Annotated in this window: 43 protein-coding genes and 7 tRNA genes (1 of these 50 only partly in view); 35 read left to right on the top strand and 15 right to left on the bottom strand. The window is 65.2% G+C overall.

The features are described from left to right. The 5 genes from atpA to QM470_RS15375 form a co-directional block, all read left to right on the top strand. Positions 1-125, top strand: partial view of a F0F1 ATP synthase subunit alpha gene (gene atpA, locus QM470_RS15395; RefSeq protein ID WP_283339870.1) — the 3' portion only. The gene continues 1,435 nt to the left of window position 1, outside the view; the window shows 125 of its 1,560 coding nt (coding positions 1,436-1,560); its start codon lies beyond the left edge, outside the window; the stop codon is at positions 123-125. Positions 126-143: 18 nt separating this feature from the next. After that, the gene (gene atpG / locus QM470_RS15390; RefSeq protein WP_283339869.1) at positions 144-1,010 is read left to right on the top strand and encodes a F0F1 ATP synthase subunit gamma; all 867 of its coding nucleotides are present in this window, start codon (positions 144-146) and stop codon (positions 1,008-1,010) included. Positions 1,011-1,044: 34 nt separating this feature from the next. Next, complete coding sequence (gene atpD / locus QM470_RS15385) at positions 1,045-2,454, top strand: F0F1 ATP synthase subunit beta (RefSeq protein ID WP_283339868.1); 1,410 nt, start codon at positions 1,045-1,047, stop codon at positions 2,452-2,454. An 83-nt stretch (positions 2,455-2,537) separates the two neighbouring features. Then, positions 2,538-2,954, top strand: a complete 417-nt coding sequence (locus tag QM470_RS15380; RefSeq protein WP_066541852.1) for a F0F1 ATP synthase subunit epsilon — start codon at positions 2,538-2,540, stop codon at positions 2,952-2,954. A gap of 213 nt (positions 2,955-3,167) precedes the next feature. Next, the gene (locus QM470_RS15375; protein ID WP_283339867.1) at positions 3,168-3,845 is read left to right on the top strand and encodes a DUF1294 domain-containing protein; all 678 of its coding nucleotides are present in this window, start codon (positions 3,168-3,170) and stop codon (positions 3,843-3,845) included. A 75-nt stretch (positions 3,846-3,920) separates the two neighbouring features. On the opposite strand, the gene QM470_RS15370 is transcribed toward QM470_RS15375, so the two are convergent. Genes QM470_RS15370 through QM470_RS15360 form a run of 3 tightly spaced genes read right to left on the bottom strand, consistent with a single transcriptional unit; the run spans position 3,921 to position 5,991 of the window. Beyond that, positions 3,921-4,463, bottom strand: coding sequence for a TPM domain-containing protein (locus QM470_RS15370; RefSeq protein WP_283339866.1), 543 nt, complete (start codon positions 4,461-4,463; stop codon positions 3,921-3,923). Position 4,464: 1 nt separating this feature from the next. Further along, positions 4,465-5,370, bottom strand: coding sequence for a TPM domain-containing protein (locus tag QM470_RS15365; RefSeq protein WP_283339865.1), 906 nt, complete (start codon positions 5,368-5,370; stop codon positions 4,465-4,467). 27 nt (positions 5,371-5,397) lie between these two features. Further along, positions 5,398-5,991 (bottom strand): LemA family protein, encoded by a 594-nt coding sequence (locus tag QM470_RS15360; RefSeq protein WP_280013285.1) that lies wholly within the window; start codon positions 5,989-5,991, stop codon positions 5,398-5,400. A gap of 260 nt (positions 5,992-6,251) precedes the next feature. Here QM470_RS15360 and QM470_RS15355 point away from each other — a divergent pair, with 260 nt between their 5' ends. Continuing rightward, positions 6,252-6,797: a DUF2946 family protein gene (locus QM470_RS15355; RefSeq protein WP_283339864.1), complete on the top strand. Its 546-nt coding sequence runs from the start codon at positions 6,252-6,254 to the stop codon at positions 6,795-6,797. Positions 6,798-6,909: 112 nt separating this feature from the next. Here the strand turns inward: QM470_RS15355 and QM470_RS15350 are convergent, their stop codons facing one another. The 4 genes from QM470_RS15350 to QM470_RS15335 all read right to left on the bottom strand — a co-directional run bounded on the left by QM470_RS15350 (position 6,910) and on the right by QM470_RS15335 (position 13,586). Next, entirely contained in the window at positions 6,910-7,437 is a 528-nt protein-coding gene (locus tag QM470_RS15350) for a c-type cytochrome (protein WP_283339863.1), read from the bottom strand. 220 nt (positions 7,438-7,657) lie between these two features. Beyond that, on the bottom strand, positions 7,658-9,094 hold the full coding sequence (locus tag QM470_RS15345; protein ID WP_283339862.1) for an efflux transporter outer membrane subunit: 1,437 nt from the start codon (positions 9,092-9,094) through the stop codon (positions 7,658-7,660). Beyond that, entirely contained in the window at positions 9,087-12,263 is a 3,177-nt protein-coding gene (locus tag QM470_RS15340; protein ID WP_115594709.1) for an efflux RND transporter permease subunit, read from the bottom strand. The genes QM470_RS15345 and QM470_RS15340 overlap by 8 nt, the downstream gene beginning before the upstream one ends. A 15-nt stretch (positions 12,264-12,278) precedes the next feature. Then, positions 12,279-13,586 (bottom strand): efflux RND transporter periplasmic adaptor subunit, encoded by a 1,308-nt coding sequence (locus tag QM470_RS15335; protein WP_283339861.1) that lies wholly within the window; start codon positions 13,584-13,586, stop codon positions 12,279-12,281. A gap of 200 nt (positions 13,587-13,786) precedes the next feature. On the opposite strand from QM470_RS15335, the gene QM470_RS15330 reads away from it, so the two are divergent. The 27 genes from QM470_RS15330 (at position 13,787) to recD (ending at position 46,221) form a co-directional block, all read left to right on the top strand. Next, positions 13,787-14,416: a TetR family transcriptional regulator gene (locus QM470_RS15330; protein WP_283339860.1), complete on the top strand. Its 630-nt coding sequence runs from the start codon at positions 13,787-13,789 to the stop codon at positions 14,414-14,416. Between the two features lie 67 nt (positions 14,417-14,483). Beyond that, positions 14,484-14,559, top strand: a tRNA-Arg gene (locus tag QM470_RS15325). Positions 14,560-14,649: 90 nt separating this feature from the next. Next, positions 14,650-14,735 (top strand) — tRNA-Tyr (locus QM470_RS15320). Between the two features lie 54 nt (positions 14,736-14,789). Continuing rightward, positions 14,790-14,863 (top strand) — tRNA-Gly (locus QM470_RS15315). A 42-nt stretch (positions 14,864-14,905) separates the two neighbouring features. Next, positions 14,906-14,980: transfer RNA gene (locus tag QM470_RS15310), tRNA-Thr, on the top strand. A gap of 74 nt (positions 14,981-15,054) precedes the next feature. Further along, positions 15,055-16,245, top strand: a complete 1,191-nt coding sequence (gene tuf, locus QM470_RS15305) for an elongation factor Tu (RefSeq protein ID WP_192334956.1) — start codon at positions 15,055-15,057, stop codon at positions 16,243-16,245. Between the two features lie 13 nt (positions 16,246-16,258). Next, positions 16,259-16,334, top strand: a tRNA-Trp gene (locus tag QM470_RS15300). An 89-nt stretch (positions 16,335-16,423) separates the two neighbouring features. Beyond that, on the top strand, positions 16,424-16,807 hold the full coding sequence (gene secE / locus QM470_RS15295; protein ID WP_066541596.1) for a preprotein translocase subunit SecE: 384 nt from the start codon (positions 16,424-16,426) through the stop codon (positions 16,805-16,807). Then, positions 16,807-17,403, top strand: a complete 597-nt coding sequence (gene nusG, locus QM470_RS15290; RefSeq protein WP_066541598.1) for a transcription termination/antitermination protein NusG — start codon at positions 16,807-16,809, stop codon at positions 17,401-17,403. Before secE ends, nusG begins: the two co-directional genes overlap by 1 nt. A 98-nt stretch (positions 17,404-17,501) precedes the next feature. After that, positions 17,502-17,933, top strand: coding sequence for a 50S ribosomal protein L11 (gene rplK, locus QM470_RS15285; protein ID WP_280013891.1), 432 nt, complete (start codon positions 17,502-17,504; stop codon positions 17,931-17,933). Between the two features lies 1 nt (position 17,934). Further along, positions 17,935-18,630, top strand: a complete 696-nt coding sequence (rplA, locus tag QM470_RS15280) for a 50S ribosomal protein L1 (protein WP_066541602.1) — start codon at positions 17,935-17,937, stop codon at positions 18,628-18,630. A gap of 225 nt (positions 18,631-18,855) precedes the next feature. Beyond that, positions 18,856-19,383, top strand: coding sequence for a 50S ribosomal protein L10 (gene rplJ / locus QM470_RS15275; RefSeq protein WP_066541604.1), 528 nt, complete (start codon positions 18,856-18,858; stop codon positions 19,381-19,383). A gap of 40 nt (positions 19,384-19,423) precedes the next feature. Continuing rightward, entirely contained in the window at positions 19,424-19,798 is a 375-nt protein-coding gene (gene rplL / locus QM470_RS15270) for a 50S ribosomal protein L7/L12 (RefSeq protein ID WP_066541605.1), read from the top strand. A gap of 280 nt (positions 19,799-20,078) precedes the next feature. Beyond that, positions 20,079-24,191: a DNA-directed RNA polymerase subunit beta gene (rpoB, locus tag QM470_RS15265; protein WP_280013890.1), complete on the top strand. Its 4,113-nt coding sequence runs from the start codon at positions 20,079-20,081 to the stop codon at positions 24,189-24,191. Positions 24,192-24,312: 121 nt separating this feature from the next. Then, the gene (gene rpoC, locus QM470_RS15260) at positions 24,313-28,530 is read left to right on the top strand and encodes a DNA-directed RNA polymerase subunit beta' (RefSeq protein WP_066541608.1); all 4,218 of its coding nucleotides are present in this window, start codon (positions 24,313-24,315) and stop codon (positions 28,528-28,530) included. Positions 28,531-28,645: 115 nt separating this feature from the next. Next, positions 28,646-30,010: a 16S rRNA (cytosine(967)-C(5))-methyltransferase RsmB gene (rsmB, locus tag QM470_RS15255; protein ID WP_283339859.1), complete on the top strand. Its 1,365-nt coding sequence runs from the start codon at positions 28,646-28,648 to the stop codon at positions 30,008-30,010. Continuing rightward, the gene (locus QM470_RS15250) at positions 29,970-30,671 is read left to right on the top strand and encodes a DUF4390 domain-containing protein (protein ID WP_083520657.1); all 702 of its coding nucleotides are present in this window, start codon (positions 29,970-29,972) and stop codon (positions 30,669-30,671) included. The genes rsmB and QM470_RS15250 overlap by 41 nt, the downstream gene beginning before the upstream one ends. Next, positions 30,668-33,022: a sensor histidine kinase gene (locus tag QM470_RS15245; RefSeq protein ID WP_098066025.1), complete on the top strand. Its 2,355-nt coding sequence runs from the start codon at positions 30,668-30,670 to the stop codon at positions 33,020-33,022. The genes QM470_RS15250 and QM470_RS15245 overlap by 4 nt, the downstream gene beginning before the upstream one ends. Positions 33,023-33,034: 12 nt before the next feature. Further along, positions 33,035-33,748 (top strand): response regulator, encoded by a 714-nt coding sequence (locus tag QM470_RS15240; protein WP_283339858.1) that lies wholly within the window; start codon positions 33,035-33,037, stop codon positions 33,746-33,748. A 58-nt stretch (positions 33,749-33,806) separates the two neighbouring features. Further along, positions 33,807-33,882 (top strand) — tRNA-Phe (locus QM470_RS15235). Positions 33,883-34,012: 130 nt separating this feature from the next. Continuing rightward, a tRNA-Phe gene (locus QM470_RS15230) sits at positions 34,013-34,088 on the top strand. Between the two features lie 265 nt (positions 34,089-34,353). Then, a complete protein-coding gene (locus QM470_RS15225; RefSeq protein ID WP_283339857.1) occupies positions 34,354-34,683 on the top strand; it encodes an iron transporter in 330 nt (109 codons plus the stop codon). After that, positions 34,680-36,377 carry a PepSY-associated TM helix domain-containing protein gene (locus QM470_RS15220; protein WP_283339856.1) on the top strand — a complete coding sequence of 566 codons (1,698 nt, stop codon included), beginning with the start codon at positions 34,680-34,682 and terminating at the stop codon, positions 36,375-36,377. The genes QM470_RS15225 and QM470_RS15220 overlap by 4 nt, the downstream gene beginning before the upstream one ends. After that, a complete protein-coding gene (locus tag QM470_RS15215; protein ID WP_283339855.1) occupies positions 36,374-36,706 on the top strand; it encodes a DUF3325 domain-containing protein in 333 nt (110 codons plus the stop codon). The genes QM470_RS15220 and QM470_RS15215 overlap by 4 nt, the downstream gene beginning before the upstream one ends. A gap of 127 nt (positions 36,707-36,833) precedes the next feature. After that, complete coding sequence (recC, locus tag QM470_RS15210) at positions 36,834-40,382, top strand: exodeoxyribonuclease V subunit gamma (RefSeq protein ID WP_283339854.1); 3,549 nt, start codon at positions 36,834-36,836, stop codon at positions 40,380-40,382. Continuing rightward, positions 40,379-44,167, top strand: coding sequence for an exodeoxyribonuclease V subunit beta (gene recB / locus QM470_RS15205; RefSeq protein ID WP_283339853.1), 3,789 nt, complete (start codon positions 40,379-40,381; stop codon positions 44,165-44,167). Before recC ends, recB begins: the two co-directional genes overlap by 4 nt. Next, on the top strand, positions 44,164-46,221 hold the full coding sequence (recD, locus tag QM470_RS15200; protein ID WP_283339852.1) for an exodeoxyribonuclease V subunit alpha: 2,058 nt from the start codon (positions 44,164-44,166) through the stop codon (positions 46,219-46,221). Before recB ends, recD begins: the two co-directional genes overlap by 4 nt. Before the next feature lie 78 nt (positions 46,222-46,299). Here the strand turns inward: recD and QM470_RS15195 are convergent, their stop codons facing one another. The 8 genes from QM470_RS15195 to QM470_RS15160 all read right to left on the bottom strand — a co-directional run bounded on the left by QM470_RS15195 (position 46,300) and on the right by QM470_RS15160 (position 54,787). Further along, the gene (locus tag QM470_RS15195) at positions 46,300-46,713 is read right to left on the bottom strand and encodes a VOC family protein (RefSeq protein ID WP_066541624.1); all 414 of its coding nucleotides are present in this window, start codon (positions 46,711-46,713) and stop codon (positions 46,300-46,302) included. Positions 46,714-46,909: 196 nt separating this feature from the next. Next, positions 46,910-48,358 (bottom strand): aldehyde dehydrogenase family protein, encoded by a 1,449-nt coding sequence (locus QM470_RS15190; protein WP_283339851.1) that lies wholly within the window; start codon positions 48,356-48,358, stop codon positions 46,910-46,912. Between the two features lie 66 nt (positions 48,359-48,424). After that, positions 48,425-49,762 carry an enolase C-terminal domain-like protein gene (locus QM470_RS15185; protein WP_283339850.1) on the bottom strand — a complete coding sequence of 446 codons (1,338 nt, stop codon included), beginning with the start codon at positions 49,760-49,762 and terminating at the stop codon, positions 48,425-48,427. Positions 49,763-49,807: 45 nt separating this feature from the next. Then, complete coding sequence (locus tag QM470_RS15180; RefSeq protein ID WP_283339849.1) at positions 49,808-50,773, bottom strand: 2-hydroxyacid dehydrogenase; 966 nt, start codon at positions 50,771-50,773, stop codon at positions 49,808-49,810. 107 nt (positions 50,774-50,880) lie between these two features. After that, positions 50,881-51,840: a Bug family tripartite tricarboxylate transporter substrate binding protein gene (locus QM470_RS15175; protein WP_283339848.1), complete on the bottom strand. Its 960-nt coding sequence runs from the start codon at positions 51,838-51,840 to the stop codon at positions 50,881-50,883. Between the two features lie 48 nt (positions 51,841-51,888). After that, a complete protein-coding gene (gene kdgD / locus QM470_RS15170; RefSeq protein ID WP_283339847.1) occupies positions 51,889-52,800 on the bottom strand; it encodes a 5-dehydro-4-deoxyglucarate dehydratase in 912 nt (303 codons plus the stop codon). A 38-nt stretch (positions 52,801-52,838) separates the two neighbouring features. Next, positions 52,839-53,816, bottom strand: coding sequence for a Bug family tripartite tricarboxylate transporter substrate binding protein (locus QM470_RS15165; protein WP_218333413.1), 978 nt, complete (start codon positions 53,814-53,816; stop codon positions 52,839-52,841). Positions 53,817-53,977: 161 nt separating this feature from the next. Continuing rightward, positions 53,978-54,787 (bottom strand): FadR/GntR family transcriptional regulator, encoded by an 810-nt coding sequence (locus QM470_RS15160; protein WP_283339973.1) that lies wholly within the window; start codon positions 54,785-54,787, stop codon positions 53,978-53,980. A gap of 165 nt (positions 54,788-54,952) precedes the next feature. Here QM470_RS15160 and garD point away from each other — a divergent pair, with 165 nt between their 5' ends. Both garD and QM470_RS15150 read left to right on the top strand, forming a co-directional pair. Next, positions 54,953-56,524, top strand: a complete 1,572-nt coding sequence (garD, locus tag QM470_RS15155) for a galactarate dehydratase (RefSeq protein ID WP_283339845.1) — start codon at positions 54,953-54,955, stop codon at positions 56,522-56,524. A gap of 91 nt (positions 56,525-56,615) precedes the next feature. Further along, positions 56,616-57,611, top strand: coding sequence for a Bug family tripartite tricarboxylate transporter substrate binding protein (locus tag QM470_RS15150; RefSeq protein ID WP_283339844.1), 996 nt, complete (start codon positions 56,616-56,618; stop codon positions 57,609-57,611). The last annotated feature ends 60 nt before the right edge of the window (positions 57,612-57,671 follow it).

The following is a 57,671-nucleotide window of genomic DNA, read 5'->3' as shown; positions in this document are numbered from 1 at the left end:
TCCTGAAGTCCAGCCACGCTGCCCTGCTGGACCGTCTGAACGAAAAGCGTGCTTTCGACAAGGAAGGCAAGGACGAGGCCGAATTGACCGCTGCCGTCGCTGCGTTCAAGAAGTCGTTCGCTTAAACCGGACGAGGAGCCATCATGGCAGCAGGTAAGGAAATACGCGGCAAGATCAAATCGGTGGAAAACACCAAGAAGATCACCAAAGCCATGGAAATGGTGGCTGCATCCAAAATGCGCAAGGCGCAGGAGCGGATGCTGGCTGCCCGTCCATACAGCGAAAAAATCCGCAACATTGCAGCCAACCTTGGTCAAGCCAACCCTGAGTACGAGCATCCGTTCATGCAAGTGAACGATGCCAAGAAGGTCGGCGTCATCGTGGTGACGACCGACAAGGGCCTGTGCGGCGGCATGAACACCAACGTGTTGCGTGCTGTCACGACCAAGCTGCGTGAACTGCAGGATGCGGGTATTACGACAGAGGCAGTGGCCATTGGCGGCAAGGGACTGGGTTTCCTGGGCCGCGTCGGCGCCAAGGTGGTTTCCCACGCTACAGGCCTGGGTGACACGCCGCATCTCGACAAGCTCATCGGGCCTGTCAAGGTGCTGCTGGACCAATATGCTGAAGGCAAGCTGAGCGCGGTGTACGTGGCGTACACCAAGTTCATCAACACCATGAAGCAAGAGTCGGTGGTGGAGCAGCTGCTTCCCCTGTCGTCCGAAAAAATGCAAGCCGAGAAGACGGGTGCATCGTGGGAATACATCTACGAACCTGACGCCCAGAGCGTCATCGACGAACTGCTGGTTCGTTACGTGGAATCCCTCGTGTACCAGGCGGTGGCGGAAAACATGGCGTCCGAGCAATCGGCGCGCATGGTGGCCATGAAGGCCGCAACCGACAACGCCGGCAACGTCATCAGCGAGTTGAAGCTGGTCTACAACAAGACGCGTCAGGCAGCGATTACGACCGAGTTGTCGGAAATCGTGGCAGGCGCTGCCGCTGTGTAAACGGCTTTAACGAACAAACAGATTGGAGCAAAGAATGGCTCAAGTACAAGGCAAGATTGTTCAATGTATCGGCGCCGTGGTGGACGTGGAGTTCGCCCATGGTGAAGTGCCCAAGGTCTACGATGCGCTGAAGCTCGAAGGCTCGGCCCTGACCCTGGAAGTTCAGCAACAGCTGGGCGACGGCGTGGTGCGTACCATTGCGCTGGGTTCTTCGGACGGTATCAAGCGTGGCCTGATGGTCACCAACACCGGCAACCCCATCACCGTGCCCGTGGGCAAGGCCACTCTGGGCCGCATCATGGACGTGCTGGGTAACCCCATCGACGAGCGCGGTCCCGTGGACCAGACTCTGACGGCTGCCATCCACCGCAAGGCTCCTGCATACGACGAACTGTCGCCTTCGCAGGAACTGCTGGAAACCGGCATCAAGGTGATCGACCTGGTCTGCCCCTTCGCCAAGGGCGGTAAGGTGGGCCTGTTCGGTGGTGCCGGTGTGGGCAAGACCGTGAACATGATGGAACTCATCAACAACATCGCCAAGGCCCACAGCGGTCTGTCGGTGTTCGCTGGTGTGGGTGAACGTACCCGTGAAGGCAACGACTTCTATCACGAAATGTCGGACGCCGGCGTGGTGAACCAAGAGTCTCTGAACGACTCCAAGGTTGCCATGGTGTACGGCCAGATGAACGAGCCCCCAGGAAACCGTCTGCGCGTGGCGCTGACCGGCCTGACCATGGCTGAAGCGTTCCGTGACGAAGGCAAGGACGTGCTGTTCTTCGTGGACAACATCTACCGCTACACCCTGGCCGGTACCGAAGTGTCCGCTCTGCTGGGCCGTATGCCTTCCGCCGTGGGCTACCAGCCTACCCTGGCCGAAGAAATGGGCAAGCTGCAAGAGCGTATCACCTCCACCAAGGTGGGCTCGATCACTTCCATCCAGGCCGTGTACGTGCCTGCCGATGACTTGACCGATCCTTCGCCTGCCACGACCTTCGCTCACTTGGACTCCACCGTCGTGCTGTCCCGTGACATCGCTTCGCTGGGTATCTACCCCGCCGTGGATCCCCTGGACTCCACCAGCCGTCAGCTGGACCCCCAGGTGGTGGGTGAAGAGCACTACAACGTGGCCCGCTCCGTGCAGGGCACGCTGCAGCGCTACAAGGAACTGCGCGACATCATCGCCATTCTGGGTATGGACGAACTGGCACCGGACGACAAGCTGGTGGTGGCACGTGCCCGTAAGATGCAGCGTTTCCTGTCGCAGCCTTTCCACGTGGCTGAAGTGTTTACCGGCGCTCCCGGCAAGTACGTGCCTCTGGCTGAAACCATCCGCGGTTTCAAGATGATTGCCAACGGCGAAGCCGATCACCTGCCCGAGCAGGCCTTCTACATGGTTGGCACCATCGACGAAGCCTTCGAGAAGGCCAAGAAGCTGGCCGCCTAAGGTGAACTGCGGGCACGGGACGCGCCAGCGTCTCCTGCCTGTTCACCCCAAGCCCAGATTCCCACCTTTTCCTAGGAGCAAAGATGAACACCATCCACGTTGATGTGGTCAGTGCCGAAGAGTCCATCTTCTCCGGTGAAGCGCGCTTTGTCGCCTTGCCCGGTGAAGCGGGCGAGTTGGGCATTTATCCCCGCCACACACCGCTGATCACCCGCATCAAGCCGGGTTCGGTGCGCATCGAAATGCCGGACGGCAGCGAAGAGTTCGTCTTCGTGGCCGGCGGCATTTTGGAAGTGCAACCCAACTGCGTGACCGTGCTGTCCGACACCGCGATCCGCGGCAAGGATCTGGACGACGAGAAGGCTCAGAAGGCCAAGGCTGCTGCCGAGGAAGCCCTGAAGAACGCCAAGAGCGAGCTGGACCTGGCCAAGGCCCAGTCCGAGCTGGCTGTCATGGCGGCCCAGATCGCTGCCCTGCGCAAGTTCCGCCAAAAGCGCTGATCTCCCGCGGGAGTTCTGCATGAAAGCCACCGCAAGGTGGCTTTTTTATTGCCGTGGCATGGTGCCGGTGGATAACAGGTGCCCCGGCCTGGCTGAAACAGGCTTTTCAGCGCCGGCGTGCGGCTGCGCAGTGCCGCGGCAGTACCGGGTGGGGTGTGTCACGGCAATTGAAAAAATATTTTCTTTCCGGCCCCCGGCCCCAAGGATGTGGATATGCGGTGCAGCGGTCGTCTGGTGCAATGGAATGAGGCCCGGGGTTTTGGCTTGGTGCAGATGGATGGCAGCGGCGAGCGGGTGTTTGTGCACATCAGCGCCTGGCAGCCCCGGCCCGATGCGCAGCGGCGCCCGCAGGTCGGCATGCCGCTGACCTTTGCGCTGGGCATGGTGCAGGGCAAGCCGCGGGCCCTGGCCGTGGCATGGCAGCAGCCCCATCGGCGCACGCCGGTGCAGGGCCGGGCCCGGGCGGCAGGCGGCATGGCGGGACCGGGGCAGGTGCGGCGATCGCAAGGGGCACGCACGCCACCCCGCCACCGTGGCGCTTCTATGCCGCTGCTGGTCTTGGCCCTGTGGTGGGTGGCGGTCGCAGCGGTGTGGGGCGTGTCCGAATGGGTGGTGTGGGCCTATGCGGGGCTGAGCCTGTGGTGTTTCGGCACCTACTGGCATGACAAGCACCAGGCGCAGTCGGGAGGCTGGCGTACGCCCGAAGCCACCTTGCATGCCCTGGCGCTGCTAGGAGGCTGGCCGGGCGCTTTGCTGGCCCAGCAGTGGTTGCGGCACAAGTCGAGCAAACCGGAATTCCGCCAGGCGTTCTGGGCCACGGTGGTGCTGAACATGTTGTCATTCACCGGCTTGCATGCCCCCGCAGTGCAGGCGTGGCTGCTGCATCGCTGAGGTGCAGCAGCGCAGCGCGTGACAGATCTGGCGCCGGGCCGCAGGTGGGCTGCTGCTGAAACGCGGTGTGGCCGCTTACATATCCTTGAAGAACCGGCCTTGGACCACCGGCGTATCGGGCAGGCTGGCGTCATGGCCGGTGTGGTGGGCAGCGTCGGCGGGGAAGTGCACCGCCAGCAGGTCGGAGACGCGCAGCAAGGCGGTTTCCATTCCTTGCGCATAGGCATCGCGGCGGAAATCCTGCTGCATGCCTTCCAGCACGGCCTGCCAGCTGGCGGCCGGCACGGCGCGGTGCAGTGCGCGGTCGGCCACGATCTCGATGGCGTGGTCTGCCATCAGCAGGTAGATCAGCACGCCGTTGTTCTGCTCGGTGTCCCACACGCGCAGCTTGCCGAACAGCGCCACACCCCGCTCGCGTGCCGTCGCGTCGCGCCAGATATAGCTATAGGGCAGACCGCCTTCCACGCACAGGCGCACTTGGCCGCTGTGGCGTGCTTCGCTGGCGGCCACCTGGCGCTCCAGGCGCAGCAAGACCTCGGGCGGGAAGGCGCGGCGAACCTGGCCTTCGGTCCAGCGGTGGTGCAGCAGGCGCTGCAAACGGGTCCACAAGCCTGCCATGTCACCAACTCCCCGAGGCGCCGCCGCCCCCAAAACTGCCACCACCGCCGGAGCTGAACCCTCCGCCGCCACTGAAGCCGCCACCGCCTCCAGAGCCACCGCCCCAACCGCCGCCGCCGATGAAGGGGCCGCCTCCACCTCCACCGCCCCCGCGGCTGTTGGACAACAGGGTGAACAACAGGGCGAGCACGCCGGCGCCGCCAGCCAGCAGCAGGCTGGTGGTCAGCACATAGGCCAGGAAGCCGGTGCCGCCACCCATGATGGCGGCGCCCAGTTTGTTGCCGAAGATGCCGCGCACGATGGGGCCGGCGACCATTACGCCGAAGAACAGGAAGATGGCCAGCTCTTCCAGGTCCCAGCCCCGGTCTTGCTGGCGTGCGGGCTGGCTGGGGGCCGGGAGGGCTTCACCGGCGATGCGCGCAGCGACCTGGTCCAGCGCGGCCAGAATGCCGCCGGCGTAGTCGTTCTGGCGAAAATGCGGGGCCATCTGCTGGTCGATGATGCGCGCTGCCGCCAAATCGGGGATGGCGCCTTCCAGGGCGCGCGCCACCTCCATGCGCATGCGCCGGTCGTTCTTGGCAACCACGATCAGCAGGCCATCGCCAACGTCCTTGCGGCCGATCTTCCAGCTGTCGGCCACGCGCCAGGCGTAGGCTGCAATGTCTTCCGGTGCCGTGGTGGGCACCATCAGCACGACCACCTGGGAGCCGGATTTTTCTTCGATGTCCCGCAGCCGGTTTTCCACGGCCACGGCCTGCTCTGCCGACAGGGTCTGGGTCTGGTCGATCAGCCGTGTCGTCAGGGCGGGCACGGGCTGCAGCGGCTGCGCGACGGCGGACTGCCACAGCAGTGCAAAGACGAGGAGGAACAGAGCGCCCAGCGCGCGCCTGCAGTGCGTCAGAGGCATGGTGGATCCCGCTCCGGACGGCTGCACTTACTTTTTGCCGCTGGAGAAGTCCACTGTGGGAGGGCGCGAGATTTCGGCCTCGTTCTGCACCGTGAAGTTGGGCTTGGGCTTGTAGCCAAACACCATGCCGGTCAGGTTGGTGGGGAAGCTGCGCGCCAGTACGTTGTAGTCCTGCACGGTCTTGATGTACTGGTTGCGGGCCACGGTGATGCGGTTTTCCGTGCCTTCCAGCGTGACGCGCAGGTCACGGAAGCCCTGGTTGGCCTGCAGCTGGGGGTATTGCTCGGCCACCACCATCAGGCGCGACAGCGCGCCGGACAGCTCGCCCTGGGCCTGCTGGAATTTGTTGAAGGCTTCGGGGTCGTTGATCAGCTCGGGCGTGGCCTGGATAGAGGTGGCCTTGGCACGCGCCTCGATCACCTTGGTGAGCGTGTCCTGCTCGAAGCTGGCTTCACCTTTGACCGAGGCCACGATGTTGGGCACCAGGTCGGCGCGGCGCTGGTACTGGTTCAGCACCTCGCTCCAGGCGGATTTGGTCTGCTCGTCCAAACGCTGGAAATCGTTGTAGCCGCAGCCGCTGAGGCCAAGGGCAAGGGCGAGAATGGCAAGCAGACGTTTCATGGCAGACCTCGTAGGCAATGTTCAGCAAAAGGCGCAAAGAAGTTTCGATTGTGCATCAGAGCGACCGTTGGTCGGTGTAGGGCAGCAGGCACAGCGTGCGAGAGCACGGCGGCGCAGGGGCCTACACAAAATCCCTGGGTTCTGGTGCACGGGTATGCTCCGCACATGCAGGCGCCCACTATCATGACGCATTCAGGCTGCTTGTTGGTTGCGCAGAGGTGTGCGGGGCCGGGGTGAACGGAAGAAGGAAGCGTTGCGCTATGGATGACATCGTGAAGCAGGCCCTGGCTAAATGGCCCAACGTGCCCGATTGCTACGGTTGGCTGGCCCTGGACGCGCGCGGGCGCTGGTTCCTGCGTGACCAGGCCACCCAGGCCTGTGGTTTTTTCCCCAGCAGCAAGGGATCGCTGCTGCAGCATGAAAAGCTGATCGACTTCATCGGCCGCAATTACGAGGTGGATGCGCGGGGCTGCTGGTATTTCCAGAACGGGCCGCAGCGCGTGTATGTGGAGCTGGAAGACACGCCGGTGGTGTGGCGAGTGGACGAGGATGGCAGCGTGCGCACCCACACCGGCCGGCCGGTCCAGCCGCAGCGCTGTCTGGTGGACGAGCAGGGCCATGTCTATCTGGTGGCCGACGGTGTGCTGGGCCTGGTGCACACGCAGGATGTGATGCGCATGGCGGCATTGATCGAAGCCGGGCGCTGGGAGCCGCACGAGGTGTGCAGTGCAGCCCTGGAGGCCCAGTTCCGGTTTGTGCGCAGCCCGCAGCGGCTGGTGGCCGACGCGCCTTCCGCAGCGGCCTGATCTGCCCAGGGGCGCCCAAGAGCGTGTGCCCGGGCGGGCAGACCGGGGTGCGCCGGAGCAACAAAAAAGGACCGCAGCGCGGTCCTTTTTTGAGGGGAGGAACACGGAGGGCTTACTTGGCCTCGGCGGTCTCTGCCGCTGCAGCGGGAGGCTGGGGCTCGTCGAACTTGCCGCCGCCGGCATTGGCCATGAACGCCACACCGCGTGCAATTTCCAGGTCATTGAAATCACCGCCACCTTGCGGTGCCATGGCGCCCTTGCCCTTCAGCGCCGAATGGACCAGGGTCTCAAAGCCCTGGGCCAGACGAGGGCCCCAGGCGCCGGCATCGCCGAACTTGGGTGCGCCCGAAACGCCGGTGGCGTGGCAGGCTGCGCACTGGCCCTTGTACACATCTTCACCGCCGCGCAGGGGGCGGTTGGCATCGCGGATCTCGACAGAGCCGATCTTCTGGATGCGCATGGCCTGGGCCATATCGTGGTTGCCTGCCCCCGGGCCGGTCTTGTTGGAAGAACTCACGAATTGCACCAGGCCGATGATGACGAACACCGGGATGACAAACGAGAAAAAGACCGCGATCAGCAATTGCTTGGGATTTTTGACCGGGCCCGTATGGGCTTCTTCGTGGGAGGTGGCGCTCATGAAGACCTCAATTTTTGTGTGGGCTTAAAGGAACTGCGAATTATATCGACCGCCTGTGCGCTAGCCACTGGCAACGCCACGGGTTGACGCGGTGGCCGCACTTGTCGTGAGGTAGATCAAGAAGCCGGCATCTGGGCCATAAAACAACAAGGCCCGGGCGGGTGCCAGGGCCTTGTCGGGGCGTGCCTGCGGGCAGGCTGTGCAGCGGCGCTGCCGCGCCCTATTGCGCCGGTGCTGCAGCGGCGGGGGCTGCTGCGGTCTGGGTGGTTTCGGTCCAGCCACCGCCCAGCGCCTTGTAGAGCAGCACCTGGTTCTGCAGCTGTGCCAGTCGCACCTGCACCACAGCCTGCTCCAGCGTGAACAGGGAGCGCTGGGCATCCAGCAGATCCAGGTAGCTGGCCACCCCGTTGGTGTAGCGCAGATTGGACAGATTCAGGCGCGAGGACTCGGCTTCCAGCTGGGCCTGCTGGGCGCGCAGCTGTTCCACCAGGGATTCGCGGCTGACCAGGGCATCCGAGACTTCGCGGAAAGCGGTCTGGATGGCCTTTTCATACTGTGCCGCAGCAATCTTCTTGCTGGTTTCCGCCACTTCCAGATTGGCCTGGTTGCGGCCTGCCGTGAAGATCGGCAGGTAGATGGACGGCGCAATGCTGAACGTGGTGGAGCCGGACTTGAACAGGTCGGACAGCTCGGTGTTGGCAAAGCCGGCGGCAGCGGTCAGCGACACGTTCGGGAAGAACAGCGCGCGGGCCGCACCGATGCTGGCGTTGGCGGCCACCATGCTTTGTTCGGCCTGGCGAATGTCCGGGCGGCGCAGCAGCAGATCGGAAGGCAGGCCGGCGGGCACATCGGCCAGCGCTGGCAGGTCGGCCAGTCGCTTGCCTTGCAGGCTGGCCAGCAGTTCGGCAGGCACCTGCTGCCCCACCAGCAGGGTCAGCGCATTGATGTCCAGATCGCGCTGGCGGGTCTGCTGGGCCAGTGTGGCGCGGGCGTTCTCGGTCAGCGAGCGGGCTTGCTGGAAGTCCAGTTCCGACGAGGCGCCGGCATCGAAGCGCAGCTTGGCCAGGCGCACCGATTCTTCGCGCGTCTGCAGCGTGCGCTGCGAGATGGCGCGCAGTTCCTCGTCGGCCTGCAGCCCCAGCCAGGCATTGGCGACGGCGGCCACCAGGCTGATCTGGGTCGACTTGCGGCCTTCTTCCGTGGCCAGGTACTGGGCCAGAGACTGTTCCTTCAGGCTGCGGATGCGGCCCCAGAAGTCAATCTCCCAGCTGGGCATGGACAGGCCCACCATATAGGTGTTGACGTAGCCGGAACCGTCGGTGCTGGCGGCACGGGACCCCTGGGCGGCCACCCCCAGCTCCGGAAACTGCGCGGCGCGCTGGATCTGGTACTGGGCGCGGGCCTGCTCGATGTTGAGCACGGCCACGCGCAGGTCGCGGTTGTTGTCCAGCGCCAGGGTGATCAGCTGCTGCAGACGGGCGTCCGAGAAGAAGTTCTGCCACGGAATGTCGGCCGCAGCCGTGCTGGTACTGGCGGCGTTGGCGGCCGGGTAGCTGGCAGCCACGGGCGCCGCCGGGCGCTCCAGTTGCGGGATGAAGGAGCAGCCGGAGGCCAGCAGCGCGCTGACCAGCAGGGTGGGAACAAGTCGCTTAGTCATGGTGAGAGCCTCCGTCAGTCACCGCAGCGGTGGATGCGGGAGGGGTCTTGTCTTGGTCGAGCTTCTGGCCGAACAGCTTGAAGACGCCGATGAAGAAGATGGGCACCAGGAAGATCGACAGCGGCGTGCCGATCACCATGCCCCAGAACACGCCGGTACCGATTTCGCGCTGGCTGGCCGCGCTTGCACCGGAGGCGATGTACAGCGGCACCACGCCCAGAATGAACGCCAGGGACGTCATCAGAATCGGGCGGAAGCGCAGATGGGCGGCTTCCAGCGCCGCGTCGTAGGCACTCATGCCCTGGGCGTGCAGGTCCTTCGCAAATTCCACGATCAAGATCGCGTTCTTGGCGGACAGACCGATCACCGTGATCAGCGCCACCTGGAAGTAGATGTCGTTGGGCATGCCGCGGATGAACATGCCGGCCAGCGCGCCCAGCACACCGAGCGGCACCACCAGCATCACGGACAGCGGAATGCTCCAGCTTTCATACAGCGCAGCCAGGCACAGGAACACGGCCAGGATGGAGAAGGCATACAGCAGCATGGCCGAGGAGCCGGACTTCTTTTCGTCCAGCGACTGGCCGGTCCACTCGTAGCCAAAACCTTCGGGCAGGTCCAGGGCGAGCTTTTCCATCTCGGCCATGGCCTGGCCGCTGGTGTAGCCGGGCTTGGCGGAGCCGGTGATGCTCATGGAGGGGTAGCCGTTGTAGCGGGTCACCTGCATGGGGCCGGAGATCCACTTGGCGCTCACCATGGTGGAGAGTTCCACCAGCTTGCCATCCGCATTGGGCACGGTCAGACGCATCACGTCTTCCGGCTGCATGCGGCGGTGGGCATCGGCCTGGATGGTCACGCGCTGCATATAGCCCTGGTTGGGGAAGTCGGTGGAGTTCGACGAACCCAGGGCCGTGGCCAGCGTGGACGCCAGATCTCCCATGCTGACGCGCTGTGCATACACGGCGTCGCGGTTGATGTTGACCTGCCACTGTGGCGCATCGTCCACGCCGTCAAAGCGCACACCGGTCAGGATGGGGCTCTGGTTGGCCTTGCCCATCAGCATGTTGCGCGCTTCCAGCAGGGCCGCGTGGCCCTTGGCGCCACGGTCCAGCAGGCGGAACGTGAAACCATCGCTGTTGCCCAGTTCCGGAATCGACGGCGGCACCAGGGTGTAGATGAAGCCGTCGCGCAGCGCCATCATGGCACCCATGGTGCGGCCGGCAAACGATTGCGCGTCCGAGCCCGCACCACTGCGTTGCGACCAGTCCTTGAGGGTGGTGAACGCCAGACCCATGTTCTGTCCCTGGCCGGAGAAGCTGAAGCCCAGAATGCTCACGATGTGGTCGGTTTCGGGCTGGCTCAGCACAAACTTTTCCAGCTCGGCCACGGCATCACCGGTACGGTCCAGCGTGGCGCCGGGCGGCAGCTGTGCCAGTGAGATCACATAGCCCTGGTCTTCCGTCGGCAGGAAGGCGCTGGGCAGCTTCATGAACATGAAGGCCACACCGGCGATCACCAGCAGATAGACCACCACGGCCTGGAACGAGCGCTTGACCACGGAGTTCAATGCACCGTGGTAGCGCTTGGTGCCGGCGTCGAACTTGCGGTTGAACCAGTTGTAGAAGGGACCCAGCGGGCCGGTCTTCTTGTCATGCGCATGGCCCTTGGGGATGGGCTTGAGCATGGTCGCGCACAGCGCGGGGGTCAGCGTCAGCGCAAAGAAGCCGGAGAAGAAGATGGAGATGGCCATCACCAGCGAGAACTGGCGGTAGATGTTGCCGGTGGCGCCGGAGAACATGGCCAGCGGCAGGAACACGGTGACCAGGATCACCGTGATGCCGACCACGGCGCCCTGGATCTGGCCCATGGCCTTGATCGTGGCTTCCTTGGGCGGTATGCCTTCCTCGGCCATGATGCGCTCGACGTTCTCCACCACCACGATGGCATCGTCCACCACGATACCGATCACCAGCACCATGGCGAACATGGCCAGGATGTTGATGGTCAGCCCCGCGGCCAGCATGACGCCAAAGGTCCCCAGCAGGGCGATGGGCACCACGATGGTCGGGATCAGGGTGTAGCGGATGTTCTGCAGGAAGACCAGCATCACGATGAACACCAGCACGATGGCTTCGAGCAGGGTGTGCACCACTTTCTCGATCGAGATCTTGACGAACTTCGAGGTGTCGTATGGCGCGGACCAGTTCACGCCCGGGGGCAGGAAGGGCGCCAGCGTGTCCATCTTTTCATAGACCAGCTTGGCCGTTGCCATGGCGTTGGCGGTGGAGGTCAGCTGCACCGCCATGGCGACGGCAGGCTTGCCGTCCAGGCGCGAGTTGAAGGCATAGGACTCGGTGCCCAGCTCCACGCGGGCCACGTCCTTGATGCGCACGGTCGAGCCGTCGGCGTTGGAGCGCAGCACCACGTTGCCGAATTGCTCGGGCGTCGTGAGCTGGCCGGGGACCACGATACTGGCGCTCATGGTCGTGCCGGGCACGTTGGGGGTGTCACCCAGTGCACCGCCGGAGATCTGCTGGTTCTGTGCGGCGATCGCTGCATTCACCGAGGCAATGGGCAGGCCATAGCCTTGCAGCTTGATGGGGTCGACCCAGATGCGCATGGCGCGGCCGGCCGCGAACAGCTGGGCCTTGCCCACGCCTTCCAGGCGCTGGACTTCGGGCAGCACGTTGCGGTTGACGTAGTCGGCGATGTCGTCGCGCGAGGTTTCCCCGGATTCGGCCTGGAAGGCCAGAATCATCAGGAAGTTGCTCATCGCCTTGTCGACCTTCACCCCCAGTGCCTGCACCACGCTGGGCAGACGGGGCTCGGCCCGCGCCAGGCGGTTTTGCACGTCCACCTGGGCCAGGTCGGCATTGGTGCCGGGCTTGAAGGTGAGGGTCAGGGTGCCCTGGCCCCCGGCGGGGGCCTTGCTTTCCATGTACATCAGGCCGGCGGCACCGTTCATCTCACGTTCAATGAGCTGAAGCACCGAATCGGTCATGGTCTCGGAGGTGGCTCCGGGATAGGTGGCCGTGACTGTGATCGTGGGCGGTGCCACGGACGGGAACTGCGCCACTGGCAGCTGGGTGATCGAGATGATGCCGGCCAGCACCACAAAGATCGCAATCACCCACGCAAAGATAGGGCGGTGGATAAAAAACTTCGACATAGAAATCTGTCCCGTTTATTGGGCCGCCGCAGGCTTGGCGTCTGCGGCAGCTTCCGGCTTGGCGGCGGGGGCTTTGTCTGCGGCCGGCGCGGCGGCTGCGGGAGCGGCCTTGGCATCGGCTTGCCATGGCACCGGGGTCACTTTCTTGGCCCCCATGCCGACCTTGATCACGCCGTCCACCATGACTTTTTCGCCCTCCTTGAGGCCGCCCGTCACGATCCAGTTGTTGCCTTGCGAACCATTGATCTGCACGGGGCGCGGGGCCACGGTGCCGTCTTCCGCCACCACCAGCACGAAGTTGCCCTTTTCATTGCGGGTCACGGACTGCTGGGGGATGACGGCGGCGTTGTCCACCTGGGCCTGTTCCAGCTGCACGCGCACATACATGCCGGGCAGCAGCAGACCGTTCGGGTTGGGCAGCTCGGCACGGACGCTGACCTGGCCGGTGTTTTCGTCCACGGTCAGATCGGTGAACAGCATGCGGCCGGTGTGGCCGTATTCCTTGCCGTCTTCGGTGAAGACATGGACCTTGGCAGCGTTCGCGCCGTCGCGGGTCAGCTTGCCAGCGGCCAGCGCTTCCTTGAGGCGCAGGATGTCGCTCGAAGACTGGGTCAGATTGACGTACAGCGGATGGATCTGCTGGATGGTGGCCAGCTGGGTGGCTTCGCCCTGGCCGACCAGCGCGCCCTCGGTCACCATGGCGCGGCCGATGCGGCCGGCGATGGGGGCGGTGACTGCGGCATAGCCCAGGTTGACATTGGCATTGGTCACCCCGGCCTTGCCGGCGGCCACCTGGGCCAGGGCCGCCTTTTCGGCCGCGATCGCGGCGTCGTAGTCCTGCTTGCTGATGGCATTGGCTTCCACCAGGGGCTTGTAGCGGCGTGCGGTGGCGGCCGCCTGCACCAGGCTGGCTTCGGCCTGGGCCAGGGTGGCTTGCGCGCTTTGCAGATTGGCCTGGTAGGGCGTGCTGTCGATCTGGAAGAGCTTTTGACCGGCCTTGACGTCCGAGCCCTCCTGGAACAGGCGCTTTTGCAGGATGCCGGCCGCGCGTGCGCGGACCTGGGCGGTGCGGAAGGCTTCCAGGCGACCGGGCAGATCGGTCACCAGGGGAACGCTGCCCAGCTTCACGGTCACCACACCCACTTCCGGAGGCTTGGCCTGTGCGGCTGCTTGCGCATTCTGCGCACCGTCATTTTTGTCGCCGCATGCCGCCAGGCCCAAGGCCGACACCACTGCCACGCCCAGGGCGATGGCGCGCAAACGGGCATGGGGGGCGAAGAGGGGGGCCTTGGCCGCACGGCTTGCTTCATACACGGGATGCATGAAAGTCCTTCCGGTAGTTTGTTGGATGCAAAAAAGGGCGCGATGCCTGTGCGTCGCGCCAAAAACAGAGTCTCATGCCCTGGAAATCGATGTCGCAATTATACATACATCCATGAATGTATAATGACACTCGAGGCTGCTGACAGCATCCTCCGAGTCTGTGGGATGAATGTCAAACCCTGTGTGGGAAGGAGGACAGCGTGGCGCGTCGGACAAAGGAAGATGCTTGCGCGACCCGCAACAGTCTGCTGGATGCGGCGGAGCAGGTGTTCTATGAGCAGGGGGTGGCGCGTGCCTCGCTCAATGAAATAGCGCAGCGCGCGGGGGCCACCCGGGGCGCGGTCTATTGGCACTTCAAGGACAAGCTGGATCTGTTCTACGCCATGCTGGAGCGGGTCACCCTGCCGCTGGAGCAGGCCGCCTACGGCGAGGATGTGGGTGGCGCCCGGCTGGAAGGCCTGGCGCGGGTGCGGCATGTGATTGCGTCCGTCTTTGTGCGGCTGGAAGAGGATTCGCAGACCCGCAAGGTGTTCGAGGTGCTGCTGCACAAGGTGGAATACGTAGGGGAGCTGGTCTCCGTGCAGGAGCGCAATGTGCAGGCGATGGCAGAGTTCGATGCCAAGCTGGAAGCCGCGCTGGTGCATGCGCAGGGCGAGCAGCGGATCGAGCTGCCGGTCAGTGCGGGCGAGGCGGCGCTGGCCTTGCGCTGCCTGTTTGATGGGGTGATCCAGAGCTGGCTGCTTTCGCGCGGCGGTTTTGGGCTCTCGGCAGTGGGCATGCGCGCCGTGGATGCGTATCTGCGGGGCCTGGGGTTCGCCTTGGCTGCGTGATGCTGCGCTGACTGCGTGGGAAAGTCATGCCACAATAGCGGGCTTGAGACGTTGAATTGTGTCTGTAGCGGCTGTAGCTCAGTGGATAGAGTATTGGCCTCCGAAGCCAAGGGTCGTGGGTTCGATCCCCGCCAGCCGCGCCATCTTCTGCTGCACCTTGTGTGGGGTGGAAGAAGAAAAAATCACCGATTTCTTTTTGCGAGAAAAAACGGTGCTACAATTCAAATCTCTTCGGAGGGGTGCCCGAGTGGCTAAAGGGGGCAGACTGTAAATCTGTTGGCTTACGCCTACACTGGTTCGAATCCAGTCCCCTCCACCAGTAATGGTTGCAAGAGATGTGTCGCCTAGGGCGATGCGCGCAAACGCAAGGTTTGCGGGAGTAGTTCAATGGTAGAACCCTAGCCTTCCAAGCTAATGACGCGGGTTCGATTCCCGTCTCCCGCTCCAGGTTTGAGAAATTCCAACATTGTGCATTCGTGTGCGGTGTTTGCCCATGTGGCTCAGTGGTAGAGCACTCCCTTGGTAAGGGAGAGGTCGGCAGTTCGATCCTGCCCATGGGCACCATCTTTCTGGTGCTTCTTTCAGATGGTAGCGCCCAGAGCAAGTTAGAGCATTTGATTTTTTTCGGAGTCGAAAAAATGGCAAAAGAAAAGTTCGAGCGCACCAAGCCCCACGTGAACGTGGGCACCATCGGTCACGTGGACCACGGTAAGACCACCTTGACGGCTGCTATCGCTACCGTTCTGTCGAAGAAGTTTGGCGGTGAAGCCAAGGCCTACGACCAGATCGACGCTGCACCCGAAGAAAAGGCCCGCGGTATTACCATCAACACCGCTCACGTCGAGTACGAAACGGCTAACCGCCACTACGCTCACGTGGACTGCCCTGGTCACGCCGACTATGTGAAGAACATGATCACCGGCGCTGCCCAGATGGACGGCGCTATCCTGGTGTGCTCGGCTGCTGACGGCCCCATGCCCCAGACCCGCGAACACATCCTGCTGTCGCGTCAGGTGGGCGTGCCTTACATCATCGTCTTCCTGAACAAGGCTGACATGGTGGACGACGAAGAACTGCTGGAACTGGTCGAAATGGAAGTGCGCGAGCTGCTGTCCAAGTACGACTTCCCCGGCGACGACACCCCCATCATCCGCGGCTCTGCCAAGCTGGCTCTGGAAGGCGACCAATCCGACAAGGGTGAACCCGCTATCCTGCGTCTGGCTGAAGCTCTGGACAGCTACATCCCCACGCCTGAGCGCGCTGTGGACGGTGCCTTCCTGATGCCCGTGGAAGACGTGTTCTCGATCTCCGGTCGTGGTACCGTGGTGACCGGCCGTATCGAACGCGGCATCATCAAGGTCGGCGAAGAAATCGAAATCGTCGGTATCAAGGACACCCAGAAGACCACCGTCACGGGCGTGGAAATGTTCCGCAAGCTGCTGGACCAAGGTCAAGCTGGCGACAACGTGGGTCTGCTGCTGCGCGGCACCAAGCGTGAAGACGTGGAACGTGGCCAAGTGCTGTGCAAGCCCGCTTCGATCAAGCCCCACACCCACTTCACCGCTGAGGTGTATGTGCTGTCGAAGGACGAAGGCGGTCGCCACACTCCTTTCTTCAACAACTACCGTCCCCAGTTCTACTTCCGTACCACCGACGTGACCGGCTCCATCGAGCTGCCCGCCGACAAGGAAATGGTGATGCCTGGTGACAACGTGTCGATCACTGTGAAGCTGATCGCCCCCATCGCCATGGAAGAAGGTCTGCGTTTCGCTATCCGCGAAGGTGGTCGTACTGTGGGCGCAGGCGTGGTTGCTACCATCCTGGCTTAAAATTTAAGGGTTTAGGGGTATAGCTCAATTGGCAGAGCGTCGGTCTCCAAAACCGAAGGTTGTAGGTTCGATTCCTACTGCCCCTGCCACCTCTAGGTGGTAAAGATAAGCCCGCCAGACTCTGGCGGGCTTCAGTGTCTTGTGCTCGGCCATTGTGCTGTGCGAATGAAGATTAGGTATGGCTACATCGCAAGTTGAAACAGTAAGCTCTGGCGCCGACAAGGCCAAGCTGGCTGCAGTGCTGGTTCTGGTGATTGCATCCATCGCCGGCTTTTATTTTCTGGGCGCCCAAGGCCCTGTTGCGCAATGGGGCGTGCTGTTGGTCGGCCTGGTGGCCGCTGCAGCCGTGTTCCTGGTCTCCGAGCAAGGCAAGCAGCTGATTGCGTTTGCCAAGGATTCTTGGAAAGAAGTCAAAAAGGTTGTCTGGCCCTCGCGCAAAGAGACCTTGCAGATGACGCTTTATGTGTTCGCCTTTGTGGTGATCATGGCTTTGTTCCTCTGGTTGACCGACAAGACCGTGGAGTGGGTGTTGTATGACCTCATTCTGGGCTGGAGAAAATAATGACTGATGCGATGGACGCAGGTGCATCGGGCGCTCAAGTGGCGCCCGCTGCTGCAGTGAATCCTGATTTGCGCTGGTATATCGTGCATGCCTATTCGGGCATGGAAAAAGCTGTGGAGCGCAACATCACGGAGCGCATTCAGCGTTCTGGTATGCAGGAAAAATTCGGCCGTATCCTGGTTCCCACCGAAGAAGTGGTGGAAATGAAGAACGGCCAGCGCAAGACCACCGAGCGTCGCCTGTTCCCGGGTTATGTGTTCGTCGAGATGGTGATGGACGACGACACCTGGCACTTGGTCAAGCACACCAGCAAGGTGACCGGCTTTGTGGGCGGCGCCAAGAACCGCCCTGCACCGATCTCGGAAGAGGAAGTGCAGAAGATCGTGAGCCAGATGCAGGAAGGCTCCGACAAGCCGCGCCACAAGATCGAGTTCATGGTGGGCGAGCTGGTGCGTGTCAAGGAAGGTCCGTTCACGGACTTCAACGGCACAGTCGAAGAAGTCAATTACGAGAAGAACCGCCTGCGGGTGTCCGTGGCGATCTTCGGTCGCTCCACTCCGGTGGAGCTGGAATTTGCGCAGGTCGAAAAGACCTGATGCCGATCGCACGTTGTGGGACTCGCGTGCTGAAATAAGAGTCCTTTAACACGGGGAGCCATGTACTGCATGGCGCTATACCCGTAAGGAGTAAATCCATGGCGAAGAAAATCGTCGGTTTTATCAAGCTGCAAGTGCCAGCTGGTAAGGCCAATCCTTCCCCTCCCATCGGTCCTGCGCTGGGTCAGCGCGGTCTGAACATCATGGAATTCTGCAAGGCATTCAATGCGCAGACCCAAGGTGTTGAGCCCGGTCTGCCTCTGCCTGTGGTGATCACGGCCTTTGCTGACAAGAGCTTCACGTTCGTCATCAAGACCCCTCCCGCCACCGTGCTGATCAAGAAGGCCATCAAGCTGGACAAGGGTTCTGCGAACCCTCTGAAGGCCAAGGTCGGCAAGATCACCCGTGCTCAGCTGGAAGAGATCGCTCAGACCAAGCTGAAGGACATGAATGCCGCTAACGTTGACGCCGCCGTGCGCACGCTGGCTGGTTCTGCCCGTTCGATGGGCGTGATCGTGGAGGGTTTGTAAAATGGCCAAGTTGACCAAGAAGCAAAAAGCTCTCCAAGGCAAGGTGGACTCCACCAAGCTGTACGCCTTCGGCGAAGCCGTGGTGCTGGTGAAGGAAGCTGCAACCGCCAAGTTCGATGAATCCATCGACGTGGCCGTGCAACTGGGCGTGGATGCCAAGAAGTCGGACCAAGTGGTGCGCGGCGCTGTCGTGCTGCCTCACGGTACCGGCAAGACCACCCGTGTGGCCGTGTTCGCACAAGGCGCCAAGGCTGAAGAAGCCAAGGCCGCTGGTGCTGACATCGTCGGCATGGACGATCTGGCTGCCCAAGTCAAGGCTGGCGACATGCCCTTTGACGTGGTGATCGCTGCTCCCGACGCAATGCGTGTCGTGGGTCAGCTGGGTCAGATCCTGGGCCCGCGCGGCCTGATGCCCAACCCCAAGGTGGGTACTGTGACTCCCGACGTCGCTACGGCCGTGAAGAACGCCAAGGCTGGTCAGGTGCAGTTCCGCGTGGACAAGGCTGGTATCGTGCACTCGACCATTGGCCGCCGCTCGTTCGACAACGACAAGCTGCAAGCCAATCTGGCCGCCCTGGTGGACGCGCTGAACAAGGCCAAGCCTGCTTCCAGCAAGGGTCTGTACCTGCGCAAGGTGGCGGTTTCCTCTACGATGGGTGTGGGTGTTCGCGTCGAGCCCCAATCCATCGCAGCGTAATTCGCTAAAATCTTCTGCCCGGATTTGTCCGGGCTGATGTGGTGGGCTGTCCATGTGCGCATGGACAGGTCATCCAAGACCGCTGGTGTGGCTTGCCACTTAATTGCATAGCCAGCGCAGATGGCGATCCCGCTGCAGATGGATGAATGTCCTCTAACAGTTGGTCGCTGCAACAAGAGCGCGCACAAGGGGCTTGCCCTGCGTGCGCATTTGAAGGAGTAGACCTTGAGTCTTAATCGCAGTGAGAAAGAAGCGGTCATCAACGAAGTGACCAGCCTCGCCGCTAAAGCTCAAACGCTTGTGATCGCGGAATACCGTGGCATCACGGTCGCCGACATGACCAAACTGCGTAGCGAAGCGCGCAGCAAGGGTGTGAGCCTGAGCGTGTTGAAGAACACCCTGGCCCGCCGTGCTGTCGCCGGTAGCGCGTTTGAAGTGGTGGCTGACCAGATGACTGGTCCCCTGATCTATGGCTTCTCTGAAGACGCAGTGGCTGCCGCCAAGGTGGTGGCCGACTTCGCGAAGACCAACGACAAGTTGGTGATTCGCGGTGGCGCGTTTTCGGGCAAGGCCCTGGACGTGAACGGCGTGAAGCAGCTGGCAAGCATCCCCTCGAAGGAAGTGCTGCTGGCCCAAGTGTGTGGCTTGCTCATGTCGCCTATGTCGCGTACAGCCGTTGTGCTGGGTGCGCTGGCGGCAAAGAAGAGCGAAGGCGCAGAGCAACCTGCCGCCGAAGAAGCCGCTGCAGCTTAATTGCGGCAACAAACAACCAACAAATTGTTAGGAAATTAACATGGCATTCGATAAAGACGCATTCTTGACCGCCCTGGACAGCATGACTGTTCTGGAACTGAACGACCTGGTCAAGGCAATTGAAGAAAAGTTTGGCGTGAGCGCTGCCGCTATGGCTGCTCCTGCTGCTGCTGGCGGCGGTGCTGCTGCTGCTGCTGAAGAAAAGACCGAGTTCAACGTGGTGCTGGCTGAAGCCGGTTCCAACAAGGTTGCCGTGATCAAGGCCGTGCGTGAAATCACCGGCCTGGGTCTGAAGGAAGCCAAGGACCTGGTCGACGGCGCTCCCAAGAACGTGAAGGAAGGCGTGGCCAAGGCCGACGCTGAAGCCGCAGTGAAGAAGCTGACCGAAGCTGGTGCTAAGGCTGAACTCAAGTAATTGAGTCCAATCCTGAGGCTGGAGTGCTCGCAAGGGCCTCCAGCCTTTGGTGCTTGTGGAACTGGCTTCCAGAGCACACCAGAAAACGGGCAAATCGCCTTTTTTCTAGTGTCTTCTGACAACCCGACAGCAGAAGATGCCTTGGTTCGGGCGATGTGCAACGCATCGCCGTCCGCCATGGTTGGTAGTGGCCAACCGCCAAGCCGGCAAAAGGAGCGCGCCCTTCTTGCCGGACAGTGTCGTCGCAGACCCAGGACTCAAGTCTTTGCCCGGAGATCTCATGGCCTATTCTTACACCGAACGTAAGCGAATTCGCAAAAGTTTCGGCAGCCGCGATAGCGTGCTCGAAGTGCCTTACCTGCTGCAGATGCAAAAAGATGCATACACCGCATTCCTGCAGTCAGACGTAGCCCCCAAAAAACGCACCATTGAAGGCCTGCAAGCGGCTTTCAACTCTGCTTTCCCCATCGTCTCCCACAATGGTTTTGTGGAGATGAAGTTTGTCGAGTACAACCTTGCCAAGCCCGCTTTCGACGTGCGCGAGTGCCAGACCCGTGGTCTGACCTTCGCCTCGGCCGTGCGTGCCAAAGTGCAGTTGATCATCTATGACCGCGAGTCCTCGACTTCGCAGTCCAAGGTGGTCAAGGAAGTGAAGGAGCAAGAGGTCTACATGGGCGAAGTGCCCCTGATGACCGACAAGGGCTCGTTCATCATCAACGGTACCGAGCGTGTGATCGTCTCGCAGCTGCACCGTTCGCCTGGCGTGTTCTTCGAACACGACAAGGGCAAGACCCACAGCTCGGGCAAGCTGCTGTTCTCGGCGCGCATCATCCCTTACCGCGGCTCCTGGCTGGACTTCGAGTTCGACCCCAAGGACCTGCTGTACTTCCGCGTGGACCGTCGTCGCAAGATGCCCGTGTCCATCCTGCTGAAGGCCATCGGCCTGACCCCCGAGTCCATCCTGGCGAACTTCTTCGTCAACGACAATTTCCGCCTGATGGACAGCGGCGCGCAGATGGAATTCGTGGCCGACCGCCTGAAGGGTGAAGTCGCACGTTTCGACATCACCGACAAGTCCGGCAAGGTCGTCGTGGCCAAGGACAAGCGCGTCACCGCCCGCCACACCCGCGAACTGGAACAATCCGGCACCAAGTACATCAGCGTGCCCGAAGACTTCCTGATCGGCCGTGTGCTGGCCAAGAACATCGTGGATCCGGACACCGGCGAAATCATCGCCAAGGCCAACGAAGAGCTGACCGAAGCCCTGCTGAAGAAGCTCCGCAGCGCCGGCATCCAGGACATCCAGTGCATCTACACGAACGAACTGGACCAGGGCGCCTACATCTCGCAGACCCTGCGCACGGATGAAACCGCTGACGAGTTCGCTGCACGTGTGGCGATCTACCGCATGATGCGTCCCGGCGAGCCTCCCACCGAGGACGCCGTGCAGGCCCTGTTCCAGCGCCTGTTCTACAACGCCGATACCTACGATCTGTCGCGCGTGGGCCGCATGAAGTTCAACGCCAAGGTGGGCCGCGACGATGCGACAGGTCCCATGGTGCTGTCCAACGAAGACATCCTGGCCGTGGTCAAGATCCTGGTGGATCTGCGCAACGGCAAGGGCGAAGTCGACGATATCGACCACCTGGGCAACCGCCGCGTGCGTTGCGTGGGCGAACTGGCCGAAAACCAGTACCGCACCGGTCTGGCACGTATCGAAAAGGCTGTGAAGGAACGTCTGGGTCAGGCAGAGCAAGAGCCTCTGATGCCCCACGACCTGATCAACTCCAAGCCCATTTCTGCCGCGCTGAAGGAGTTCTTCGGTGCATCGCAGCTGTCGCAGTTCATGGACCAGACCAACCCTCTGGCCGAAATCACCCACAAGCGCCGCGTGTCGGCCCTTGGCCCGGGCGGTTTGACCCGCGAACGTGCCGGCTTTGAGGTGCGTGACGTGCACGTGACCCACTACGGTCGCGTCTGCCCTATCGAAACGCCTGAAGGTCCGAACATTGGTCTGATCAACTCGCTGGCTCTGTACGCCCGCCTGAACGAATACGGTTTCATCGAAACCCCGTATCGTCGCGTGGTGGACGGCAAGGTCACGATGGAAATCGACTACCTGTCGGCCATCGAAGAAGGCAAGTACGTGATCGCCCAGGCGAATGCCGAACTGGACGCCGAAGGCCGTCTGGTGGGCGAGTTGGTGTCGGCCCGTGAAGCCGGTGAATCCACGCTGCTGTCGCCCGAGCGCGTGCAGTACATGGACGTGTCGCCTGCACAGATCGTGTCGGTGGCTGCCTCGCTGATTCCGTTCCTCGAACACGATGACGCGAACCGCGCATTGATGGGTGCCAACATGTCGCGCCAGGCCGTGCCTGTGCTGCGTCCTGAAAAGCCCATGGTCGGTACCGGTATCGAACGCGTTGCTGCGGTCGACTCGGGCACCGTGGTGACGGCCACCCGCGGCGGTATCGTGGATTACGTCGATGCAACCCGCATCGTGATCCGCGTGAACGATGAAGAGGCTGTGGCTGGTGAAGTGGGTGTGGACATCTACAACCTGATCAAGTACCAGCGTTCCAACCAGAACACCAACATCCACCAGCGTCCCGTCGTCAAGCGCGGCGACAAGCTGGCCAAGGGTGACGTGATCGCCGACGGCGCATCGACCGACCTGGGCGAAATCGCCATCGGCCAGAACATGCTGATCGCCTTCATGCCCTGGAACGGCTACAACTTCGAAGACTCGATCCTGATCTCCGAACGCGTGGTGTCCGAAGACCGCTACACCTCGATCCACATCGAGGAACTGGTGGTGATGGCACGCGACACCAAGCTGGGCGCGGAAGAAATCACCCGCGACATCCCCAACCTGTCCGAGCAACAGCTGAACCGCCTGGACGAGTCCGGCATCATCTACGTGGGTGCGGAAGTGCAACCCGGCGACACGCTGGTGGGCAAGGTCACTCCCAAGGGCGAGACCACGCTGACTCCGGAAGAGAAGCTGCTGCGCGCCATCTTCGGCGAGAAGGCTTCCGATGTGAAGGACACCTCGCTGCGTGTGGACCAGGGCTCGTCCGGCACCGTGATCGACGTGCAGGTCTTCACCCGTGAAGGCATCCAGCGCGACAAGCGCGCCCAGCAGATCATCGACGATGAACTGAAGCGTTTCCGTCTGGACCTGAACGACCAGCTGCGCATCGTGGAAGCCGACGCGTTCGACCGTATCGAGAAGCTGCTGATCGGCCGCGTGGCCAACGGCGGCCCGAACAAGCTGGCCAAGGGCGCCAAGCTGGACAAGGCCTATCTGGACGGCGTGGAGAAGTTCCACTGGTTCGATATCCGTCCTGCAGAAGACGAACTGGCTGCGCAACTGGAATCCATCAAGAACGCACTGGAGCAGACGCGCCACGAGTTCGACCTGGCTTTCGAAGAAAAGCGCAAGAAGCTCACGCAAGGCGACGAGCTGCCTGCTGGCGTGCTGAAGATGGTCAAGGTGTACCTGGCCGTCAAGCGCCGCCTGCAGCCTGGTGACAAGATGGCCGGCCGCCACGGTAACAAGGGTGTGGTTTCCCGCATCGTGCCCGTGGAAGACATGCCTTACCTGGCTGACGGCACCACCGCCGACATCGTGCTGAACCCGCTGGGCGTGCCTTCGCGTATGAACATCGGTCAGGTGCTGGAAGTGCACTTGGGCTGGGCCGGCAAGGGTCTGGGCCAGCGCATCGGCGACATGCTGCAAGCCGAAGCCAAGATGGCCGATCTGCGTGCCTTCCTGGAAGAGGTCTACAACAGCCGCGGTCGCAAGGAAGACCTGTCGCTGCTGAGCGATGACGAAATCCTGCGCATGGCCAACAACCTGAAGACCGGTGTGCCTTTCGCCACCCCGGTGTTCGACGGTGCTTCCGAACAGGAAATCAAGGACATGCTGAAGCTGGCATATCCCGATGAACTGAAGGAGCGCAAGGGTCTGACCGACAGCCGCACCCAGGCCTATCTGTTCGACGGCCGTACCGGCGAGCAGTTCGAGCGCCCGACCACCATCGGCTACATGCACTACCTGAAGCTGCACCACTTGGTCGACGACAAGATGCACGCACGTTCCACGGGTCCGTACTCGCTGGTGACGCAGCAGCCTCTGGGCGGTAAGGCCCAGTTCGGTGGCCAGCGTTTCGGTGAAATGGAAGTGTGGGCGCTGGAAGCTTACGGCGCCGCCTACGTGCTGCAGGAAATGCTGACCGTGAAGTCCGATGACGTGGTGGGCCGTACCAAGGTGTACGAATCCATCGTCAAGGGCGAGCACGCCATTGAAGCCGGCATGCCTGAATCGTTCAATGTGCTGGTCAAGGAAATTCGTTCCCTGGGCCTGGACATCGAACTCGAGCGTTCCTGAGACCTTGTAAAAAACGTGAGCGCCTTCTGCGCATGAACAAAGGATCTGCATCGATCGAATTGAGGATTCGATGCAGATCCCGCAGAGGCAGCTATTAATTTGGATGAAAGGGAAAGAGTCTATGAAATCGTTACTCGACCTGTTCAAGCAATTCACGCCGGATGAGCACTTCGATGCCATCAAGATCGGCCTGGCTTCGCCCGAGAAAATTCGTTCCTGGTCTTTCGGTGAGGTGAAGAAGCCCGAGACCATCAACTACCGTACGTTCAAGCCCGAGCGCGATGGTCTGTTCTGCGCCAAGATCTTTGGCCCGATCAAGGACTACGAGTGCCTGTGCGGCAAGTACAAGCGTCTGAAGCACCGCGGCGTGATCTGCGAGAAGTGCGGCGTGGAAGTGACCCAGACCAAGGTGCGCCGTGAGCGCATGGGCCACATCGACCTGGCTGCGCCTTGCGCCCACATCTGGTTCCTGAAGTCCCTGCCTTCGCGCCTGGGTCTGGTGCTGGACATGACGCTGCGTGACATCGAGCGCGTGCTGTACTTCGAAGCCTATGTGGTGACCGATCCCGGCATGACCCCGCTGAAGAAGTTCAGCATCATGTCCGAAGACGACTACGACGCGAAGCAGCGTGAATTCGGCTACGACGAGTTCACCGCCAAGATGGGCGCCGAAGGTATCAAGGACCTGCTGGAAGGCATCGATATCGACAGCGAAATCGAGCGTCTGCGCGGCGATCTGACCGGCTCCGAAGTCAAGGTCAAGAAGAACGCCAAGCGCCTGAAGCTGCTGGAAGCGTTCAAGAAGTCCGGCATCAAGCCCGGCTGGATGGTCATGGAAGTGCTGCCCGTGCTGCCTCCCGACCTGCGTCCGCTGGTGCCGCTGGACGGCGGCCGCTTTGCGACCTCCGACCTGAACGACCTGTACCGCCGCGTCATCAACCGCAACTCGCGTCTGCGCCGCCTGCTGGAGCTGAAGGCTCCCGAGATCATTGCGCGCAACGAAAAGCGGATGTTGCAGGAAGCCGTGGACAGCCTGCTGGACAACGGTCGCCGTGGCAAGGCCATGACGGGCGCCAACAAGCGTGCCCTGAAGTCGCTGGCCGACATGATCAAGGGCAAGAGCGGTCGTTTCCGCCAGAACTTGCTGGGCAAGCGCGTGGACTACTCCGGTCGTTCCGTGATTACCGTGGGTCCTTACCTCAAGCTGCACCAGTGCGGTCTGCCCAAGCTGATGGCGCTGGAACTGTTCAAGCCTTTCATCTTCTCCCGTCTGGAGCAGATGGGCATTGCCACGACCATCAAGGCCGCCAAGAAGGAAGTGGAATCCGGCAGCCCCGTGGTGTGGGACATTCTGGAAGAGGTCATCAAAGAACACCCGATCATGCTCAACCGTGCGCCTACGCTGCACCGTTTGGGTATCCAGGCGTTCGAGCCCATCCTGATCGAAGGCAAGGCCCTGCAACTGCACCCGCTGGTCTGCGCGGCATTCAACGCCGACTTCGACGGTGACCAGATGGCTGTGCACGTGCCCCTGTCCGTGGAAGCACAGATGGAAGCCCGCACGCTGATGCTGGCCTCCAACAACGTGCTGTTCCCCGCTTCGGGCGAACCCTCCATCGTTCCTTCCCAGGACGTGGTGCTGGGTCTGTACCACGCGACCCGCGACAAGATCAACGGCAAGGGCGAAGGCATGGTGTTCATGGACACCAACGAAGTCCAGCGCGCGCTGGATTCCGGTGAAGCCGAGCTGCATGCCAAGATCAGCGTGCGTCTGCCCCAGTGGACCAAGGACAAGGAAACTGGCGAATTCGTCAAGTCCGTGAGCCTGGTGCACACCACGGTGGGCCGTGCCCTGCTGTCGGAAATCCTGCCCAAGGGCCTGGACTTCAGCAACATCAACAAGGCGCTGAAGAAGAAGGAAATCTCCAAGCTCATCAACGCTTCGTTCCGCAAGTGCGGTCTGAAGGCCACCGTGGTGTTTGCCGACAAGCTGCTGCAGAACGGTTTCCGTCTGTCGACGCACGCCGGTTTCTCCGTGGCCATCGACGACATGCTGGTGCCCCCGCAAAAGGCCGACATCCTGGCCCGCGCGGAAGCCGAAGTGAAGGAAATCGAGCAACAGTACGTCTCCGGTCTGGTGACGGCTGGTGAGCGCTACAACAAGGTGGTGGACATCTGGGGCAAGGCCGGCGACGACGTGTCCAAGGTGATGATGGACCAGCTGAAGGTCCAGAAGACCACCGACCGCGACGGCAACCAGGTGGACCAGGAGTCGTTCAACGCCATCTACATGATGGCCGACTCCGGTGCCCGGGGTTCTGCAGCGCAGATTCGCCAGCTGGCCGGTATGCGTGGCCTGATGGCCAAGCCTGACGGTTCCATCATTGAGACGCCTATTACCGCGAACTTCCGCGAAGGCCTCAACGTGTTGCAGTACTTCATCTCGACCCACGGTGCCCGTAAGGGTCTGGCCGACACGGCGTTGAAGACCGCGAACTCGGGTTACCTGACCCGCCGTCTGGTGGACGTGACCCAGGACCTGGTCGTGAACGAGCAAGACTGCGGTACCTACAACGGTTACCTGATGCGCGCCATCGTCGAAGGCGGTGAAGTGATCGAATCCCTGCGCGACCGCGTGCTGGGCCGTTCGACCGCCGAAGACGTGCTGCATCCCGAAACCCGTGTGGTGCTGCTGCGCGCCGGTACGCTGCTGGACGAAGACACGATCGAAGAGCTGGAAGCCCAGGGCGTGGACGAGATCAAGGTGCGTACGGCGCTGACCTGCGAAACCCGTTTCGGCCTGTGCGCAACCTGCTACGGCCGTGACCTGGGTCGCGGTGGCCTGATCAACATGGGCGAAGCGGTGGGCGTGATCGCTGCACAGTCCATCGGTGAACCCGGTACCCAGCTGACCATGCGTACGTTCCACATCGGTGGTGCGGCTTCGCGTGCAGCCGTGGCCTCGAGCGTGGAAGCCAAGTCGAACGGTTCGATCAGCTTCAACCCGACCATGCGCTATGTGAGCAACACCAAGGGTGAGCTGGTCGTGATTTCGCGTTCGGGCGAGATCGTGATCTCCGAAAACGGCCGTGAGCGTGAGCGTCACAAGGTGCCTTATGGCGCCATCCTGACCGTCAAGCCCGATGAAGCCATCAAGGCTGGCAAGATCCTGGCGAACTGGGATCCGCTGACCCGCCCCATCATTACCGAATACGCCGGTCAGGTGAAGTTCGAGAATGTGGAAGAAGGCCTCACCGTGGCCAAGCAGGTCGACGAAGTGACGGGTCTGTCCACCCTGGTGGTGATCGACCCCAAGCGCCGTGGTTCTGCCAAGGTGGTGCGTCCCCAGGTCAAGCTGATCGACGCCAACAACCAGGAAGTCAAGATCCCTGGTACCGACCACGCCGTGACGATCGGCTTCCAGGTCGGCGCGCTGATCCAGGTGCGTGACGGCCAGGACGTGGGCCCCGGCGAAGTGCTGGCCCGTATCCCTGTGGAAGGTCAGAAGACCCGCGACATTACCGGTGGTCTGCCCCGTGTGGCCGAGCTGTTCGAAGCCCGTACGCCCAAGGACAAGGGCACGCTGGCCGAGATGACCGGCACGATCTCCTTCGGCAAGGAAACCAAGGGCAAGATCCGCCTGCAGATCACCGATCTGGAAGGCAAGGTCTGGGAAGAGCTGGTGCCCAAGGAGCGCAACATTCTGGTCCACGAAGGCCAGGTGGTGAACAAGGGTGAATCGATTGTGGACGGCCCGGCCGATCCGCAGGACATCCTGCGCCTGCTGGGTATCGAAGAGCTGTCGCGCTACATCGTGGACGAAGTGCAGGACGTGTACCGCCTGCAGGGTGTGAAGATCAACGACAAGCACATCGAAGTGATCGTGCGCCAGATGCTGCGTCGCGTCGTGATCGAGAACCCTGGCGATACCACCTACATCCAGGGTGAACAGGTCGAACGCTCCGAAGTGCTCAACACCAACGAAGCGGCGCAACGCGACGGCAAGATCCCTGCCACGTACTCCAACGTGCTGCTGGGTATCACCAAGGCTTCGCTGTCGACCGACTCCTTCATCTCTGCGGCTTCCTTCCAGGAAACCACCCGCGTGCTGACCGAGGCTGCCATCATGGGCAAGCGCGACGAGCTGCGCGGTCTGAAGGAAAACGTCATCGTGGGTCGTCTGATCCCCGCTGGTACCGGTCTGGCCTACCACCAGGCTCGCAAGGCCAAGGACGCCATGGACGAGGCCGAGCGCCGCGCCATCGCCGAAGCCGAAGCGGCCGAGCTGGCTGGCGTGACGGCTGACGAGTCCGTCGCAGGTGACGACAGCGCCGCGTAAGCGCGCGCTCTTGCGTCACTGACCACGCTCCCCGCTTGCTGCAAGGCAGGTGGGGAGCGTTTTTATTTGGGCGGCGCTGGCAGGGGCCGGCGCCGTACACATGGCGTGTAATTTCATGACGACTTCATCTGCTTCCCGCGCTGCTGGAAAACCGGCGCAGCCCGTGGCCTTGTCACGGCTGCTGGACCAGGTGGCGCAGGCCTTGCAGGCCATCCGCGCCGGACAATCGGGCACCGGCCTGCTGCAGGCCGTGCCGGCCGCGCTGCGCCCGGGTGTCCAGGCGCTGCTGTTTCAGGTGCTGCGCAATCTGGGCCGCGCCCAGGCCTTGCGCGCCCAGCTGGCGCCCAAGGCCCCGGCCCCCAGGGTGGATGCCTTGCTGTGCACGGCACTGGCGCTGGCGTGGAATGAAGCCCAGGCACCATATGCGCCCTTCACGCTGGTCAACCAGGCGGTGGAAGCGGCCAAGCGCGGCCCCGCTGCACGGCAGGCCGGCTTCATCAATGCCTGTCTGCGCCGTTTTCTGCGCGAGCGCGATGCGCTGGTGGCGCTGACGGACGCGGACCCCCAGGCCCGCTGGAACCACCCGCGCTGGTGGATCGAGCGCCTGCAGCGCGAATACCCCGCGCAGTGGCAGCAGATTCTGGAAGCCAACAACGCCCATGCACCGATGGCGCTGCGGGTGCATGCCCGGAAATCGACGCCTGCGCAGTACCTGAGTGCACTGCAAGCCGTCCACCTGGAGGCGACGGTGTTCGGCGCGCATGGCGTGCAGCTGGCCAAGCCCCAGCCGGTCGATGCCTTGCCCGGCTTTGCCGAGGGCGTGGTGTCGGTGCAGGACGGTGCCGCACAGCTGGCCGCGCCCCTGCTGCTGCACGGTCTGGACCTGTCCCGGCCCTTGCAGGTGCTGGATGCCTGCGCCGCGCCGGGGGGCAAGACGGCCCACCTGCTGGAGCTGGGAGGCGAGGCCCTGCAGGTCACTGCCCTGGAAGTCGATGCGCAGCGCGCCGAACGCATTCACCACACGCTGGCGCGGGTGGGTGCGCAGGCCAAGGTGCTGGTGGCCGATGCCGGCCAGCCCGCACAGTGGTGGCAGCAGGCCAATGGCGGGCAGAAGTTCGACGCCATCTTGCTGGACGCCCCGTGCACTGCATCGGGCATTGTGCGGCGCCACCCGGACGTGCGCTGGCTGCGCCGCGAAAGCGATGTGGCGCAGCTGGCAGCCATCCAGACGCAGCTGCTGGACACCCTGTGGCCCCTGGTGCAACCCGGTGGGCGGCTGCTGTATTGCACCTGTTCGGTGTTTAAGGCCGAGGGGGATGCGCAGGTCAAAGCGTTTCTTGCACGCAACACTGATGCCACACATCAGCCATCGCCTGGGCATTTAATTCCCGGAACCACCCCGATCCGCGATGCACTCCCGGACAATGGTGCAGGTGACCATGACGGCTTTTTCTACGCCCTGTTTACCAAGGCGCTCTGACCTTGTCGCCGCGCTGCAGCTGTGCGGGGCACTGCTGCTGGCGTTGGCCCTGTTCTGGGCGTTGCCCGGCGCGCAGGCCCAGACACTGGCCAGTGCGACCAGCACCGAGCTGCTGCTGGAGCCCGCGGCCGACACGGCCGTGCCGGTGGATGGCCTGTTGCTGCGCCCGGCAGGCGACAAGCTGCAGCTTAGCGCATCCCTGCATTTCGAGCTGCCTTCCCTGGTGGAAGACGCCTTGTACAAAGGCATTCCGGTGCACTTTGTGCAGGAAGTGCGCATGGTCAGCGAGCGCTGGTACTGGAGCGACAAGGTGGTGGCCGAGGTGGAGCGCCACATGCGACTGAGCTACCAGCCGCTGACGCGCCGCTGGCGCCTGTACACCGGTGCATCCCCGTTGAGCGAGCGGGGGCAAGGCGGCGTCTCCCTGGGTGTGACCTTTGATACGCTGGAAGACGCGATGTCGGCGCTGCGGCGCATTACCCGTTGGAATGTGGCCGAGCTGTCGCAGCTGCCCTCCAGCGGCGAGTTGCAACTGGAGCTGCAGATGCGCATCGACACGGCGCAGCTGCCTCGGCCGCTGCAGATCGGCAATCTCGGGCGCTCCGGCTGGAGCATGCTGGTATCCCGCAGCAAGCGTGTGGACGCGCATGAATGGCGATGACGACTGAATCCGGTGCGCCGGCGGCCCTGCCGGCCGGCAAGCATGCCCCCAGCGCGCGTACCGTGCGCTGGACCGTGGGGATTGTGGCTGCCGTCATGTGCGCCATCGGCATGGTGCTGCTGTTCCTGCTGACGCTGGCCACCAACAACCGGGTGCTGTACGAGCGCCACTACCAGTGGCTGTTCGGCCTGAACGTGCTGGTGGCCGGCATCCTGCTGTGCGTGCTGCTGTGGATGGCGGTGCGCCTGCTGGTGCGCTGGCGGCAGAAGAAATTCGGTAGCCGCCTGCTGCTCAAGCTGGCGGCGGTTTTCGGCATTGCGGGCCTGGTGCCGGGCCTGCTGATCTATGTGGTGTCCTACCAGTTCGTCTCGCGCTCCATCGAGAGCTGGTTTGACGTCAAGGTGGAAGGGGCACTGTCTGCGGGCGTCAGCCTGGCCAGCGTGACACTGGAGACGGTGGCCCAGGACATGGCCAACAACACGCGCACGGCCAGTGCGCAGCTGGTCCAGGTGCCGGATGCGGCGGCAGGGCTGATCCTGGAGCGCATCCGCGACCAGTTGGGGGCCAGCGATGTGGTGCTGTGGAACAGCAACGGCAAGGCCGTGGGCACGGCAGGGCAGTCCTTGTTTGCACTGCAGCCCGAGCGGCCCAGCAGCCAGCAGCTGCGGACCGTGCGCAGCCAGCGGCCGCTGGCCACCATTGAAGGCCTGGACGATATCAACCCCAACGATGCCCAGGCGGTGCAGCAGGTGCGGGTGCGCACGCTGGCGCTGGTGAGCAACCCCAGCGTGGGCCTGCTGGAAGAGCCCCGCTATCTGCAGGTGGTGCTGCCCTTGCCCCAGGCCCTGGTGACCAATGCCCTGGCCGTGCAGGGTGCCAACCGGGAGTACCAGGAGCGTGCGCTGGCCCGTGAAGGCCTGCGCAGCATGTACATCGGCACCCTGACGCTGTCGCTGTTCCTGGCCGTGTTCGGCACCGTGGTGCTGGCGGTGCTGCTGGGCAACCAGCTGGCCCGTCCGCTGCTGCTGCTGGCCCAGGGCGTGCGCGATGTGACCCAGGGCGATCTGCGGCCCAAGGCCGTGCTGCAGACCAATGACGAGCTGGGGGGACTGACCCGGTCGTTTGCGCTGATGACGCAGCAGCTGGCCGATGCCCGCACGGCGGTAGACAAAAGCATGGTGGAGGTGCAGTCCGCACGCACCAATCTGCAGACCATTCTGGACAATCTGACCTCCGGGGTGCTGGTGCTGGATGCACAGGGGCGCGTGCTGTCGACCAACCCGGGTGCGACCCGGATCCTGCGCCTGCCGATGGCGGCGCACCTGGGCGATGCGCTGAGCGAGCTGCCGGGGCTGCAGGGCTTTGCGGCCATGGTGCAGGAGCAGTTTGCGCTGTTCCTGGGCGAGCAGGGCGCCTCCATGGGGCGCGAGCGCTGGCAGCTGGTGTTCGAGCTGGGCGCTGGTGACCAGGCCGATGGCCCGCGTGCCGGCGAAGTGCTGCACGACAAGACCAGCCTGGTGGTGCGCGGGGCCGAGCTGCCCGGCCAGCGCCGGCTGCTGGTGTTCGACGATATTTCCGAAATCGTCTCGGCCCAGCGTTCCCAGGCCTGGGGCGAAGTGGCGCGGCGCGTGGCCCACGAGATCAAGAATCCGCTGACCCCGATCCAGCTGTCGGCGGAACGCCTGGACATGAAGCTGTCGGGCAAGCTGCCGGAAGCCGAACAGGCGCTGCTGCAGAAATCGGTGCGCACCATCGTCGAGCAGGTGGGCGCGATGAAGCGGCTGGTCAATGAATTCCGCGACTATGCGCGCCTGCCCGCGGCCGAGCTGCAGGCGCTGGACCTGAACGGCCTGGTGCAGGACGTGATGCACCTCTACGGCGAAGAGAATGCCCGCGTCCCGGTGAAGGTGGAGTTGGACCCCCAATGCCCGCGCATTGCCGGCGATGCTCAGCAGCTGCGCCAGGTCATCCACAACCTGTTGCAAAACGCCCAGGACGCGACCGAGCAGCACGCCCAGAATCTGGGCGTGGCACCACCGCCGGTGCGCATCAGCACCCAGTGGCTGGAAACCGCACGCCGGGTGCGGTTGACCATCAGCGACAGCGGCGGGGGCTTTCCTCCCCATATCCTGCAGCGTGCCTTCGAGCCCTATGTGACAACCAAGGCACGGGGCACGGGTTTGGGCTTGGCCGTGGTCAAGAAAATTGCAGATGAGCATGGGGCTCGCATCGATTTGGCCAACCGCACCGAAGAGGGCGTGGCGCAAGGTGCACAAGTGTCGCTATCATTCGTCCCTGAAAACAACGCTGCGGCGTCAGAAGGGATGGCGACCGCGCACCGCAGTACATAGGCTTCAAGACACATGGCAAACATACTGGTGGTCGACGACGAACTGGGGATCCGCGATCTGTTGTCGGAAATCCTCAACGACGAGGGTCACAGTGTGGACCTGGCGGAGAACGCGACCCAGGCCCGGGAGGCCCGCAACGCGAGTTCGTACGATCTGGTCCTGCTGGACATCTGGATGCCCGATACCGATGGCGTTTCCCTCCTGAAGGAGTGGGCCACGGCCGGGCAGCTGACCATGCCCGTCATCATGATGAGTGGCCATGCCACCATCGATACGGCCGTGGAAGCCACGCGCATCGGGGCGCAGTCCTTCCTGGAAAAGCCCATCACCTTGCAGAAGCTGCTCAAGGCGGTGGAGCAGGGGCTGGCCAAGGCGGGCAGCGCGCCTGCGCCTGCCGCCTCGGCACCCACGGTGTATGTCGAACGCCGCGACATGGGCGGCAGCGATCTGCCGGCGTCTGCCGCCGTGCCCAGCATGGTGGCGCCGCTGTCCAGCCGCGCCGGCCTGCATGACGCGGCACTCAGTGCGCACCAGGGCTTCGATCTGGACCGTCCCTTGCGCGAAGCGCGGGATGGTTTCGAGAAAGCCTATTTCGAATTCCACCTGGCGCGCGAAGGCGGCTCGATGACGCGCGTGGCTGAAAAGACCGGGCTGGAACGTACCCACCTTTACCGCAAGCTGCGCCAGCTGGGCGTGGACCTGGGCCGCAACAAACGCAATGGTTGAAGAATTTGGCGCAACTTTCCTGGCGGCCCCAAATTTGTGTATATAATCGAGAGCTTCAGGCCCGGTAGCTCAGTCGGTAGAGCAGAGGATTGAAAATCCTTGTGTCGGCGGTTCGATTCCGTCCCAGGCCACCAAAATTGAAAAAGCGGACGGTGCAAACCTTCCGCTTTTTTCATGCCGAAGTTCCGCGTTGCGCATCCCTGTGCATTGCGCCGCGAAACTGGCCGAAAAGGCCTTCGGCAGGCCCTATAATTGCCCCCATGCGGCCCGGTAGCTCAGTCGGTAGAGCAGAGGATTGAAAATCCTTGTGTCGGCGGTTCGATTCCGTCCCAGGCCACCAGATACAAAGCCCCAGATCAGCCATGGTCTGGGGCTTTTTGCATGGCGCCTTCCGTGGCCCCGGACGGTGGTGGCCTCGTAAATCTCCGGTAAACGGTGTCGTATCGGTGCTGAAGCCGGGTGTGTCTCCAGGGGTAAATACTTAAAATAAGAATAATTATTATTTGCAGTTTGTGAGGAATGGTCGTGCAAGTGCAGCCACACCAGGGGGCCGGGTTGGGCCATCGAGGAATGACGGTGCCACACCGGGTGCGCGGAGGCCTGCGGTGAGTGCCCCGGCCGGCAAGCAGGTGCCGCTGGCGCCGATGTGGCGCTACCGTGGGGAAGTGTTGCTGCGCGCGGTGCTCGCGCTGGGCGGGGGCTATGCCCTGAGCGCAGCCTGGGCCGCCGCAGCCGGTCTGGCCGCGGTGCAATGGCTGTCCCTGTCCCGGATGGATGCCGTGATGTGGTCCACCGTGCTGTCGTTCGTGGTGTATGCCGTGGTGGTGCTGTGGGCGTTTGCCTGCGGCAGCACGCGCAAGGTGTGTGCCGTCATCGGCGGGGGCACCGCGCTGCTGGTGGCCGCCGCATGGCTGCTGTCGGGAGGCCAGGCATGAGGCTGGACGGCAAACCTGAAGGCCTGCGCCAGTCGATGTCGTGGTTCCACACCTGGAGCGGACTGCTGCTGGGCTGGCTGCTCTACGCCGTGTTCTTCACCGGCACCCTGAGCTACTTTGTGGACGAGGTGAACGACTGGATGCGCCCCGAGCTGCATGTGTCCGTGCCCCAGGCCGACACGGCGGAAAAGGCGCTGGCGGGCATGCAGAAGCTGGCGCCGGATGCCAGCACCTGGACCATCAGCCTGCCCAGTGTGCGGCAGACGGCGGTGGCCGTGTCCTGGCGCCCGCAGGGGGCTCCGCAGGGGCGTGAAGGGCTGCAGCGGGCCTATCTGGATGCGGCCACGGGAGAAGTGATTCCCGTGCGCGAAACACGTGGCGGCAGCTTTCTGTACCGCTTCCATTTCGAGCTGTATGCCATGCCCCGGATCTGGGGGCGCTGGATTGTGGGCATCGCCACGTTCGTGATGCTGGTGGCCATCCTCAGCGGCGTGATCACGCACAAGAAGATCTTCACCGACTTCTTCACCTTCCGCCCGCGCAAGGGACAGCGCTCCTGGCTGGATGCGCACAATGCCACGGCCGTGCTGGCGCTGCCGTTTCACATCGTCATCACCTTCAGCGGCCTGTTGCTGCTGATGACCATGCTGATGCCCTGGGGCGTGCATGCCGTGTATGACGGCGATACCCAGCGCTTCAATGCGGAACGGCGCGGTGTGGTGCAGAACGCGCCGCCGCAGGGCGGTGCCCGCGAAGCCGGGCATGAGGGACGCGAGGGCCGTGAAGGGCGTGCGGGGCAGGCAGACGCCGGTCCGGTCGCACTGGCGCCACTGGGCCCCATGCTGCAGGCCGCACAGGCCCAGTGGCAGGGGCGCGGCGTGGCTGCCATCACGGTGCAAAACCCCCATACCGCCCGTGCCAAGGTGGAGCTGCGGGAAGAGGGCTCTTCCAGCCTGAGCAACCGCGGCAGCGGCCAGCGCCTGGTGTTTGACGGGGTGACCGGCCAGCTCCAGGACGCACCCGCGCCGCGCGTGCCGTCGGCCATCAACACCTTCATCGGCAGCGTGTCCGGGCTGCACCTGGGGCGCTTTGCCGACCCGGCCGTGCGCTGGCTGCTGTTTCTGTCCGGGGTGGTGGGCACGCTGATGGCGGCCACCGGCATGGTGCTGTGGGTGGTCAAACGCCTGCCGGAACGCCGCAAGCGCGGTTTCACACCCAGGGGCCATCGCCTGGTCGAGGTGCTGAACGTGGCCTCGATCGCCGGTCTGTCCGTGGCGGTTGCGGGCTACTTTGTGGCCAACCGCTGGGTGCCGGTCGGCATCGCCGAACGCGCGGAAGCCGAGATCCACTGGTTCTTCGGCATCTGGCTGGCCTGCCTGGTGCATGCGGCGCTGCGCCCCCATGCCAAGGCGTGGCTGGAACAGCTGGCGCTGGCGGCGGTGGCATTTGCCGCGCTGCCGCTGCTCAATGCCGCCACGGGCGGCGCAGGCCTGTGGCACACCCTGGCCCGCGGGCAGTGGAGCGTGGCCGGCTTTGATTTGATGATGTGGGCGCTGGCGCTGCTGCACGCCGCGGTGGTCTACCAGCTGTGGCGACGCCAGCGTGCGGCGCAGCCGGCCAAGCCCGCAGCGGTGGCATCCGGTGGTTCGGCACTGCCCAAGACTGCGCTGCAAGCGCCGGAGCAACAGCCATGAACACCTGGATTGCGTTGTTGTGGGGCGTGCCCGCGTTTGCGGCCCTTGGCCTGGCCATGGAGCGCCACCATGAGCAGATGCTGGGCAAGGAGCTCGGCATCCGCGGCATGTGGCTGTGGCGGGCGGTCGGTACCGCCTTGCTGCTGGGTTCGCTGCTGGTGTGCCTGCACGGCTGGGGCCTGTCGGTGGCGGTGGCCGCATGGCTGGGCGTGCTGACGTTCGCGGCCCTGTTCACCGGCCTGATGCTGACCTATGCACCGCGCCAGCTGGGCACCGTGGCCACGGTCTGCGCGGTGCTGGCCGTCGCGGGGCTGGGTCTGCTGCGCTGAGGCGCCACTGCGGGGCTGTGGCAGGGGGCGGTGCGCTGGCGCACCCGGCCCGGCCAGCGCGCTGGACACGGTAAGCTCTCGGCTTTGACCAGCACGCAGGGGCCTGCTGGCATCTGCAGGAGAGCATGTGGCAGCAGCGCAGCAAGCACCAGACACAGCATGGCAGCCGGGCCTGATTGCCCTGCACGGCAACCAGACCGAGGCCCTGGCCGATACGGTGCTGGCGTGGCTGGCGGCGCACCCGCTGCAGGCGCTGGAGCCCGAGACCGTGCTGGTGCAAAGCAATGGCATGGCCGAGTGGTTCAAGATGCGCATGGCCGACACGCTGGGAGTCTGTGCCGCCGCGCGGGTCGAGCTGCCGGCGCGCTTTGTCTGGCGCAGCTACCGCCAGATACTGGGCAAGGATGCGGTGCCCCGTGAATCGCCACTGGACAAGACGCCGATGACCTGGCGGCTGATGCGCCTGCTGCCCCAATGCCTGGCGCTGCCGGAATTCGCCCCCATTGCCAATTTTCTGCGCCCCGGCGAACCCCAGCGCCTGCTGCAGCTCGCCGAGCGCCTGGCCGACCTGTACGACCAGTACCAGATCTACCGTGCCGACTGGCTGGAGGCCTGGGCGGCAGGGCAGGATGTGCTGCGCAACCCGGGCCGCCCGGATGTGCCCGTGCCCGCCGTGCAGCAGTGGCAGCCGGCGCTGTGGCGTGCGGTGCTGGCAGAGCTGGAGCCGCATGAACGTGCCGCCACCCGCCCGGCGCTGCTGGCGCGGGTGCTGGGCGCATTGCAATCCGGTCAGCCGCCGGTGAGTCCGCTGGCGCGCCGCGTGGTGGTGTTCGGCATGGGCCAGATGCCGCTGTCGCTGATGCAGTTTCTGAGCGGGATTGCGCAGCACAGCCAGGTGCTGATTGCGGTGCCCAATCCCTGCCGTTTTCACTGGGCCGATGCCATCGACGGGCGCGAGCTGCTGCGCCAGGAACGCCGCCGCCATGCGCACAAGGACGGGCGCGATCTGGCGCAGATCCCGCTGGAAGCCATGCACGCCCATGCCCACCCGCTGCTGGCCGCGTGGGCCCGGCAAAGCCGGGACTATGTGCGCCAGCTGGATGCCTTCGACACCACCAGCAGCACCGCCGCCCAATGGAACTGGCCGCGGGTGGATGTGTACGACGAAGCCGACGCCCAGGACCTGGCCCAGGCACCGTTGCTGACCCAGGTGCAGCAGCGCATCCGCGACCTGGTGCCGCTGGCGGAGCACCCGCCGCTGGCGATTGCGGCCAGCGACCGTTCCATCGTGTTTCACACCGCGCACGGCCTGGTGCGGGAGCTGGAGGTGCTGCACGACCAGTTGCTGCAGCTGCTGGCCCAGCCGCCGGGTGCAGGCCAGGCCGCGCTGGCACCGCGCGATGTGGTGGTCATGCTGCCGTCGATTGAAGAGGCCGCGCCGGCGGTGCGCGCCGTGTTCGGCCAGTACGGCCGCCACGATGCGCGCCATATCCCGTTCGACATTGCCGATGTGGGGGCACGCGCCAGCAGCCCGCTGGTCACGGCCCTGCAATGGCTGCTGCACCTGCCGCAGCAGCGTTGCCGCCTGAGCGAGCTGTGCGACCTGCTGGATGTGCCGGCCGTGGCCGATCGCATGGGGCTGGCGGCCGATGCACTGCCCCAGCTCACGCAGTGGATGGCCGGGGCGGGCATCCGCTGGGGGCTGAACCATGCCCAGCGTGCCCAGCTGGGGCTGCAGGCCTGCGGAGACCCCAACAGTGCCTGGTTCGGCCTGCAGCGCATGCTGCTGGGTTACGCCAGTGGCGGGGCCGTGGATGTACCGGCCCAGGCATTCTCCGGGATCGAACCCTACGATGAAGTGGGGGGGCTGAGCGCCGAGCTGGCCGGCAGCCTGGCCAGCCTGCTGCAGCGCATGCTGCAATGGTGGCAGACGGCGCAGCAACCCGCCGCGCCGGCGGTGTGGGCCCAGCGCTTTCGCATGCTGCTGGAGGACTTCTTCCGCAGCCACAGCGATGAAGACCAGGCCTTGCTGGCCGCGCTGGACCAGGCCCTGGTGCGCTGGCAGACCGCGTGCGAGCAGGCCGGATTCGAGGCCGACCTGCCGCTGGTGGTGGCGCAGGAGGCCTGGTTGCAGGCGCTGTCCGAGCCGGCGCTGGAGCAGCGTTTCCGCGCCGGTGGCGTCACCTTCTGCACGCTGATGCCCATGCGCGCCATCCCGTTCGAGGTGGTGTGCCTGCTGGGCATGAACGACGGCGACTATCCGCGCCGCGCCAGCCGGTCCGATTTCGACCTGATGGCCCAGCCCCAGCAGCAACGCCCGGGCGACCGCGCCCGGCGCGATGACGACCGCCAGCTGATGCTGGATGCACTGCTGTCCGCGCGCCGCATGCTGTACATCAGCTGGGCCGGGCGCCATGTGCGCGACAACAGCGAGCAGCCGCCGTCGGTGCTGGTGTCCCAGCTGCGGGACTACCTGGCACAGGGCTGGCAGGGCGATGCCGCGGCGGAAGGGGATTTGCTGGCGCAGCGCACCCGGCAACACCCGTTGCAGCCTTTCAGTCGCCGCTATTTCGAGGATGGCTCGCCGCTGCACACCTATGCCCGGGAATGGCATGCGGCCCATGCCGCGGACAGTGCCGCCACGGCACCCGGCATGCCGCCACTGGAACTGGACCCGGACGTGCCCTTGAATCTGGCGCGCCTGGCGGACTTTCTGCGCCATCCCGCCCGGGCGTTTCTGCGCCACCGGTTGCTGGTGCGCTTTGAGCAGGAAGACGAGGTGGTGGTGGACGACGAGCTGTTCCAGGTGGATGGCCTGACCGCCTACCAGCTGGTGCAGCAGCTGCAGCAGGATGTGGTGGCCTTGATGGCCGGTGCTGCACCGGTGGATGTGCCGCAGCAGGTGGCCCTGCAGGTGCAGCGGCTGGCGCGTGCCGGTCGCCTGCCGCTGGCGGGGCTGGGCGCGCGCGAGGCCGAGGCCCTGCAGCAGCAGGTCATCCCCTCGCTGCGCTGCTGGCAGGCTTTGATGCAGGACTGGCCGCAGACCGCGCCCCGGCAACGGGTGCTGCTGCGCGAAGGCGAGGTGGTGCTGGACGACTGGCTGGACGGCCTGCGGCAACGGCCCGATGCCATTCCCATCGGGGACGGCGAACGGGGCGGGCATTTCGACCAGGCCTGGTTTGCCATGGATCCGCGCACGCTGCTGGACAAAGAAGGGGCGGTGCGGCCCGACAAGCTGCTGGGCTTTTATGTGCGCAGTCTGGCGCTGTCGGCCACGGGCAGCCCGGCGCTGGGCTGTGTGGTGGCCCGCGACACGGTGCTGTGGGCGCTGCCCATGGCCCAGGCCGACGCCCAGGACCAGCTGCAGCAGCTGATGCAGCTGTGGCTGCAAGGCCAGAGTGCACCGCTGCCCTTGCCCCTGCGCACCGCCATGGCGGTGGCCGCCGGCGATCTGCAGGCGGCCGAGCAGGCCTATGCCGGCAGCCATGTGCTGGATGGCGAATGCCAGGACCCGAGCTGGGCGCGCTGCTACCCAGGCTGGGACGAGCTGCTGGCCAGCGGGGCGCTGGAGACCCTGGCGCTGGCCGCCTATGGGCCGCTGCTGGACTGGAGCAGCACCGGCCTGTGGGTTGATGGGTTCACGCATGGCGTGCACGCTGGGGAGCCGTCCGCATGAGCAACGTGAACATATCTTCCACGTCCACCGGCCATGTGCTGGACGCCATCCGCTTTCCGCTGTGGGGATCGCGCCTGATCGAGGCCAGCGCCGGCACCGGCAAGACCTGGACCATTGCCGCGCTGTACCTGCGCCTGGTGCTGGGCCATGGCGGAGAGCAGGGCTTTGTGCGGCCGCTGATGCCGCCCGACATTCTGGTGATGACCTTCACCCGGGCGGCCACGCGCGAGCTGTCGGACCGCATCCGGGCGCGTCTGATCCAGGCCGTGCAGTGCTTCCGCGGCGAGGCCGAACCGGCGGCGCACGACCAGTTCCTGCGGGAGCTGCGTGATGCCTACCCGTTAGGGGTCGTGCGCGAGCAGGCGGCCTGGCGGCTGGACATGGCGGCGCAGTGCATGGATGACGCGGCCATCCACACCATCGATGCCTGGTGCCAGCGCATGCTGCGCGAACACGCGTTCGACAGCGGCAATCTGTTCGATGAAGTGCTGGAGCCGGATGAAAGCCAGCGCCAGATCGAAGCCGCCCAGGACTACTGGCGCCAGCAGTGCTACCCGCTGTCGGGCGAGCTGCTGGAACAGGCCCTGGCCGTGTGGCCCCATGTGGGCGCACTGGTGGCCGATATGCAGGCCTTGCTGCGCGAGCCCGTGCCACCGGCGGCCGGGGCGGGCACGCTGGCGGCCTGCATTGCCGCTGCCCAGGCGCAGCAGACACAGACCTTGCAGACCCTGGCCGCCGGCTGGGAGCAAAAGGCACAGGATCTGGAAGACTGGCTGGACGGCCAGCTGGCCCACCACAAAGCCGCCTGGAACGGGCTGAAGCTCAAGCCTTCCAACTACAAGGGCTGGCTGCAGACGGTGCGCCTGTGGGCCGCAGCGCCCCACCCGGATCTGGCGGCGCAGCTGAAAACCGGGGCCACCCGGCTGGTGCCCGCCGGTCTGGAGGAGGCGCGCAAGGGCGATGCGCCGGTGGATCTGCCGCCGTCATCGCAGGAACTGGCCGAGGTGCTGCAGGCCCTGGCGCAGCTGCCCAGCCTGCGCAGCAGCTTGCGCCTGCATGCGGCGGCCCAGGTGCAGCAGCGCCTGCAATGGCTCAAGCAGCAGGCCGGCACCTTCGGCTTTGCCGACATGCTGCAGCGCCTGGACACGGCACTGGCCGGCGACAACGGGCCTGCCTTGCGTGCCAGCATCCAGGCCCAGTACCCGGTGGCGTTGATCGACGAGTTCCAGGACACCTCGCCGCTGCAGTACCGGCTGTTCGACCAGATCTACCGCACCCGGGACAACAGCGCAGACAGTGCACTGCTGCTGATTGGCGATCCCAAGCAGTCCATCTACGGCTTTCGCGGTGCCGACATCTACAGCTACCTGCAGGCGCGGCAGGCCACGGCCGGGCGGCACTATGTGCTGGGCACCAACTACCGTTCCACCCAGGCGCTGGTGCGGGCCGTCAACCATTGGTTTGCCGGTGCGGAGCAGCGCCCGGGCGAAGGTGCTTTCATGTTCCGCACCAGCAGCACCCAGAACCCCTTGCCGTTCGAGCCGGTGGCCGCCCAGGGCCGGCGCGAGGTGCTGATGCAAGGCAATGCCCCGATGCCCGCGCTGACCGTGGTCTGGGATGGCGAGGTCAGCGCGGAGCCGCTGAGCAGCGATGCCATCCGCCGGCGTTTTGCCGTGCATTGCGCCGACCAGATCGTGCGCTGGCTGATGGATGCCTCCACCGGCTATGCCGAGGGCGGTCAGCCTTTGCAGCGCCTGCGCCCGGCCGATATCGCGGTGCTGGTGCGCACCGGCAAAGAGGCGGCGGCCGTGCGCCGCGCGCTGGCGCAGCGCGCCGTGGCCTCGGTCTATCTGTCGGACCAGGACTCGGTGTTCGCCAGCGACGAGGCACAGGACCTGCTGTACTGGCTGCGTGCCGTGGCCGCACCGCTGGATGCCCTGGCCGTGCGCGCGGGCCTGGCCACCCGGCTGATGGGCTGGTCGCTGGAAGCCCTGGCCCAGCTGGCCGCCGATGAAGAGGCTTTCGACGCCCACAGCGAACAGCTCAAGGAGCTACATGGCATCTGGCTGCGCCAAGGGGTGCTGGCCATGCTGCGGCAGACGCTGTACCGCTTCCAGCTGCCGGCCCGCTGGCTGGCCAGCATCGGGGGCGAGCGGCGGCTGACCAACTACCTGCACCTGGCCGAGCTGCTGCAGACGGCCAGCGCCCAGTTGGAAGGCGAGCAGGCCCTGATCCGCTGGCTGGCCACCGAGGTCGACAGCCCGGGCGGCGGCGGTGAGGCGCAGATCGTGCGGCTGGAAAGCGATGCCGATCTGGTCAAGGTGGTGACCGTGCACAAGAGCAAGGGGCTGGAGTATCCCGTGGTCTGCCTGCCGTTCGCAGGCAGCTTCCGGGCGGTGGAAAAGCGGGGCACGGCCTATCTGTCGCTGCCGGTCCAGGGCGAAGCCGGGCCGGCGCGGGAATTGGTGCTGGACTTTGACAGCGCCCAGCTGGCCCAGGCCGACAAGGAGCGCCTGCGCGAAGACCTGCGCCTGCTGTACGTGGCGCTGACCCGGCCACGCCATGCACTGTGGATGGGCATGGCGCCGATGAAACGCGGCAATGGCAAGGCCTGCGTCAACGAACAGGGTGCGGCCGGCTATGTGCTGGCGGGCGATGCCGTGCATTCCGTGCAAGGCTGGCGGGCCCAGCTGCAGGCCCTGGCGCAGGGCTGCCCGGAGATCCGCGTGGTGGATGCTCCGGCCGAGCTGCCGGCGGTGCAGCGCTGGCAGCCCCCGGCCGCTGCGCCGGCCTTGCGCCCGGCGCAGCCGTATGCGGCGGAATTCGACCGCCGCTGGGGCATTGGCAGCTTTTCGGCGCTGACCCGTGCCATGGCAGCCGCCAGCGTGCCGGTGCTGCCGGTGGTGGCGCTGCACCCGGCCGATGACGAAGTGCCATCCACGGTCGGCGATGCCGCGCCACCGCAGCCTGACCTGGGGCTGGAGGGGCTGCCTTTGCCTTCCGCCGACACCGGGACCGCTGCCGTATGGCACCGCTTCATGCGCGGCCCGGTGGTGGGGAATTTTCTGCACGACCAGCTGGAATGGCTGGCCGGCGAAGGTTTTGCCCTGCCGCCAGCGCCACCTGACGAGGGCGCTGCGCCAGACGATTTGGAAGCCCGGCTGCTGCGCCGCTGTGAACGCGCCGGCCGCAAGGACCAGGGGCTGGATGTGCTGCGCTGGCTGCGTGCCGTGGTCCACCAGCCGCTGGTGCCGCTGCCGGTCAGCCTGGCGCAGCTGGGCCAGGAGGGGGCGGTGCTGGCCGAGATGGAGTTCTGGCTGCCCGTGCAGCAGCTGTCGGCGCCACGCATCGACGCCCTGTGCCGCCAGTTCATCCTGCCCGGGATGGATCGCCCGGCGCTGCCGCAGCGGGAGCTGCACGGCATGCTGATGGGCTTTGCCGACCTGGTGTTCTGCCATGCGGGCCGCTACTGGGTGCTGGACTACAAAACCAACCACCTGGGGGCGGACGCCCGTGCCTACAGCGCCGAGGCCCTGGCGCAGGCCATGCTGGAGCACCGCTATGACGTGCAGGCCGCCCTCTACCTGCTGGCCCTGCACCGCTTGCTGCGCAGCCGCCTGGGCGATGCCTATGTGCCGGCGCAGCAGCTGGGCGGGGCGCTGTATTACTTTTTGCGCGGCATCGATGGTGTGACACAAGGCATGCAGGTGCTGCCGCAGTCCCCGGATCTGCTGCGCCTGCTGGATGCGCTGGACGCCCAGCTGGGCGAGGAGGTGCAGCCATGAAGGCCAAACGCGTGCGCGATGTGCAGACCCTGGACCTGTTTGCGGCGCCGGAACTGAGTGTGGCCGACAGCCTGACGGTGCTGGACCGTTTCAGCGATGCCGGCCTGCTGCGCCGGCTGGATACGGCCCTGGCCCGTTTTGTGCACAGCCAGGATGCGGCGGCCGAGCCGGCCTTGCTGGTGGCGGCCGCTGTGCTGGCGCAGATGGAAGGGCGCGGCCACAGCTGCCTGCCGCTGCAGGCGCTGGTGCAGGCGCCCAACAGCGTGCTGGCCTGGCCGGCCGAGGCATTGGCAGCGCAGCAGGCGCTGTGGACCCAGCTGCCCTCCGATGTGGCGCCGTGGCTGGCCGCACTGGCGCGCAGCCCGGTGGTGCGTGTGGTGGGGCGCGACGCCGATGCCGGCCAGCCCCTGGTGCTGCTGCCGGGCGCCGAACCGCTGCTGTATCTGCGCCGCTACTGGGATTACGAACGCACTGTGGCCGAGCACCTGGCCCGCCGCACGGCGGTGGAGGCCCAGGCCGTGGACGACACGGCTGTGCGCCACTGGCTGGACCGGCTGTTCGGGCCGCCACAGCCGCAGGCCCCCCTGGACTGGCAGAAACTGGCCTGTGCGCTGGCGCTGCGCGGGCGGCTGTCGGTCATCACCGGGGGGCCGGGCACGGGCAAGACCTATACCGCCGCGCGCCTGCTGGCGCTGCTGTTTGCCACGGCGCCCGATGCGCAGCAGCTGCGCGTGGCGCTGGCGGCGCCCACGGGCAAGGCGGCAGCGCGGCTCAAGCAGTCCATCGATGCGGCACTGCTGCAGTTGCACGATGCGGTGCAGCCCGGACTGGATCTGAAGACGCTGGTGCAGCGCATGGGCGCCGCCCGGACCTTGCACGCGCTGCTGGGCGCACGGCCGGACACGCGGCATTTCCGCCACCATGCAGGCCACCCGCTGGATGTGGACGTGCTCATCGTCGATGAGGCGTCCATGGTGCACCTGGAAATGATGGCGGCGGTGCTGCAGGCGCTGCCGCCCACCGCGCGGCTGGTGCTGCTGGGCGACAAGGACCAGCTGGCCTCGGTGGAGGCCGGCGCCGTGCTGGGAGACCTGTGCCGTGGCGCGCAGCAGGGCGGCTACCTGCCCGACACCGTGGCCTACGCGCAGCGCGTGGCGGGGCAGACCATGGCGCCCGCCTTCACCACGGCGCAGGCCGCCATGCCCTTGGCCCAGCACACCGTCATGCTGCGCGAAAGCCGGCGTTTTGGCGGGCCCATCGGCCAACTGGCGCAGGCCGTCAATGCGGGCGATGCGGCGCAGGCGCAGCAGTTGCTGCTGGAGCAGACCCGCAGCGGGCAGGACGGTGCGCTGTGGGCCCACCAGGGCGGTCCGGCCACGGCCATTGCCGCCATGGCGGTGCAGGGCCGGGGTACGCAGGCCGGCTATGCCGCCTACGCCCGGCAGCTGCAGGCCGGGCGTGCCGTGCGCTGGGACAGCGAGGCCGCGCACCAGGACTGGGTGCGTTCGGTGCTGGCGGCATTCGACCGCTTTCGCCTGTTGTGTGCGGTGCGCGAGGGCGATTGGGGCGTGGCCGGGCTGAACCGTGCCGTGGAGCAGGTGCTGGAGCGGCAGGGCCTGCTGCGCAAGGATGGCGAGTGGTACCTGGGCCGCCCGGTGATGGTGACGCGCAATGACGCGCAGCTGGGCGTGTCCAACGGCGACATCGGCATGGCGCTGCCCAGCTGGGCCGATTCTTCGCGCTTGCGCGTCTACTTCGCGCAAGGCGAGCAATTGCATGCCGTCAGCACCGCGCGGCTGGCGCAGGTGGAGACGGCGTTTGCGATGACGGTGCACAAAAGTCAGGGCTCGGAGTTCGAACACATCGCTCTGGTGCTGGCCGCGCAGGGCGGCCATGTGCTGAACCGCGAGCTGGTCTACACCGGCATCACACGCGCGCGCCAGGCGTTTTCGCTGTGGTCTGAAGGGCCGGGGCTGCTGGCATCGGCCATTGCCAGCCCCACCCAGCGCAGCAGCGGCTTGCTGCGGTTTCTGGGTGCTCCGCCGGCGGCGTGAGTGCAAGGCGGTTGCAGGCATGTGCCGCCTGCTGTCCGCCGGGGAGGCGCGGCAGGGCGCCCGCAGGCCGCCGCGGGGTCAGTGGGCGTAGACCGCGTCCCAGCTGGTGAAGCCTTTGACTTCGATGGGGTTGCCGCTGGGGTCGTAGAAGAACATGGTCCACTGCTCGCCGGGTTCGCCTTCGAAGCGCACCTGGGGTTCCAGCACAAACTGCGTGCCGGCAGCCTTCAGGCGCTCGGCCAGGGCCAGCCATTCCGGCTTGAGCAGGATCACGCCCAGGTGGGGCATAGGCACCATGTGGTTGCCGACCTTGCCGGTGTTGGCCACCGCAAAAGGCTGGCCCAGGTGCAGCGAGATCTGGTGGCCAAAGAAGTCGAAATCGACCCAGGTGTCGGTGCTGCGGCCTTCGCGGCAGCCGAGCACGCCGCCGTAAAAGCGGCGCGCGGCGTCCAGGTCGGTCACATGGTAGGCAAGGTGAAACAGGCTTTGCATAGTGGGCAGAAGATAGCACCCCCGGCCGTGCCTGCCGGGCAGATCTTGTCATGCCGGTGTCAACGGGCTTTAGTCCATACAGGTGCTGCACCACTGGGCGCAGGGCGGCAGGCCCTGCTGCGGCGAGCGTCCGGCATGCCCCGCACGCCCCGCACACCCGTAGAGGAGCATGCAGGGTGCGCCGGGCGGCGGCGGGTCAGGCCAGCGTGTAGGCGGTCTTGACCGTGGTGTAGAACTCCTGGGCGTAGCGGCCCTGTTCACGTGGGCCGTAGCTCGAGCCCTTGCGGCCGCCAAACGGCACGTGGTAGTCGACACCGGCCGTGGGCAGGTTGACCATCACCATGCCGGCCTGGCTGTGGCGCTTGAAGTGGGTGGCGTACTTCAGGCTGGTGGTGGCAATGCCGGCCGACAGGCCGAACGGCGTGTCGTTGGACACGGCCAGGGCTTCGTCGTAGTCCTTGACGCGGATCACGCTGGCCACCGGGCCAAAGACCTCCTCGCGGTTGATGCGCATGCCGGCCTCGGTGTCCACGAACAGCGTGGGCGCCATGTAGAAGCCGTCCTTGCCGCTGCCCGTGTGGCAGGCCACGCGGCTGCCGCCGGCCGCCAGGCGCGCGCCTTCCGCCTTGGCGATTTCCACGTACGACAGATCCTGCTCCAGCTGGGCCTGGCTGACCACCGGGCCCATGTCGGTGCCGGCGGCGCGCGCGTCGCCGACCTTGATCTTGGCCATGCGTGCCTGCAGGGCCTCGATGAAGGCGGGGTAGATCTTGTCGGTCACGATCAGGCGGCTGGAGGCCGTGCAGCGCTGACCGGTGGAGTAGAAGCCGCTTTGGGCCGACAGTTCCACGGCCTGGTTCAGGTCGGCGTCGTCCAGCACGATCTGGGGGTTCTTGCCGCCCATTTCCAGCTGCACCTTCTTGCCGCTCTTCACACAGGCTTCGGCAATGCCGCGGCCCACGCCCACCGAACCGGTGAAGCTGATGGCCGCCACGCCGGGGTGGTTGACCAGGGCCTCACCGATCACGCGGCCGCGGCCCATGACCAGGTTGAACACGCCGGCCGGGATGCCGCTGCGGTGGATGATGTCGGCCAGGGCCCAGGCGCTGCCGGGCACCAGATCGGCAGGCTTCAGCACCACGCAGTTGCCGAAGGCCAGGGCCGGGGCGATCTTCCAGGCGGGGATGGCGATGGGGAAGTTCCAGGGGGTGATCAGGCCGACCACACCGATGGGCTCGCGCGTGATCTCCACGCCGATGCCGGGGCGCACCGACGGCACGGTCTCGCCGGACAGGCGCAGGCATTCGCCGGCAAAGAACTTGAAGATCTGGCCGGCGCGGCCCACTTCGCCAATGGCTTCGGGGCGGGTCTTGCCTTCTTCGCGGGCCAGCAGCTCGCCCAGCTCTTCCTTGCGTGCCAGGATTTCGCTGCCGATCTTGTCCAGGGCGTCGGAGCGGGCCTGGATGCCCGAGGTGGACCAGGCCGGGAAGGCGGCCACGGCGGCGGCCACGGCGGCCTGCACGTCCTGCGCATCGCCCTGGGCGTAGTCACCGACCACATCGGACAGGTCGCTGGGGTTGGTGTTGGGGCTGTAGGTGGCGGCGGCCGTCCATTGGCCGTTGATGAGGTTGTCGTAGCGGGACATGGAGTTCTCCGTAAGAAAAAGAGGCAAAGGGCAGAGCGGTAGCCACTGGCGCGGTCCAGGTGGGGCTTAACGCACCATGCAGGGCCGCTTGTTGTCGAACTTCCAGCCGGGGATCAGGTACTGCATGGCGATGGCGTCGTCGCGTGCACCCAGGCCGTGCTGCAGATACAGGGCGTTGGCGCGCTGCAGGGCGGCGCGGTCCACGGTCACGCCCAGACCCGGGGTCTGGGGCACTTCGACGAAGCCGCCCCGGATCTGCAGCGGGTTCTGCGTGAGGTACTGGCCGTCCTGCCAGATCCAGTGCGTGTCGATGGCCGTGACCTTGCCGGGCACGGCCGCGGCCACGTGGGTGAACATGGCCAGCGAGATGTCGAAGTGGTTGTTGGAGTGCGAGCCCCAGGTCAGGCCCCAGTCGCGGCAGGTCTGGCCCACGCGCACGGAGCCGGCCATGGTCCAGAAATGGGGGTCGGCCAGCGGGATGTCCACGGACTGCAGCGACAGGGCGTGCACCATCTGGCGCCAGTCGGTGGCGACCATGTTGGTGGCCGTGGGCAGGCCGGTGGCGCGGCGGAATTCGGCCATGACTTCACGGCCCGAGAAGCCGCCTTCGGCGCCGCAGGGGTCTTCGGCATAGGCCAGCACGCCGTGCATGTCGCGCATCAGGCGGATGGCATCCTTGAGCAGCCAGCCGCCGTTGGGGTCCAGGGTGACGCGGGCTTCGGGGAAACGCCGGGCCAGCGCGGTCACGGCCTCGACCTCCTGCTCGCCGGCCAGCACGCCGCCCTTGAGCTTGAAATCGTTGAAGCCATAGCGCGCATGGGCGGCTTCGGCCTGGCGCACGATGGCCTCGGGGGTCATCGCCGTCATGTGGCGCACCTGGGTCCAGCTGTCCGTGCCCAGCGTGTCTTCGCCGGGTTTCACATAGGGCAGGTCGGTTTGGTCGCTGGGGCCCACAAAGAACAGGTAGCCCAGCATTTCCACGCGGTCGCGTTGCTGGCCTTCGCCCAGCAGGGCGGCGACGGGCACGCCCAGGTGCTGGCCCAGCAGGTCCAGCAGCGCGGATTCGATGGCCGTGACCGCGTGCACGCCGATGCGCAGGTCGAACGTCTGCAGACCGCGGCCACCGGTGTCGCGGCCTTCCAGGGATTTCTGCACCGCCTGCAGCAGCTGCAGGTGCTGGCCGATGGAGCGGCCGATCAGCACCTGCTTGCTGTCCTCCAGCGCCTGGCGAATGCCTTCGCCGCCGGGGACCTCGCCCACCCCGGTGTGGCCTGCGCTGTCGTGCACCAGCACGATGTTGCGGGTGAAGTAGGGCGCGTGCGCGCCGCTGAGGTTCATGAGCATGCCGTCGCGGCCGGCGACGGGAATGACTTCGATCTCGGTGATGGTCGGGGTAGTGGACATGGAGGGCTCTTCAACAGACGCAGGGAAAAAAGGGACCGCAGGACATCACTGTGCGGCGGACCAGGGCACCTCGGCTGCGGGGCGCCCTGTGGCAATGAATTGGTCCAGGTTGTGCAGCACGAGGTCTGCCATGGCGCGGCGGGTTTCGTGCGTGCCGCTGGCGATGTGCGGGGCCAGCACCACGTTGTCCAGGGCCAGCAGCGCGGGCAGGGGGTGGGGCTCGTCCTCGAACACATCCAGTCCGGCGCCGGCGATGCGCTGGTGGGCCAGGGCATCGGCCAGGGCGGCCTCGTCCACCACGCTGCCGCGGGCCACGTTGACCAGGAAGCCTTGCGGGCCCAGGGCGGCCAGCACCTCGGCATTCACCAGGTGGCGCGTGCCTTCGCCGCCGGCGGCGGTGATGACCAGGATGTCGGCCCAGCGTGCCAGCTCCAGCAGCGAGGGCAGGTACAGGTGGGGCGAGCCTTCGACCGGGCGGCGATTGTGGTAGGCCACCTCCATGTCGAAGCCCGAGGCACGCCGCGCGACGGTGGAGCCGATGCGACCCATGCCGAAGATGCCCAGGCGCTTGCCGCTGGCGCGCGTGCGGATGCCGAAACGGCCCTGGCTCCAGTCACCGCGGCGCACGAAGCGGTCGGATTCGCTGAGACCGCGGGTCGCATCCAGCAACAGGGCAAAGGCCAGGTCGGCCACGCAATCGTCCAGCACGCCGGGGGTGTAGCCCACGCGCGCGCCGCGTTGCAGCAGGGCGTCCTTGTCCAGGGAGTCGAAGCCCACGCCGAAGCTGCTCACGAACTTGAGGTTGGGCAGGGCGTGGACCACGCGGGCGGGCAGGCCCATGGCGGCCGAGGTGACCGCATATTCGAACTGCGCGCCGTGCTCGGCCAGGAAACGGTCGGGATCGGCCTGCTGGGACAGGATGTGCACGTCGTAGCGCTGGGCCAGTTCGGTGTCAAGCTGGGGCAGCGGCATCTTGCCGTACTGGAGAACGCGTGGTCGGGAGAGCGCCATGCCGGGGAATCCTTGAGGTGGGTTGGCATCGCCGGGTCAACGGTGGACTGCCACGGAGGGAGGGGCGGCCAGAAGACGCCCCGTGGTGTTGCGCGCGATCTGGCCGTTCAATCGGCGGTGATCTTGCGGGTTTGGATCAGCTGCTTCCAGCGCTCGTTTTCCTGGGCTTGGAAGCGGGTGAACTCCTCGGGAGTGTTACCCACGATTTCGAGCCCCTGTTCCATGAAGCGCTTGCGGAGTTCGGGCTGCTGCACGGCGGCGATGGCCGCCTTGGCCAGCTTGGCCTTCACGTCCGTCGGCAGGCCCTTGGGAGCGGCCATGCCCTGCCAGGAATACACCTCGGCGCCTTTGACGCCGGCCTCGGCCAGGGTCGGCACATCGGGCAGCACCGGAGAGCGCTGGGTTCCGGTCACGGCAATGGCGCGCAGCTTGCCGCTGCGCAGATGCGGCAGCACCGCGTTGACGTTCTGGAACGAGAAGTCCACCTGGCCGCCCAGCAGGTCGGTGATGGCCGGAGCGCCGCCCTTGTAGGGCACGTGCATGGCTTCGGTGCCGGTCTGCTGCCAGAACAGCTCGGCCGACAGGTGGTCGGAGGAGCCGTTGCCGGAGCTGGCAAAGCTGAGCTTGCCGGGCTGGGCCTTGAGGGCGGCAATGACCTCGGCCACGGTGCGTGCCTTCTGCGATGTGCTGGCGACGAGGACGTTGGGTGCCTGCACCGGGATGGTGATGTAGTCGAAATCCTTGGTGGCGTCGTAGGGGACGTTCTTGATCAGGTGGGGCGTCACCACAAACGGGCCCAGCGAGGCGACGAGCAGGGTGTAGCCGTCGGCCGGAGCGCGCTTGACGGCGCCGGCACCGATGGTGCCGGTGGCACCGGGGCGGTTTTCCACCACAAAGGGCTTGCCCAGCTGTTCGCCCATGCTCAGGGCCACGGCACGGGCCACCATGTCGGTGGAGCCGCCGGCGGGGAAGGGCACGATGACGTTGACGGGCTTTTCGGGGAAGTTGCCGGAGGCCTGGGCGGTGAGCGAGAGCGCGCAGCCCAGCGCAATCAGTATTTTTTTCATGTTTTTGTCTCCTGGGTCCGGCGGCTGCACGCAGCCGCCGGGGCCGGTTTATTGGGGACCGAGCTTGTCGATCAGGGCCTTGAGCTCTTCCATCTCATGGGGCTTGAGGTCCGACAGCGGCGCACGCACGGGGCCGGCGTCATGGCCGACGATCTTGGCGCCGGCCTTGATGATGCTGACGCCGTAGCCTTCCATGCGGTTGCGGATCTTCAGGTAGGGCATGAAGAATTCCTTGAGCAGCTTGTGCTGCGTGGCCTGGTCGTCGGTGCGCACGGCTTCGTAGAACTGCATCGCCGTCTTGGGGATGAAGTTGAAGACGGCCGAGGAGTACACCGGCGTGCCCAGCGCCTTGTAGGCGGCGGCATAGACTTCGGCCGTGGGCAGGCCGCCCAGGTAGGCAAAGCGGTCGCCCATCGCCATGAAGATGGAGGACATGGTTTCGATATTGCCCATGCCGTCCTTGAAACCCACCAGGTTGGGGCAGCGCTCGGCCAGGATGGCCAGCGATTCCGGCGTGAAGCGGGTGCGGTCGCGGTTGTAGACGATGACGCCGAACTTCACGCTCTTGCAGACCTGTTCCACATGGGCGATCAGGCCTTCCTGACCAGCTTCGGTCAGGTAGTGGGGCAGCAGCAGGATGCCGTGGGCACCCAGTCGTTCGGCTTCCTGGGCGTGGGCGATGGCGGTGCGGGTCGGGCCGCCGGCGCCGGCAATGATGGGCACCTTGCCGCGGCAGGTGTCCACGGCGGTCTTGATGATCTGGCCGTATTCCTCGCCATACAGCGAGAAGTATTCACCGGTGCCGCCGGCGGCGAACAGTGCGCTGGCACCGTAAGGGGCCAGCCACTCGAGACGTGCGGCATAGCCCTTGGCATTGAAGTTGCCCTGGGCGTCGAAGTCCGTCACGGGGAAGGACAGCAGGCCGGAGCTCATCACGTCTTTGAGGTCTTGGGGAGTCATGGTCATCCTTGAAAAAGCAGACAAAAAGATCTGGCAGCTCAATCGAGCTGCAGTTGCGCGGTTTGCACCACGGTGCGCCAGCGGGCACGCTCGGCGTTGAAGAACTTGTCGGTTTCGGTGGGGGTCATGGTGACCACCTCGGCGCCCTGGCCGGTCAGGCGGGCACGGACTTCAGGGGAGCGGATGGCGGTCAGCAGCACCTGGTTTACGCGCTGCACCACGGCTTCCGGCGTCTTGGCCGGCAGGACCACGCCCTGCCAGGTGCCGGAGGCAAAGCCCTGTGCCCCTTGTTCCGCCAGGGTGGGCACATCGGCAATCAGCGGCATGCGGGTGCTCTTGGAAATGCCCAGCAGCTTGAGCTTGCCGCTTTGCACATGCGGGTAGGTGGCGAGCATGCCGTTCATCAGCACCTGGGTCTGTCCGGCCACGGTGTCCTGCACCGATTGCACGCCGCCCTTGTACGGCACATACACCCATTTGGCGCCGGTGAGGCGGGCCAGCTCCACGCCTGCCAGATGGGGGGCGCTGCCGTTGGCCGTGACGGCGAAATTCAGGTCCTGCTTCTTGGACAGTGCGACCAGCTCCTGCAGGTTGCTGGCCTGCACCGAGGGGTGGACGACCAGCATGTGGGGCGAGTAGGCCAGCATGGCGGCGCCACGCAGGTCCTTGGACGGGTCGAAGCTGAGCTTGGTGTAGACCGCCGGGGAAATGGCCAGGGCCCCCAGGTCGCAGAGCAGCCAGGTGTAGCCATCGGGCTGTGCACGGGCGACGAATTCCGCGCCCAGGTTGCCGTTGGCGCCGGGCTTGTTTTCAATCACCACGGTCTGCTTCAGTTCCTGCGAAATCAGCTGGCCGATGGAGCGGGCAATGATGTCGGAGCTGCCGCCTGGCGGGTAGGGCACCACCAGCCGGATCGGCTTGCTGGGCCAGTTATCGGCAGCCAGCAAAGGGCTTGCCAGCAGGCTGGCTGCTGTCAGTGCCAGCAGTGAGCGCAGAACGCGAGAGCGACGGACCATGGTGCTTGTCTCCTTTTTTGTGGTCAGTCATCATACAACTCAAGGCGAGATGCTTCCAAGTGGTTTGGTACTAGGGGAAACACGGAATCAGCGGGTGCGCCGCGAGGCGGGCACGCAGGCGGGGCTGCGGGCGGTGTGTTCCGTCCGGTGTGGGTTGCGGGTCAGGTGTCGGAGGGCAGGTTGGCGGCCTGGCTCAGACGTTGGGCCAGGCGCAGGCGTTCGCGCGAATTGGTCAGGTGGATGCGCATGGCAGCGCGGGCCGAGTCCGCATCCTGGCGCTCGATGGCGGAAAAGATTTCCTCGTGCTCCCGGTTCACGCGGCGCAGGTAGTCGGGGTCGCGCGGGGAGGTGTGGATGGAGGTGATGCGGTTGCGCGGAATCAGCAGGGTGCCGAAGTGTTCCAAGATGTCCCGGAAGTAGCGGTTGCCGGTGGCCTGGGTGATGCTCAGGTGGAAGGCCAGGTCATGCTCCACCGTGTCGTTGCCCTGGGCGAAATGGTATTCGAAGGCCTGCAGCGCTGCGCGCATGGCCTCCAGGTCCTGCGGCTGGCGGCGTTGTGCGGCCAGGCCTGCGGCCTCGGTTTCCAGGCTGATGCGCAGCTCCAGCACGGCCAGCACGTCGACCGATTCGCTGAGTTCGTGGGCGCTGAGCACGGGGCCCGGGTTGTGCTGGGCCGGCAGCACAAAGGTGCCGATGCCGTGGCGGGTTTCGACCAGGCCCGCTGCCTGCAGCTTGGACAGCGCTTCGCGGACCACGGTGCGGCTGACATCGTAGTTGCGCACCAGCTCGGACTCGGTGGGCAGCTTGTCGCCCTCGCGCAGCAGGCCCTGCCGGATCTTGTGGCCGAACTCCTCCGACAACAGGCTGGCCAGGTTGCGGCTGCCGCGCCCTGCCTTGCTGCGCAGGGAGGCGCCCTCAGGCAGAACCGAAGGGGTGGGGGCTTGGGGTAATTCCGATGTCAGGCTGCGCATGGCCATGATGATAATCGTTTTATGTTGTATGACAACGTACTACATGGCCGCGCCATCCGGCGTGCCGCAGGGCCGTAACGGACCGGACCCTGGCGTGCAGCACCGGGCCTGCGAACACGCAGGCCGGTCAGGCCGCACTTCTTCTTTGTGAATGGAAAGACTCTGATGGGGCAAGCTCTCTATATCCGCATGCATGCGCAAGACAATGTGGCGATTGTCGTGAACGACGGCGGTTTGCCTGCGGGAACGGTGTTTGACGACGGCCTGACCCTGGTGCAGAAGGTGCCGCAGGGCCACAAGGTGGCGCTGGTGGACCTGGCCAAAGGCGCGGCGGTGCGGCGCTATAACGTCACCATCGGCTATGCCAGCCAGGATCTGCCGCGCGGCAGCTGGGTGAACGAGCAGGTGCTGCAGATGCCGGAGGCCCCCGAGCTGGAAGGCCTGCCCATGGCCACGGTGCGGCCCGATCCGTTGCCGCCGCTGGAGGGCTACACCTTTGAAGGCTACCGCAACGCCGATGGTTCGGTGGGGACGCGCAACATCCTGGCCATCACCACCACGGTGCAGTGCGTGGCGGGGGTGGTCGATGTGGCGGTGCAGCGCATCAAGGCGGAACTGCTGCCCCGGTATCCGCAGGTCGATGACGTGGTCGGGCTGGAACACACCTATGGCTGCGGCGTGGCCATCGATGCGCCGGATGCGGTGATTCCGATCCGGACCCTGCGCAACATCAGCCGCAACCCCAATTTCGGGGACGAGATCATGGTGGTCAGCCTGGGCTGCGAGAAGCTGCAGCCCGAGCGCCTGCTGCCCGCCGAAGCACCGCTGCGGCCCATGCCGCACCCGGGCGCGGCGCCCGCGGCCGGGACTGCGCCTGTGCTGGATGTGGTCTGCCTGCAGGCGGAGGAGCACACCGGCTTCATGAGCATGATCGACAGCATCGTGCGCCAGGCCGACGTGCACCTGCAGCGGCTCAACCGGCGCCGCCGCGAGACTGTGCCGGCCAGCGAGCTGGTGGTGGGCGTGCAGTGCGGCGGCAGCGATGCCTTCAGCGGCGTCACGGCCAATCCGGCCGTGGGCTTTGCCTCCGACCTGCTGGTGCGCGCCGGTGCCAGCGTGATGTTTTCCGAAGTGACCGAAGTGCGCGACGGCATCGACCAGCTGACCGCACGGGCCAGCAGCCCCGCCGTGGCCCAGGCCATGGTGGACCAGATGGCCTGGTACGACGCCTATCTGGCGCGCGGCCGGGCGGACCGCAGTGCCAACACGACCCCCGGCAACAAGAAGGGCGGCCTGTCCAACATCGTGGAAAAGGCCATGGGCTCCATCGTCAAGTCGGGCTCCGCACCCATCAGCGGGGTGCTGGCTCCTGGCGAGAAGCTGCAGCAAAAAGGGCTGATCTATGCCGCGACCCCGGCCTCCGACTTCATCTGCGGCACCTTGCAACTGGCGGCCGGCATGAATCTGCACATCTTCACCACCGGCCGCGGCACGCCCTATGGACTGGCCGCCTGCCCGGTGATCAAGGTCGCCACGCGCAGCGATCTGGCGCGCCGCTGGCATGACCTGATGGACGTGAATGCCGGGCGCATCGCCGAGGGCAGCGAGACCATCGAGAGCCTGGGCTGGGAGCTGTTCCACCTGATGCTGGAGATCGCCAGCGGCAAGAAGACCTGGGCCGAGCACTGGAAGCTCAGCAACGCGCTGGTGCTGTTCAACCCGGCCCCTGTGACCTGAGAGCGAGAGGGGGCCGGGCAGTGCGCTCGGGCTCCGCTGAACCCCTGCACGCCGGAATCCACCGGCGGCATTTTTACCAAGGAGACAACTCATGCAACGTCGACAGCTTTTGAAGGCAGCCGCTGCCCCGCTGGTGCTGGCGGGCCTGCCCGCTGCGGTCAAGGCCCAGGGCAATTGGCCCGCCGCAAAGAACATCACCTACATGGTGCCGTTTGCCACCGGTGGCACCACCGACACCCTGGGCCGCCTGATTGCCCAGCAGCTGGGCCCGGCGCTGGGCACCACGGTGATCGTGGAAAACCGCGGCGGTGCCGGCGGCAGCGTCGGTTCGGAGCTGGCGGCACGGGCCCAACCCGATGGCTACACGCTGCTGGGCGGCACCATCAGCTCGCACGCCATCAACATCAGCCTGTATCCCAAGCTGGGCTATGACCCGGTGAAGTCTTTCACCCCCATCACCCTGATCGGCACCAACCCCCTGGTGCTGGTGGTGGCCGCCAACAGCCCCTACAAGAGCCTGCAGGACGTGCTGGAAGCCGCCAAGAAACGCCAGGGTGGGCTGTCGTCCGCATCGGCCGGTGCCGGCACATCGCAGCATCTGGCGCTGGAGATGCTGGGCTGGAAGTCCGGCGTCAAGTTCACCCACGTGCCCTACAAGGGCAGCGGTCCGGCCATCCAGGACGTGATGGGCGGGCAGGTGGACATGATGTTCGACACCACGGTGGTGGCGGCCCCGCACATCCAGAGCGGCAAGCTGCGTGCGCTGGCCGTGACATCCAAGCAGCGCCTGGAGGCACTGAAGGACGTGCCTACCGTTGCCGAGTCGGGTGTCAGCAGCCTGGCCAATTTCGAGGTCACGTCCTGGCAGGCACTGTTTGCCCCCTCCGGCACACCGGATGCCATCGTGCAGAAGCTGCACCAGGAAGTGGCCAAGATCATTGCCACGCCCGACATGAAGGCCCGCCTGAAAACCATGGGCATGGAACCCTCCACCCTGAGCCCGGCGCAGATTGCCGAATTCCAGAAGACGGAAGTGGCGAAATGGGCCGCCGTTATCAAGGAAGCCAAGGTGAAGGTGGACAGCTAAGCCACCACAGGGGGACGATACGCCTCCTGCGGCCAGTCGAGGCCCGGGCGTCCGCCGCTG

The sequence above is a fragment of the Comamonas sp. 17RB genome (assembly GCF_030056555.1).
Classification (GTDB): domain Bacteria; phylum Pseudomonadota; class Gammaproteobacteria; order Burkholderiales; family Burkholderiaceae_C; genus Comamonas; species Comamonas terrigena.
Note: the sequence above shows the minus strand (reverse complement) of the source record. Positions and strands in the feature narration are given on the sequence as shown.

Excerpts from the sequence above, each read along its gene's own strand:
- atpG (WP_283339869.1), top strand. The coding sequence starts at position 144 with ATGGCAGCAGGTAAGGAAATACGCGGCAAGATCAAATCGGTGGAAAAC.
- atpD (WP_283339868.1), top strand. The coding sequence starts at position 1,045 with ATGGCTCAAGTACAAGGCAAGATTGTTCAATGTATCGGCGCCGTGGTG.
- QM470_RS15380 (WP_066541852.1), top strand. The coding sequence starts at position 2,538 with ATGAACACCATCCACGTTGATGTGGTCAGTGCCGAAGAGTCCATCTTC.
- QM470_RS15375 (WP_283339867.1), top strand. The coding sequence starts at position 3,168 with ATGCGGTGCAGCGGTCGTCTGGTGCAATGGAATGAGGCCCGGGGTTTT.
- QM470_RS15370 (WP_283339866.1), bottom strand. The coding sequence starts at position 4,463 with ATGGCAGGCTTGTGGACCCGTTTGCAGCGCCTGCTGCACCACCGCTGG.
- QM470_RS15365 (WP_283339865.1), bottom strand. The coding sequence starts at position 5,370 with ATGCCTCTGACGCACTGCAGGCGCGCGCTGGGCGCTCTGTTCCTCCTC.
- QM470_RS15360 (WP_280013285.1), bottom strand. The coding sequence starts at position 5,991 with ATGAAACGTCTGCTTGCCATTCTCGCCCTTGCCCTTGGCCTCAGCGGC.
- QM470_RS15355 (WP_283339864.1), top strand. The coding sequence starts at position 6,252 with ATGGATGACATCGTGAAGCAGGCCCTGGCTAAATGGCCCAACGTGCCC.
- QM470_RS15350 (WP_283339863.1), bottom strand. The coding sequence starts at position 7,437 with ATGAGCGCCACCTCCCACGAAGAAGCCCATACGGGCCCGGTCAAAAAT.
- QM470_RS15345 (WP_283339862.1), bottom strand. The coding sequence starts at position 9,094 with ATGACTAAGCGACTTGTTCCCACCCTGCTGGTCAGCGCGCTGCTGGCC.
- QM470_RS15340 (WP_115594709.1), bottom strand. The coding sequence starts at position 12,263 with ATGTCGAAGTTTTTTATCCACCGCCCTATCTTTGCGTGGGTGATTGCG.
- QM470_RS15335 (WP_283339861.1), bottom strand. The coding sequence starts at position 13,586 with ATGCATCCCGTGTATGAAGCAAGCCGTGCGGCCAAGGCCCCCCTCTTC.
- tuf (WP_192334956.1), top strand. The coding sequence starts at position 15,055 with ATGGCAAAAGAAAAGTTCGAGCGCACCAAGCCCCACGTGAACGTGGGC.
- secE (WP_066541596.1), top strand. The coding sequence starts at position 16,424 with ATGGCTACATCGCAAGTTGAAACAGTAAGCTCTGGCGCCGACAAGGCC.
- nusG (WP_066541598.1), top strand. The coding sequence starts at position 16,807 with ATGACTGATGCGATGGACGCAGGTGCATCGGGCGCTCAAGTGGCGCCC.
- rplK (WP_280013891.1), top strand. The coding sequence starts at position 17,502 with ATGGCGAAGAAAATCGTCGGTTTTATCAAGCTGCAAGTGCCAGCTGGT.
- rplA (WP_066541602.1), top strand. The coding sequence starts at position 17,935 with ATGGCCAAGTTGACCAAGAAGCAAAAAGCTCTCCAAGGCAAGGTGGAC.
- rplL (WP_066541605.1), top strand. The coding sequence starts at position 19,424 with ATGGCATTCGATAAAGACGCATTCTTGACCGCCCTGGACAGCATGACT.
- rpoB (WP_280013890.1), top strand. The coding sequence starts at position 20,079 with ATGGCCTATTCTTACACCGAACGTAAGCGAATTCGCAAAAGTTTCGGC.
- rpoC (WP_066541608.1), top strand. The coding sequence starts at position 24,313 with ATGAAATCGTTACTCGACCTGTTCAAGCAATTCACGCCGGATGAGCAC.
- rsmB (WP_283339859.1), top strand. The coding sequence starts at position 28,646 with ATGACGACTTCATCTGCTTCCCGCGCTGCTGGAAAACCGGCGCAGCCC.
- QM470_RS15250 (WP_083520657.1), top strand. The coding sequence starts at position 29,970 with ATGACGGCTTTTTCTACGCCCTGTTTACCAAGGCGCTCTGACCTTGTC.
- QM470_RS15245 (WP_098066025.1), top strand. The coding sequence starts at position 30,668 with ATGACGACTGAATCCGGTGCGCCGGCGGCCCTGCCGGCCGGCAAGCAT.
- QM470_RS15240 (WP_283339858.1), top strand. The coding sequence starts at position 33,035 with ATGGCAAACATACTGGTGGTCGACGACGAACTGGGGATCCGCGATCTG.
- QM470_RS15220 (WP_283339856.1), top strand. The coding sequence starts at position 34,680 with ATGAGGCTGGACGGCAAACCTGAAGGCCTGCGCCAGTCGATGTCGTGG.
- QM470_RS15215 (WP_283339855.1), top strand. The coding sequence starts at position 36,374 with ATGAACACCTGGATTGCGTTGTTGTGGGGCGTGCCCGCGTTTGCGGCC.
- recB (WP_283339853.1), top strand. The coding sequence starts at position 40,379 with ATGAGCAACGTGAACATATCTTCCACGTCCACCGGCCATGTGCTGGAC.
- recD (WP_283339852.1), top strand. The coding sequence starts at position 44,164 with ATGAAGGCCAAACGCGTGCGCGATGTGCAGACCCTGGACCTGTTTGCG.
- QM470_RS15195 (WP_066541624.1), bottom strand. The coding sequence starts at position 46,713 with ATGCAAAGCCTGTTTCACCTTGCCTACCATGTGACCGACCTGGACGCC.
- QM470_RS15190 (WP_283339851.1), bottom strand. The coding sequence starts at position 48,358 with ATGTCCCGCTACGACAACCTCATCAACGGCCAATGGACGGCCGCCGCC.
- QM470_RS15185 (WP_283339850.1), bottom strand. The coding sequence starts at position 49,762 with ATGTCCACTACCCCGACCATCACCGAGATCGAAGTCATTCCCGTCGCC.
- QM470_RS15180 (WP_283339849.1), bottom strand. The coding sequence starts at position 50,773 with ATGGCGCTCTCCCGACCACGCGTTCTCCAGTACGGCAAGATGCCGCTG.
- QM470_RS15175 (WP_283339848.1), bottom strand. The coding sequence starts at position 51,840 with ATGAAAAAAATACTGATTGCGCTGGGCTGCGCGCTCTCGCTCACCGCC.
- kdgD (WP_283339847.1), bottom strand. The coding sequence starts at position 52,800 with ATGACTCCCCAAGACCTCAAAGACGTGATGAGCTCCGGCCTGCTGTCC.
- QM470_RS15165 (WP_218333413.1), bottom strand. The coding sequence starts at position 53,816 with ATGGTCCGTCGCTCTCGCGTTCTGCGCTCACTGCTGGCACTGACAGCA.
- QM470_RS15160 (WP_283339973.1), bottom strand. The coding sequence starts at position 54,787 with ATGCGCAGCCTGACATCGGAATTACCCCAAGCCCCCACCCCTTCGGTT.
- garD (WP_283339845.1), top strand. The coding sequence starts at position 54,953 with ATGGGGCAAGCTCTCTATATCCGCATGCATGCGCAAGACAATGTGGCG.
- QM470_RS15150 (WP_283339844.1), top strand. The coding sequence starts at position 56,616 with ATGCAACGTCGACAGCTTTTGAAGGCAGCCGCTGCCCCGCTGGTGCTG.